At 59.0% G+C, this 57671-nt stretch carries 48 protein-coding genes (1 of these 48 running past the window's edge); 14 read left to right on the top strand and 34 right to left on the bottom strand.

Features of this window, described 5'->3' with window-relative positions; translation table 11 throughout:
• From Pan181_RS13000 to Pan181_RS12945, 12 genes are all read right to left on the bottom strand, one after another.
• Positions 1-651, bottom strand: the 5' portion of a protein-coding gene (locus Pan181_RS13000; protein WP_145247244.1) for a hypothetical protein. It extends 231 nt beyond the left edge of the window; 651 of the gene's 882 nt are visible here — the first part of the coding sequence; it begins with the start codon at positions 649-651; its stop codon lies beyond the left edge, outside the window.
• A gap of 92 nt (positions 652-743) precedes the next feature.
• Entirely contained in the window at positions 744-2360 is a 1617-nt protein-coding gene (locus tag Pan181_RS12995; RefSeq protein WP_145247243.1) for a hypothetical protein, read from the bottom strand.
• A 230-nt stretch (positions 2361-2590) separates the two neighbouring features.
• Complete coding sequence (locus tag Pan181_RS12990) at positions 2591-3175, bottom strand: amino acid kinase family protein (RefSeq protein ID WP_197529225.1); 585 nt, start codon at positions 3173-3175, stop codon at positions 2591-2593.
• Entirely contained in the window at positions 3172-4179 is a 1008-nt protein-coding gene (locus tag Pan181_RS12985) for a hydantoinase/oxoprolinase family protein (protein ID WP_145247241.1), read from the bottom strand. The genes Pan181_RS12990 and Pan181_RS12985 overlap by 4 nt, the downstream gene beginning before the upstream one ends.
• Positions 4176-5201 carry an ATP-grasp domain-containing protein gene (locus tag Pan181_RS12980; RefSeq protein ID WP_145247240.1) on the bottom strand — a complete coding sequence of 342 codons (1026 nt, stop codon included), beginning with the start codon at positions 5199-5201 and terminating at the stop codon, positions 4176-4178. The genes Pan181_RS12985 and Pan181_RS12980 overlap by 4 nt, the downstream gene beginning before the upstream one ends.
• Positions 5202-5216: 15 nt before the next feature.
• Positions 5217-5534 carry a metal-sulfur cluster assembly factor gene (locus tag Pan181_RS12975; RefSeq protein ID WP_145247239.1) on the bottom strand — a complete coding sequence of 106 codons (318 nt, stop codon included), beginning with the start codon at positions 5532-5534 and terminating at the stop codon, positions 5217-5219.
• Positions 5535-5655: 121 nt separating this feature from the next.
• A complete protein-coding gene (locus tag Pan181_RS12970; RefSeq protein WP_145247238.1) occupies positions 5656-5976 on the bottom strand; it encodes a non-heme iron oxygenase ferredoxin subunit in 321 nt (106 codons plus the stop codon).
• A 6-nt stretch (positions 5977-5982) separates the two neighbouring features.
• Positions 5983-7326 (bottom strand): Fe-S cluster assembly protein SufD, encoded by a 1344-nt coding sequence (gene sufD / locus Pan181_RS12965; protein ID WP_145247237.1) that lies wholly within the window; start codon positions 7324-7326, stop codon positions 5983-5985.
• A 151-nt stretch (positions 7327-7477) separates the two neighbouring features.
• Positions 7478-8893, bottom strand: coding sequence for a Fe-S cluster assembly protein SufB (gene sufB, locus Pan181_RS12960; RefSeq protein ID WP_145247236.1), 1416 nt, complete (start codon positions 8891-8893; stop codon positions 7478-7480).
• A gap of 117 nt (positions 8894-9010) precedes the next feature.
• Positions 9011-9826: a Fe-S cluster assembly ATPase SufC gene (gene sufC / locus Pan181_RS12955; RefSeq protein ID WP_145247235.1), complete on the bottom strand. Its 816-nt coding sequence runs from the start codon at positions 9824-9826 to the stop codon at positions 9011-9013.
• An 86-nt stretch (positions 9827-9912) separates the two neighbouring features.
• Complete coding sequence (locus Pan181_RS12950; RefSeq protein WP_145247234.1) at positions 9913-10509, bottom strand: NADH-quinone oxidoreductase subunit B; 597 nt, start codon at positions 10507-10509, stop codon at positions 9913-9915.
• Between the two features lie 66 nt (positions 10510-10575).
• Positions 10576-11241 (bottom strand): helix-turn-helix transcriptional regulator, encoded by a 666-nt coding sequence (locus Pan181_RS12945; protein WP_145247233.1) that lies wholly within the window; start codon positions 11239-11241, stop codon positions 10576-10578.
• Between the two features lie 305 nt (positions 11242-11546).
• On the opposite strand from Pan181_RS12945, the gene Pan181_RS12940 reads away from it, so the two are divergent.
• On the top strand, positions 11547-13232 hold the full coding sequence (locus Pan181_RS12940) for an alanine/glycine:cation symporter family protein (protein WP_145247232.1): 1686 nt from the start codon (positions 11547-11549) through the stop codon (positions 13230-13232).
• On the opposite strand, the gene dusB is transcribed toward Pan181_RS12940, so the two are convergent.
• From dusB to Pan181_RS12925, 3 genes are all read right to left on the bottom strand, one after another.
• Positions 13229-14296, bottom strand: coding sequence for a tRNA dihydrouridine synthase DusB (dusB, locus tag Pan181_RS12935; protein ID WP_145247231.1), 1068 nt, complete (start codon positions 14294-14296; stop codon positions 13229-13231). The genes Pan181_RS12940 and dusB overlap by 4 nt on opposite strands.
• 25 nt (positions 14297-14321) lie before the next feature.
• Positions 14322-15815, bottom strand: coding sequence for a hypothetical protein (locus Pan181_RS12930; protein ID WP_145247230.1), 1494 nt, complete (start codon positions 15813-15815; stop codon positions 14322-14324).
• A 79-nt stretch (positions 15816-15894) separates the two neighbouring features.
• On the bottom strand, positions 15895-16929 hold the full coding sequence (locus Pan181_RS12925; protein WP_231943832.1) for a serine/threonine-protein kinase: 1035 nt from the start codon (positions 16927-16929) through the stop codon (positions 15895-15897).
• Between the two features lie 798 nt (positions 16930-17727).
• Between Pan181_RS12925 and Pan181_RS12920 the strand changes: the two genes are divergently transcribed.
• Genes Pan181_RS12920 through Pan181_RS12910 form a run of 3 tightly spaced genes read left to right on the top strand, consistent with a single transcriptional unit; the run spans position 17728 to position 20442 of the window.
• Entirely contained in the window at positions 17728-18885 is a 1158-nt protein-coding gene (locus Pan181_RS12920) for an aminotransferase class I/II-fold pyridoxal phosphate-dependent enzyme (protein ID WP_197529224.1), read from the top strand.
• On the top strand, positions 18882-19673 hold the full coding sequence (locus Pan181_RS12915; RefSeq protein WP_145247228.1) for an alpha/beta fold hydrolase: 792 nt from the start codon (positions 18882-18884) through the stop codon (positions 19671-19673). Before Pan181_RS12920 ends, Pan181_RS12915 begins: the two co-directional genes overlap by 4 nt.
• A 46-nt stretch (positions 19674-19719) precedes the next feature.
• The gene (locus tag Pan181_RS12910; protein ID WP_231943861.1) at positions 19720-20442 is read left to right on the top strand and encodes a methyltransferase domain-containing protein; all 723 of its coding nucleotides are present in this window, start codon (positions 19720-19722) and stop codon (positions 20440-20442) included.
• A 33-nt stretch (positions 20443-20475) separates the two neighbouring features.
• On the opposite strand, the gene Pan181_RS12905 is transcribed toward Pan181_RS12910, so the two are convergent.
• Positions 20476-21846 (bottom strand): serine/threonine-protein kinase, encoded by a 1371-nt coding sequence (locus Pan181_RS12905; RefSeq protein WP_145247226.1) that lies wholly within the window; start codon positions 21844-21846, stop codon positions 20476-20478.
• Positions 21847-21982: 136 nt separating this feature from the next.
• A complete protein-coding gene (locus tag Pan181_RS12900) occupies positions 21983-22651 on the bottom strand; it encodes an RluA family pseudouridine synthase (RefSeq protein WP_145247225.1) in 669 nt (222 codons plus the stop codon).
• Positions 22652-22763: 112 nt separating this feature from the next.
• Here Pan181_RS12900 and Pan181_RS12895 point away from each other — a divergent pair, with 112 nt between their 5' ends.
• The 3 genes from Pan181_RS12895 to Pan181_RS12885 all read left to right on the top strand — a co-directional run bounded on the left by Pan181_RS12895 (position 22764) and on the right by Pan181_RS12885 (position 26006).
• On the top strand, positions 22764-23408 hold the full coding sequence (locus Pan181_RS12895; RefSeq protein WP_145247224.1) for a Maf family protein: 645 nt from the start codon (positions 22764-22766) through the stop codon (positions 23406-23408).
• 74 nt (positions 23409-23482) lie between these two features.
• Positions 23483-24736 carry a formylglycine-generating enzyme family protein gene (locus tag Pan181_RS12890; protein ID WP_197529222.1) on the top strand — a complete coding sequence of 418 codons (1254 nt, stop codon included), beginning with the start codon at positions 23483-23485 and terminating at the stop codon, positions 24734-24736.
• Positions 24737-24983: 247 nt separating this feature from the next.
• Positions 24984-26006, top strand: a complete 1023-nt coding sequence (locus Pan181_RS12885; protein ID WP_145247222.1) for a Gfo/Idh/MocA family protein — start codon at positions 24984-24986, stop codon at positions 26004-26006.
• An 88-nt stretch (positions 26007-26094) separates the two neighbouring features.
• On the opposite strand, the gene Pan181_RS12880 is transcribed toward Pan181_RS12885, so the two are convergent.
• Positions 26095-29439 carry an autotransporter-associated beta strand repeat-containing protein gene (locus Pan181_RS12880; protein ID WP_145247221.1) on the bottom strand — a complete coding sequence of 1115 codons (3345 nt, stop codon included), beginning with the start codon at positions 29437-29439 and terminating at the stop codon, positions 26095-26097.
• Positions 29440-29762: 323 nt separating this feature from the next.
• Here Pan181_RS12880 and Pan181_RS12875 point away from each other — a divergent pair, with 323 nt between their 5' ends.
• The 4 genes from Pan181_RS12875 (at position 29763) to Pan181_RS12860 (ending at position 36047) form a co-directional block, all read left to right on the top strand.
• Entirely contained in the window at positions 29763-30086 is a 324-nt protein-coding gene (locus Pan181_RS12875; RefSeq protein WP_145247220.1) for a hypothetical protein, read from the top strand.
• 156 nt (positions 30087-30242) lie between these two features.
• On the top strand, positions 30243-32291 hold the full coding sequence (gene tkt / locus Pan181_RS12870) for a transketolase (RefSeq protein WP_145247219.1): 2049 nt from the start codon (positions 30243-30245) through the stop codon (positions 32289-32291).
• A gap of 105 nt (positions 32292-32396) precedes the next feature.
• Positions 32397-34103: a hypothetical protein gene (locus tag Pan181_RS12865; RefSeq protein WP_145247218.1), complete on the top strand. Its 1707-nt coding sequence runs from the start codon at positions 32397-32399 to the stop codon at positions 34101-34103.
• A 261-nt stretch (positions 34104-34364) separates the two neighbouring features.
• The gene (locus Pan181_RS12860; RefSeq protein WP_145247217.1) at positions 34365-36047 is read left to right on the top strand and encodes a SulP family inorganic anion transporter; all 1683 of its coding nucleotides are present in this window, start codon (positions 34365-34367) and stop codon (positions 36045-36047) included.
• Here Pan181_RS12860 and Pan181_RS12855 read toward each other — a convergent pair.
• The 10 genes from Pan181_RS12855 to Pan181_RS12810 all read right to left on the bottom strand — a co-directional run bounded on the left by Pan181_RS12855 (position 36037) and on the right by Pan181_RS12810 (position 47858).
• Positions 36037-36285 (bottom strand): hypothetical protein, encoded by a 249-nt coding sequence (locus Pan181_RS12855; protein ID WP_145247216.1) that lies wholly within the window; start codon positions 36283-36285, stop codon positions 36037-36039. The two genes, Pan181_RS12860 and Pan181_RS12855, sit on opposite strands and share 11 nt — an antisense overlap.
• 218 nt (positions 36286-36503) lie before the next feature.
• Positions 36504-37085, bottom strand: coding sequence for a DUF2239 family protein (locus tag Pan181_RS12850; protein WP_145247215.1), 582 nt, complete (start codon positions 37083-37085; stop codon positions 36504-36506).
• Between the two features lie 678 nt (positions 37086-37763).
• On the bottom strand, positions 37764-39035 hold the full coding sequence (locus tag Pan181_RS12845; protein ID WP_145247214.1) for an amidohydrolase family protein: 1272 nt from the start codon (positions 39033-39035) through the stop codon (positions 37764-37766).
• Between the two features lie 27 nt (positions 39036-39062).
• Positions 39063-41324, bottom strand: coding sequence for an ABC transporter permease subunit/CPBP intramembrane protease (locus tag Pan181_RS12840; protein ID WP_145247213.1), 2262 nt, complete (start codon positions 41322-41324; stop codon positions 39063-39065).
• Positions 41321-42127 (bottom strand): ABC transporter ATP-binding protein, encoded by an 807-nt coding sequence (locus tag Pan181_RS12835; protein WP_315861142.1) that lies wholly within the window; start codon positions 42125-42127, stop codon positions 41321-41323. Before Pan181_RS12835 ends, Pan181_RS12840 begins: the two co-directional genes overlap by 4 nt.
• A gap of 53 nt (positions 42128-42180) precedes the next feature.
• Positions 42181-43341, bottom strand: a complete 1161-nt coding sequence (mqnC, locus tag Pan181_RS12830; protein ID WP_145252191.1) for a cyclic dehypoxanthinyl futalosine synthase — start codon at positions 43339-43341, stop codon at positions 42181-42183.
• Entirely contained in the window at positions 43322-44173 is an 852-nt protein-coding gene (locus Pan181_RS12825) for a menaquinone biosynthetic enzyme MqnA/MqnD family protein (protein WP_145247211.1), read from the bottom strand. The genes mqnC and Pan181_RS12825 overlap by 20 nt, the downstream gene beginning before the upstream one ends.
• A gap of 58 nt (positions 44174-44231) precedes the next feature.
• On the bottom strand, positions 44232-46046 hold the full coding sequence (locus tag Pan181_RS12820) for a putative ABC transporter permease subunit (RefSeq protein WP_145247210.1): 1815 nt from the start codon (positions 46044-46046) through the stop codon (positions 44232-44234).
• Positions 46046-46837, bottom strand: coding sequence for an ABC transporter ATP-binding protein (locus tag Pan181_RS12815; RefSeq protein WP_145247209.1), 792 nt, complete (start codon positions 46835-46837; stop codon positions 46046-46048). Before Pan181_RS12815 ends, Pan181_RS12820 begins: the two co-directional genes overlap by 1 nt.
• Before the next feature lie 97 nt (positions 46838-46934).
• The gene (locus tag Pan181_RS12810) at positions 46935-47858 is read right to left on the bottom strand and encodes a hypothetical protein (protein ID WP_145247208.1); all 924 of its coding nucleotides are present in this window, start codon (positions 47856-47858) and stop codon (positions 46935-46937) included.
• 429 nt (positions 47859-48287) lie between these two features.
• Between Pan181_RS12810 and Pan181_RS12805 the strand changes: the two genes are divergently transcribed.
• The gene (locus Pan181_RS12805) at positions 48288-48533 is read left to right on the top strand and encodes a response regulator (protein ID WP_145247207.1); all 246 of its coding nucleotides are present in this window, start codon (positions 48288-48290) and stop codon (positions 48531-48533) included.
• A 36-nt stretch (positions 48534-48569) separates the two neighbouring features.
• Here the strand turns inward: Pan181_RS12805 and aroA are convergent, their stop codons facing one another.
• From aroA to Pan181_RS12790, 3 genes are read right to left on the bottom strand one after another with little or no spacing between them, the layout of a single operon-like run.
• A complete protein-coding gene (aroA, locus tag Pan181_RS12800) occupies positions 48570-49856 on the bottom strand; it encodes a 3-phosphoshikimate 1-carboxyvinyltransferase (protein ID WP_145247206.1) in 1287 nt (428 codons plus the stop codon).
• Positions 49857-49870: 14 nt separating this feature from the next.
• Positions 49871-51106, bottom strand: coding sequence for an outer membrane protein assembly factor BamB family protein (locus Pan181_RS12795; protein WP_145247205.1), 1236 nt, complete (start codon positions 51104-51106; stop codon positions 49871-49873).
• Between the two features lie 12 nt (positions 51107-51118).
• Entirely contained in the window at positions 51119-52243 is a 1125-nt protein-coding gene (locus Pan181_RS12790) for a HEAT repeat domain-containing protein (RefSeq protein ID WP_145247204.1), read from the bottom strand.
• A 161-nt stretch (positions 52244-52404) separates the two neighbouring features.
• On the opposite strand from Pan181_RS12790, the gene Pan181_RS12785 reads away from it, so the two are divergent.
• Positions 52405-52869, top strand: coding sequence for a helix-turn-helix domain-containing protein (locus Pan181_RS12785; RefSeq protein ID WP_145244956.1), 465 nt, complete (start codon positions 52405-52407; stop codon positions 52867-52869).
• Entirely contained in the window at positions 52857-53504 is a 648-nt protein-coding gene (locus tag Pan181_RS12780; protein WP_145244957.1) for an IS630 family transposase, read from the top strand. The genes Pan181_RS12785 and Pan181_RS12780 overlap by 13 nt, the downstream gene beginning before the upstream one ends.
• A 159-nt stretch (positions 53505-53663) precedes the next feature.
• Here the strand turns inward: Pan181_RS12780 and Pan181_RS12775 are convergent, their stop codons facing one another.
• The 3 genes from Pan181_RS12775 to Pan181_RS12765 form a co-directional block, all read right to left on the bottom strand.
• Entirely contained in the window at positions 53664-55616 is a 1953-nt protein-coding gene (locus tag Pan181_RS12775) for a preprotein translocase subunit SecA (RefSeq protein ID WP_145247203.1), read from the bottom strand.
• 184 nt (positions 55617-55800) lie between these two features.
• Positions 55801-56868, bottom strand: a complete 1068-nt coding sequence (locus Pan181_RS12770) for a hypothetical protein (protein WP_145247202.1) — start codon at positions 56866-56868, stop codon at positions 55801-55803.
• A gap of 261 nt (positions 56869-57129) precedes the next feature.
• Positions 57130-57597 (bottom strand): hypothetical protein, encoded by a 468-nt coding sequence (locus Pan181_RS12765; protein WP_231943831.1) that lies wholly within the window; start codon positions 57595-57597, stop codon positions 57130-57132.
• Between the last annotated feature and the right edge of the window lie 74 nt (positions 57598-57671).

The raw sequence follows: 57671 nt of genomic DNA, 5'->3' as shown, positions 1-57671 counted from the left end.
CGGAGGACCGCTCGCTAGGAAGCGGAAACGATTCGCTTTGTTTTCTTCAACTGGCGTGCCAACACGTGTGGTTGGCCTGGCGTTCGCCAGATTCTTGGCGTAGTAGATCTTCTTTTCCCGCGGCACAATCACAGCCAGTTCGCCGCCGAAGTAGTCGATCATCCGTGCGTAGTCGGTTTCGGAACTGGCGTCGAACCGCATTTCCTTCGGCGGGTCGTTACCACCTTCGCCGCCGGTGCCGTCGTAGTCCTTATGACCTTTACCAGTACCGTAGCCAGCTTGCTTGTCGGCACGGAAGGTGTCGTTCGAAATCATGGCGGTTTTCGAACTAATCGCGTTGGTCAGCTCTTTGAGAGTCTCCTGCAGCTCCGGCGGCATGTCGGTCGGAGCATCCTCGAGCCCTGGTGGTTCCAGGTCTTCGGCATATCCCTTTGGCGGTTCGCCGCGGGCTTTGGAAACCGGAATTACGACAGCCTGAGTCATATCGGGGCTGAACCGGCGAAAGACAAAGATGATCACCATCACCGCAACGGTGGTCCCCACCAACACCAGCAGCGATACCAGCAAGCTCGAAACTCGGTCGAACGAGTTCACTTGCAGGCGGTAATGCTTACCGGCGGCCGCAGTCCCGGGACTGTTTGCAGCACTCATGGTTCAAGCCTTCCTGGTTGAGGGGGGAGGGAGGTAACCCCAGTATATTTGGGGTTGAAATAATAACTAGGGCAAAGGGGGCAGGGCGGGGGCTACTCCAGTACAACCGGTACATCGGGACGAACCCCGGAATACCATTTCACCCACTTGTCGACCGCTTCCAACTGTTCGGCGCGGCTAAAGTTGTCCTTAAGGCCAAAGCCCTCGAATCGGCGGCTAACGAACCGCAGCCCATCGCGAGCGGTGCGTGCCAGGGTTTTGTCGGTGTCGGCCAGTGCGTAGAGCAGGGTAGGAACGTGGTCGAAATCGCCAGTCTGGGCCAGCGCTTTTACTGCCACGATTCGGGCGGCCGGTTCGCCGCTGCGGACGACCTGTTTCAGCCGGCGGATGCTCTTTTCATCGACATTGCCGATGTTCAGGGTACCGGAACCGTTGATCACGCCTTCGAGCTTGGCGAGCTTTTCGTCGTCCAAATCGCCGATGATTTCGTCGATCTCGGTCTGCGCCTGCTGAGCCACCAGGTCGTTGCCACTTACTTTCAGATTACTGATGTTAACGGGAACGCCACGACCAGCGATGGCCGAACCTTCAAGGCTATTGAGTTCCGATTCCATCGAGCGGATCAAAAACAGGATAGAAAACGCAGTATCGCACTGCTCGCCGCAACCGGTATCCCAGCTGCCACGCGAGCTTTGCGTCTTCATCAGGTACTCGACGCCATTGTTGTACCAGACCGGTTGGTCAACGATGTTGCCATCGAGAATCGCCGCCAGCGATTTGTAACGCTCGAGGGCATACATGTAATACGACGTGTATTGCTTGATCTCGACTTCGTAGTTCTTGTCCATCCAGGCATTGCCTCGTTGGACAGCGAGCAGGAGTTGTCGAGGGTTGATGCTCGAGCCACCTAATCGCGGACGATTATTGTCACGATCACTACTCACGGTAAAACCAGTCGGCAGTTGGTCTTCAAGTTCCTCGGCCGCGTGCGGCTTGAGAATACCGACCAGGTCGGCGCAGATCAGGATACTACCCATGGCAGCAGCTACCATTGAGCAGGTGATTTCTTCCTGTTCCTCCAGTTTGTCGGGCGAGCCAACTTTGCCCTGATATCCCCAGGCACCGCTGGGGTCTTGGGTGTTGATCAACCAATTGGCGACGCCATCGATGGAGCCCACGTTGATCGGCATGCCTTTTTGAAAAGCTTCCCAAGAGCCAAGGCAGCCGTACTGCGACTGCGAGGTATCACCGGTCGGCTTGACGTCGTAGCCCCAACCACCATGAGGTTTTTGGCGACGCTGCATCGCGTTCAGAAAGAACTGCAACTGATTGCGATGAGCCTTGGCATCGAGCGCGGCCAGAAAGATGATTGCCAGGCCGTTGGAGTAAACGTCTTCGGGTTCGTTCTTGGCGGCCGCTTCGCGACAGGCATCCAGGGCGATTTTTACCAGAGCGTGGTCTTTCTCGCCCTCCTTAATGAAGACGATGGCCACCAGGCACTTGGCTCCCAGCCGGGGGTCCTCCGAGTGCTTCTCGAGATAGGCCTTGCCCTTATCGACCATTGCCCGCACTTCGGGACTTTCTTTGTCGTACCCCAAGGCCGGCGCGTGCACGAACACGATTGCCAGTAGGGTTGTCAACGAAAGTAGAGCAATCTTCCGTGGGCTGGAAATCGTTCCAGCGTACTTTGAGTCTAGCGATGAAGACACGCGTCGAACTCCTTCTCCTTTTAGGTGGGACCGTTATACAACGGCTAGGTGGTCGGACCACCGCGATCCTTCTCAACGAGAAGTACGCAGAGGACGACGGGAGTTATTCCGAGTTGTACCCGCCAGGCAAGGAAGGGGACCGTAGGCGGGGAGTTCCGTAGAAGCATCCATCGTACTTGCCGGACAGGGGTGGTGTCAACAAACGAAGTGGGAATCGAAGGCACAATCGGTTAGATCGTAACCACCCGAACTTCGGTCAGCTCGCCGACCAGCGACGGGAAGAACGCATCGACCAGCCCACTGCGGGTGGCCTGATGCCAGTCGGTCGACTCGGCCGCGGTGGCCGCGCGAGATTTGATGAGGGTCAGCCGACTCGCTCCCAGGCAGACCGCCAGCCGAGCGGCGATGGAATCGCTGGTCACCTGCCAGCCAATCGGCAACCGGGTGCCAGGAAGAAGTGGTTCGTTTTCCCTTAAAAACAAGCCGCAAAGCATCACGGATGTGCGGCACGTGTCTTTTATTGCAGCCGCCTTGTCGTAGTGAGCAACCGTGGCCAGCTCGGGGATTCGCCAAGCCAGCCAGTGTGCCGACAGCTCCATGGCGTCGATCGCCAGCCAGTGGGCAGTGTGGTCGTCGACCGGCATCGTGCGGCAGACCTCACGCAGGTGGTCGACCAGCGATCCGCCGCCGACCACAAACACGACCGGACGATCTTGATTATCTGCCAGCCAGGCCCGCACCGCCGGCACGAGGTCGGGGCGGGCGAGCAGGCTTCCCCCCAGTTTGACGACCTCGAGAGCCGGATTAACGATCACGAAAATTGCTCCATCGCCAAGCGGGCGACGGCCACCGCCGCCGCGCAGCTGCTCGGCACCTCGCCAATCTGTTCGCCAAGGGAACCGACCAGCGTGGTACGCGGAAGTCGGGCGACCAACTGCCGGGCGAGCGACTCGCCGGAGCCGGAAATGATGACGGGAACCTCCCCTGAGGGGAACGAGCGAAGCACTCGAAGTGCGGCCATCTCCAGTGGGAACAGTTGGTGCGGAAGAATGTATTGGCAGGCGGTGATCGCATCTTCCAGATTAAACGACTCGCGATCGACACAGATTTGCCGTGCGAGCCGATCGATACATTCCTGTTGCGAGAAGCCACGACCATCGGCCGACTCCGCATCGTCGGGCAGCGGATAGCCAAGGATCGCTTGCACGTCGCCGGTGGTGGAAAAGAACTCGGCCGCGACCGGCACCTGCAAACCACGGTAAGGTAGCGAGCTCACGATGGTGGCCACCGGCGTGCGACTCGCCCCGGTATACACCAGCTCGCCAGCGACGAGCCGATCGAAATCGGTTTGCGACTGGCTGGCTACCTCTCCTGCGATCACGGGAATGATGTCGGCCGTGGTCGAACCGATATCGATCACCAGCCCCGTGGAATTGGGCAGGAACCGCGACGCAAACCGGGCGAGAGCGTGCCAGTTACTGGCGGCCGCGCGGAGCGGATTGATGAAGGTGCTGGCCGAAGATTGAAAACTACCATCCACCGCGTAGATTACTAGTCGGCGGTCGCCGGCCGCTTCGGAGAGGGCGTTGGTAATGTGCAGCACCCCATCGCGTTTTGTTTCGTAGCAGTCGGCCAGCTCGCCTGTCATCGTCGCGCAGATGGCCTCGCAAGCGGGGCTCTGTTGCAATAGCCCCGTGAGGGCCTCTGCCAGTTCGTCGGGCCGTTGCCAAAGGGCAAAGGGCTGGTGATGGGCAAACTCCGAGCCGTCGGCCACTTTCAGGTTGGCTCCCCCAACATCGATACCGAGCCACCCTGTCATCGATCCGCGCTCTCTACCGAGGTAAGTGTGCCATCCGCGTTCCAGGCCACTGCTTTGTCGAAGGTTGGTTCCGCGGCCGCGCCGTCGGTAACCAGCGATAGCAACGTGGCCGCCAGATTCGCTTCTGTTGCCGCGCGGAGTCCAATGTACGAGGTCGTGTAACGCGGGTTAATCTCGATCACCTTATCGTCGGAGCCATCTGGGGCGTCTCCCAGCACCAGATCGACTCCTACGTAGCCAGTGGTCGTAGGTAGCGCATCCATCGCCTGGGCGGCCAACGTGTGGGCGCGTTGCGACTGTTCAGGCGAGAGCGGAAGCTCCCCGCCGAGGTAGGTGAAGTCGGTCGGTTGGTTGAGCCGCTGCACGCAAGGTTCGAGCGTCAAACGATGCTCTCCGCTGCAGAGAAAGGCAACGCTCACGGGAAGTCCCTCGGCAAACTCCTCCCACCGGTAAGCGGCCGATTCCAGCGGGCAAGCACCGGGACCGTCGTGTCGCACGACGCCGAGCGATCCGCAACCATCAATCGGTTTTACCACGATCGGGTAGGGCATTCCGTCGCCGAACCGCTCACCCGACATCAACACCGACCCGCGGGGCGTAGCGATGCGAGGTTTGTAGAGCCGTTCGTAGGTCGACTGCTTGTCGCTGGCGATTTCGACAAATGCTGCATCGGGGCTTAATAGTCGACCGCCAAGTCTCTCGACTCGCCCAGCCAGTCCTAAAAGGATACCTTCGAACTCGGGGGCGACGATCACTGTGTAATCGGCCTGGCGAACCAGTTTGCCAAACTGCGACTTGCGAGCTCTCTCGGAGTCGGCAAGGCGGACTTCGACCTTCGCGTCGATACCTTCGGCGTACGCTTGCTCGACGAGCGTTGCAACTTGGCAGCCGTCGAGTGCAGCAAAGTCGGCCACCAGGGCCGAGAGCATCGCCCACGCTTCGCGCTGCAGGGAATCCGGGGCAGAACCCAAGCGGTCGAGATATCCCCCGCCGCATACCCATTCGTAGATAAAGAGGTTCAACGTCGTGGCTCGAATCTAGAAAATGCCGAGTTGATCGCGGGCGTCTTCGGTCATGCGGTCTTGAGTCCAAGGAGGAGTCATCACGAGCTTGATTTCAACTTCGTCGACGCCATCAAGTTTCTCGACCGCATCTTTCGACTGAGCCATGAGCTGCGGCCCCGCCGGGCAGGCCGGACTCGTCATCGTCATGTCGACAGTTACATGGTTGGTGCCGTCTTCCTGCTCGTCTTGCTTAATCTCGTAAATCAGCCCCAGGTCTACGATGTTGACGAACAATTCGGGGTCGATCACTTGCTTCAGCGATTCGCGGATAAGGTCTTCGGCAATCGGCATGATAGATCCTGATGAATTGCGGTGCTCGTTTGCTTCCGCACCGGTGAATTGAGTTGTGGATGGAGTGGTCTAGCGACGCCCCGCTAGCAGAGGGATTGCTGCCACAACTGACCTGGGCAAACTAATCTGCCAAGCGTACGTAAACTTGGCCACCTTCCACTTTCACTTCGTGTGCTTTCGTGGCTTTGGTGGCCGGCATGGTTTTCGCCGCCCCCGTGGCTAGGTCGAACTTCGCTCCATGGCGTGGGCAGGCAATCGTGCAACCTTCCGGGTCGATGGCCCCATCGCTCAGCGGACCACCGTCGTGGGTGCAAACATCGTCGAGGGCAAAAAAGTTGCCACCCGCGTGCACCAACACGACCAGTTGATCGTCAACTTCTACCAACTGCCGATCGGGATCGGCGAAACTATCCACGCTGGCTACCGAAACAAAGTCTGACATCGAGTGCTATCCTTCAAGCTGCGGCGCGGCAGCACTGTCCAAGTCTTGCACCCGCCGTGCAATGGCGTCGCCCAAGGCATTACGAACCGACTCAATCGTAATCCGATCGAACACTTGTTGGAAGAAGCCAGCTACGATCAAGCGAATCGCTTCGGTGCGGGTGTAGCCGCGAGTCATCGCGTAGAACACCTGCTGCTCATCCACACGACCCGAGGTGCTACCATGGGTGCAACGGACGTCGTCGGCTTCGATCTCCAGCCCCGGAATCGAGTCGGCGCGGGCGGTCGAAGCCAGCATCAGGTTGTCGTTGCGTTGGTAAGCGTCGGTGCGTTGAGCCGCAACATCGACCTTGATCATGCCACGCCAGACAGTACGCGAGCGGTCTTGCAGAGCCGACTTGTAAAGCAAGTCGCTGCGGCAGTACGGAGCCATGTGATGCTGATGGGTATTGTACGACAGGTGCTGACGTCCCTCAGTGAACATAACGCCGTTGACCTGAATATCGGCATCGGGGCCGGTCAGGGCAACTTGCTGGTTCACCTTGGCCAGCTTGCTGCCGAGCGCGCCGATGGTCCACTGTAGCGAACCATTGCGATCGACCGTCGCTCGTTGATGGGCGAAATGCCAGACATTGTGCGACCAGTTCTGCAAATTCACATATCGCAGCTTGGCGTTGGGCTCCACGATCAGCTCGATCGAACCGCAGTGTAATCCGCCCGCGGTCGGGGAGGTACTGGCGGTTTCGGTCAGCAGTGTTGCTTCGGCACCGTCGTCAAGAATCACCAAAGTCTTGGAAAGGTCGGTGCCGCCATCGCCGAGTGCGGACAGGGCGTGTAGCGGTTCCGAAATAGCGACTCCCTTCGGCACGTAAAGCAGCGTGCCGCCGCTCCAGCAGGCTGCGTGCAAGGCAGCGAACTTATCCTTGGCGGGATCGACCACGTGACGTTCGAAGAACGGCCGCAGCAAATCGGCGTACTCGCACACCAGACGATCGAGGCTACCGAACAGCACACCAGTACTGGCGAGCGAGTCCGACAACGAATCACTCGCGGCCTGGCTGTTATAACCAACCAGCTGCCCCCCCAGGTCGACGTCGTGCGTCAGCAAGCCGGGATTCAGCGATGGGGCTTCGGTCGGCTCGATCGGCAACGCAAACTTGTTCAAGTGGAACATGCGAATATCGGTACGCATCCACTCTTCATCGTTGCGGGCAGGCCAGTCGAGCTGCTCAAAACGATCCCAAGCCTGGCGACGCATGTCGACCAGCCAGGCCGGTTCGTTGGGGCGAGCCGCGAGGAACGCCTCGAAGTCAGTCTTGGTAAAACCTTGGATTTCCAATGCAGCAGTCATTCGTGTCTGGTGAAACCTTCGTTAGGTGGGTTGTCTGGATCGGTGGCAGAGAGCGGTTGGCACTGCAGGGGATCGTCTATCAACGAACCAACGGTAGCACGACTAAACCACGTAACGCCAAGTGCAGGAGGGATTCGCGAAGCAGGTGCGATTAGCCCACACTGCCTTCCATTTGCAGTTCGATCAGGCGGTTCATTTCCACTGCGTACTCCATCGGCAGTTCCTTGATCAACGGCTCGATAAAGCCACTAACGATCATCGAGCTTGCTTCCGCTTCGGTCAAACCACGGCTCATCAGGTAGAACAGTTGCTCTTCGCCGATGCGCGAAACGCTTGCTTCGTGCTCGATCTGAACTTGCTGTTCTTCGACTTCAATGTAGGGATAGGTATCGCTGCGGCTGTCGGGATCGAGAATCAACGCGTCGCAAACCACGTTGCTCTTGGAGTTGATCGCTCCATCTTCGACTTTGCAGAGACCGCGATAGCTGCTGCGGCCGCCGTTCTTGCTGATACTCTTCGAAATGATTCGGCCCGAGGTGTTTGGAGCACAGTGCACGAGCTTGGCACCCGCGTCCTGATGCTGCCCCTTGGAAGCAAACGCGATCGAGAGGATCTCGCCGCGAGCACCGGGCTCCATCATGTAGACCGCAGGGTACTTCATGGTCAGCTGGCTACCGAGGTTGCCGTCGATCCATTCCATCAACGCGTTTTCATAGGCCATGGCCCGCTTGGTGACCAGGTTGTAGATGTTGTTGGCCCAGTTCTGAATGGTCGTGTAACGGCAGCGACCATTCTTCTTCACCATGATCTCGACCACGGCCGAGTGCAGACTTTCGGTCGAGTACATCGGCGCGGTGCAACCTTCCACGTAGTGCACCTCGGCCCCTTCGTCGACGATGATCAGCGTCCGCTCGAACTGGCCCATGCTCTCGGCATTAATGCGGAAGTAAGCCTGAAGCGGGAAGTCGATCTTCACTCCGGGAGGAACATAGATGAACGAACCGCCTGACCATACGGCCGAGTTGAGCGCGGCGAACTTGTTGTCTTCCGGCGGAATGATCTTGCCGAAGTACTCGCGTAGTAACTCGGGATGCTCCCGAACTGCGGTATCGGTGTCGGTGAAGATCACGCCCTTCTTAGCGAGGTCTTCCTGCAACGAGCCGTAAACCACTTCGCTCTCAAACTGGGCTTTCACGCCAGCCAGGAACTTGCGTTCCGCTTCGGGAATGCCGAGCTTATCGAACGTGTCTTTGATTTCTTGAGGAACGTCGTCCCAGGTCTTGCCTTGCCCATCGGTCGGCTTCAGGTAGTAATAGACATCTTGGAAGTCGAGTTTGATGTTGCCACCCCAATTCGGCATCGGCTTCGACTCGAAAATATCGAGCGAGTCGAGGCGGAACTTCCGCATCCAGTCGGGCTCGTTCTTGAGCGCCGAGATTTGCTCGACCACTTCACGATCAAGACCCTTGCGAGCCTTAAACACTCCGGTGGTTTGCGTGATGAAGTCGTACTTATTAATTTCGCCAATCACAGGCTGTTCGATGGGGGTAGCTACGTCTGTGGACATAATCTGTCTTTCGCTTGGCGTTTGGGTCGCCGAATAGTCTAGGTAGGGAAGCAGGTGAAAGGCCGCGAGGGCACTTCACCACCTAATAGGTATGACCAAAAAACAAGGGCGTTGAGATTAGGCCGTGGCCTGCTCTTCGGACAACTCGGCATCGAGGGCAGCCGCTTCGGGGTAAGCAGCACGAATCCGATCGTAACCCTCGGTGTACAATTCGCGAGCGAGTTCCACGCCGCCGGTTTCGACGATCCGGCCACCCATCATCACGTGGGTGAAATTGGGCGTGTTGTTTTCCAGCAGCTTGTCGTGGTGGGTAATGATCAGGATGCCCATCTCGGCACCGCCAATCTCGGCGATACTTTGGCTGGCGAGCTTCACCGCGTCGACATCCAGACCGCTATCAGTCTCGTCGAGAATGGCAAACTTGGGACGCAGCATCGCCAGCTGCAGAATCTCAGCACGCTTCATCTCGCCGCCGGAGAAGCCATCGTTCACATAGCGACGCGCGAACTCTTCGTCCATGCGAAGCTGCGACATCTTGTCTTTCAGTTCCCGGCGAAACTCACGCATCGGGATCAGGTCTTCGCCTTCCTTGCGGTTCGGATTGCGAACGTTGGTAGCCGCGTGACGCAGGAAGTCGGCCATCTTCACGCCGGGTATCGACATCGGGCGTTGGAAGGCCATGAACACACCAGCGCGGGCACGCTCCGAGGCATCCATTTCCAGGAGATCTGCGCCATCAATTTCAATCGAGCCACCGGTTACTTCGTAACTGGGGTGCCCCATGATGGCGTTACCAAGCGTGCTCTTGCCCGAACCATTGGGGCCCATCAACGCGTGGGTTTCGCCACGCTGAATCGTCAGGTTCACACCTCGCAGGATCGGCTTACCCTCAACGGCAACATGCAAATCGGTAATTTTCAGCGTTTCACTCATAAAAGTCTTTGTCTTTCGAAGTTTCGCTTCGGTGCGTAGGTAGTAAGAATAAGAATGTGCAAACGTAATTAGATAGATTCGATCGGCTAGCTGGTGACTTTTTGATGCTCACGCATCGGCTCGCCGTCGGCAGGAGCGCTGACGTAACCCGAGTGGTGAGGAATCGGCAATTCGTCGTTCAGCTTGCCCGAACCGTTCTTGGCGATTCGGTGACCGTTGATCTTGTCTTGGATCCGCATGAGCCCTTCGAGCAAGGCCTCGGGGCGGGGAGGGCAGCCTGGCACGTACACATCGACCGGCACCACCAGGTCGACCCCCTTCACAACGTGGTATCCATACTTGAAGTAAGGACCACCACCCACGGTGCACGCTCCCATGGCAATCACGAACTTGGGATCGGGCATCAAGTTATAGAGTCGGCGGACTCGACTGGCCATTTTGTAAGTCACGGTTCCTGCTACGATCATCAGGTCGGCTTGACGCGGGGTCGCACGAAACGCCCCAGCGCCGAAGCGGTCCATATCGAACCGGCCCGCACCCGCAGCCATCATTTCAATGGCACAACAGGCCAGGCCGAACGTCATCGGCCAAATGCTCGACTGACGCGCCCAGTTAATGGCTTGCTCCACCGTGGTGGTAACAACGCCTTCCTCAAAACGGCCTTCAATCCATGGCTCGTGCATTGCAGTATCTTCGGTTGTATCTTTTGTCTTGGTGTCGGTGGTAACCAGCAGTCTGGCGACCTGTAGTTAGTTCTCTTCGGGCAGTGGATCGCTTAGAGAGTCGTCGCCTGCACGACTCGGTTCGAACGAACAGCAACTGTCGCCTTGAGGGCGGCACCCGGAGAGCTTGAGCGATTCACCAAGCACCTCGGAAAAAAGCATTCGTTCCATTGCACAGATGCTCTTGTCCTGCTCCACGAGTTCAGGATAGGGACAGGCCATGGCCGTGAGCACTGGCAGCTCATCCGATTTCATTTCGACTTCAAAAGGAATCCGCCGTTGCTGCATCATCTGAGCGAGATTTTGCATCTTCTCTCCCAGCGTTGCGCCCGACAATTCGCCGGCCCGCGATGCTAGTTGAGTCGCAATCCGCTTGAGCAACCCGGCCTGGATTTCCGGATCTTCGATAGCACGAATCTCCGCCCAGAGCACGTCGACCAAATCGGCGTAGTTGTTTCCGCTGGTTCGCCTTCCCTTTTCGGTCAGCTGGTACGAGTGACGCGGACGTCCACGACCTCGCCGCTCGGACTCTTCGCGAGTGATGAGACCATCGTCCATCAATCGCGTCAGCCGCTGCCGCACCGCCGTGGCCGTGACGCCGAGGGCGTCGACCAGTTCGGTGATCTCAACACTGCCACGCTTGCGTAGCAAGTTGAGCAGGGCGTCGTCAGAATCGAAAACGGTTGCAGACATACCCAATCGACCGGGGGGATAGAGGCGACGCTACCCAATATTGGTAGCATTCCATGCGTTACTGCTTATATGGTAAGGCTTTACCTATTATTGACAAGAAGGGGTTTGAAAAATAGCCCTGAATGTCTTCTATCGCCGCAAACTATTGAACCGTAACGGTTTATTGACTATAAGGCCTATCTTACCCCAATGATTTTATGCGTGACCCGTAACACGTTTCGGGTTTCCACGTATCAGGTTTTGGCGGGCGAGCTTGGCTCGCATTATTCAACAGGCGAATAATCACACCCTTACCGGATTCAGCGATGTTCTTGCGTAAGTACGCCTTTTGGCCCTTTTTTCTGGCTCTTTTCCTGCTCGTGGTAGCGGCAACCACCTCCACTACCGCCTGGGCTCAGGATGCCGAGCCTGGCACCACGGCCGAATCAGCCGACACCGACATTGCTGAAACCAGCTCTGAACCAACCGACTCAGAGGATACCCCAGAAGAGGGGTGGATTCGCAAGCTCGAACGCCAAATCGACCAATTCTTTGGAGTTCTTGTCAGTTATATGGTGGCGGTCCTGTTTTACGACTTTGGCACTTCTAATTGGCTAGGAACTTCGGTGCCGTTTGTTGTGGTTTGGCTGGCCGGTGGGGCCATCTTCCTGACCTTCCGCATGGGGTTTATCAACCTGCGGGCATTCGGGCACGCGATTCGAGTCACCAAGGGCGACTATGACGATCCCGACGATCCGGGCGAAGTCACCCACTTCCAAGCACTCACCTCCGCTTTGTCGGCAACCGTGGGTTTGGGCAACATCGCAGGTGTCGCCATCGCGGTTGGTACCGGCGGCCCTGGGGCTTTGTTCTGGATGATTGCAGCGGGCTTCTTCGGTATGACCAGCAAGTTCGTCGAGTGCACGCTCGGCCAGGCTTACCGCAAGGTGGAGCCCGATGGCCACGTGTCAGGCGGCCCAATGCGTTATTTGGATGTTGGTCTAAGCGAGATGGGACTCGGTGCGCTCGGCAAAGTGCTGTCGATCGTTTTTGCCCTGTTGTGCATCGGCGCCTCGTTCGGCGGTGGCTGTGCGTTCCAGGTCAATCAATCGATGAACCTGGTGAAGTCGCAATTGTCGATCGTCGACCAGTATGGCTGGATCTACGGTTTGGTCATGGTGGTCGCCGTGGGTATCGTGATCATCGGCGGCATTCGCCGAATCGCTGCGACCGCCGAGAAGATTGTACCGCTTATGTGCGGTGTCTATGTGCTTGCCTCGCTGGCGGTGTTGTTTCAGCACTACGATCGTATTCCATGGGCTTTCCAGCATATTTTCAGCGAGGCCTTCGAGCTCAAGAGTGCCTTTGGTGGCATGCTCGGCGTGATGGTCATCGGCATCAAGCGTTCCTCGTTCTCCAACGAGGCGGGCGTTGGTTCGGCGGCGATTGCCCACTCGGCAGCGAAGACTGACCACCCCATCCGCGAAGGTGTTGTCGCCTTGCTCGAACCCTTTATCGATACCATCGTCGTCTGCACGATGACCGGCTTGGTCATCATCATCTCGGGCGTTTACGATGCTGAGCAGTATCCCAAAGCTGCCGAGGCGATTGCTGCGAACGACGGAGCGGGCCTCACCAGCATGGCGTTTGAGCAAGTGATCTCATGGTTCCCCTACGTGCTTACCGTAGCGGTCGTGCTATTCGCCTACTCGACCATGATCTCCTGGTCGTACTATGGTGAACGATGCTTTACCTTCCTGTTCGGTCGCAAGTGGTCGCTGGCTTACCGCATCGCGTTCTTGTTCGCGGTGCTGCTCGGATCAGTGATCAAGGCAACGAACGTGCTCGACTTCAGCGATCTGATGATTCTCTCAATGGCCTTCCCCAACATGCTCGGCTTGTTCCTGCTTAGCGGTAAAGTAAAACGCTTGCTCGACGACTACTGGACCACGCTGAAAACGGGTGGCTTCGCCAGCGAAGAGCATCACGGCAAACCGCGTGGGGCCAACTAGCTGGCCATCGCGTCGACCAGATCGCGCGGAAAGAACTCCGTCACCACCGCCTGAAACTCTTCGGGCGTGGTGACCCGGGCGACGTGTTTGCGGAAGTCGCGGGCGCCGCGGCGGCCTTGGGCGTAGCAGCACGCGAACTTACGCATTAGCACGGTACCCTTCTCGGGCCCGAATCGCTCGCAGACCAAGCGGTAATGATGCAGCATCAACTCACGCTGCTCGCTGAGCGTCGGCTCTTCGGGCACTGGCTCGCCGCGCAGCGCGGCAGCCGCATGGGCGAAGAGCCACGGCTTGTTCAAACACGCGCGGGCGATCATCACCGCGTCGATATCGTATCGCTCGAACGCGCTGACCACCTTCGCAGCGGTGTCGAGGTCGCCGTTGCCGATCAGCGGAATTCGCTTGAGATACGGCTTGATCGCCGATATTTTGTCCCAGTCGGCTTCACCGCGGAACATATCGGCCGCAGTACGACCATGCACCGTTAACGCGGCCGCACCGGCCCCCTCGACCACCTGGGCGATGTCGATCGCGTTGATCTTGTCGCGGGTGCAGCCGAGGCGAATCTTGGCCGTTACCGGCGTCGGATGACAAGCGGCGACCACCTGCTCGATGATCTGCCCCATCCGCTCGGGCTGGCTAAGTAGGTACGAGCCGCTATGGGCCTTCTGAGTGACCTGGCGTACTGGGCAGCCAAAATTGATGTCCACGACGCTTACACCATACTCGGTGGCCAGCCGATGACCGACTTTCGCAAGCGTTGGGGGATCGTTGTCCCAGATCTGCACCGCCAGCGGGCGGGGTTCGTCGGCGACGCCCCACAGCCGGTCGGGATGAGTGGCCTCCTGCTCGTCGAGCCACACAAAGCCCTTAGCGTTGACCATTTCAGTCGCAATCAGGCCGGCTCCGCCGAACTCTCGAACAATTTGGCGGAACGGGTAGTTCGTGAAGCCCGCCATCGGTGCCGCCAGAATCGGCGGGTCGATCTTCAGATCGCCGATCCAAATGGGGGCCGCCAACGGCTTGGGGGAATCGCTATTGGTAGTGGTAGTATCGAAACTCATACCCCTCAGGTTACTTAAGTTCAGCCTAATTCGCGAGATCCGGCAGCGTCGTATTGCGGAGAAGCACCGACGATTCGCCCGGCTCCAACTGACTGGGCATGGCTTGGGCTCCCCCTGCGGGAACCACTCCCTGCTCGGGATTCGCCGGATCTTGCTCGTCGCCGGTGGGGACCACGCCCGAGTCGAACGTGGGGGAGAGATCCATCGAAGGATCTTGCGACGGCTCGCGGAACGTGGGCTGAGGACTCGTTTCCGATCGGCGATTATCGGCAGGCAGCTGTGGTGCTGCAGAGCGACTGGCCGTGGTCAGCTCGGTCTTAATTAGCATGGCCACCAGGCGTTCCGAACGCAGATTGCCAGGGCGGGCCAGCTCGGTATAGCGGGTGATCCGCTTGTTGTAGTCACGAGTGATCTGCACAAACGCCCGCCGGCTGTAGGCCAGTAGTTTGAGCGATTTCACGATGCCCTCGCCTTGGTCGTTTGCCGGGCGCGAGGCTACGGTCACGTACCAGTCTTCGGCTTCGGCTACCCCTTCGGCGGCGTAAATCAACTCGGCATGTCGCAACGGCAGCAACCGGTTCAGCTCCGCGGCTTCCGGCGATCCGCCACCAGCGAAAGTCTGCTCGTAGCGTGTGCTGTACTCGCCAACCAGCGGCAGGTCGCCAGGAAGCGGCAGCGAGTTCATGTCGCGATGCATCATCGCGGCGAGTCGCAACTGGGTCGCCCGAGCTGCTGACAACGCCGATTCGCGGCGAGTCTCCGTTAGACGGCGCGCCTCGGCCAGCGGAGCCCCCGCTTGAGTCGACTGCGCGAGTCGCTCCAGTTCGGTTTGCTCGAACAAGCTCAGGTAGTAATCGGAGACCGAACTGCAAAGATCCCAGTAAGCAGCAATGCTCTCCGACTGGGTTTCGCGGGAGTTGCTTGCTTCGATCACGTCCTGCAGAGTCACCGGCACGCCGGTCAGTTGCGAGTTCGCTGGCCGCTTGAGCGCGTCCTTAATCAAGCTTTCCGCGTACTTCACTTGCACACTCGAGCTGGAAGTCGTCCCTGTGGAAGAGCTATCGAGATTGATGCTATCGAGCGACGCAGCCCCGGCCGGCGTTGCGTAGCGGCTCGGTGGGTTCGGATTCGCTGCCGGACGCGACGCGGGTGCCCGCCCTGTGGGGGCCGACGCTGGCGGGTTCTGACGCAGTGGATTGGCTGCTCCGCCGCCTGCTCCCGCTCCAGGATTGCCAGCCGTATTGGGATTCGCTGCGGTCGGGCGAGTCGTGGCGGGCGGTTGCGACGCAGCCCCACCAGCAGGGTTTGAGCCCGAAATCGGAGGCACGTCGAGGCCGCCCATGCCGAAGTTCGTATCGATGCTCGGCAACAGCGAGTCGCCGCTGCCGCCGGAGAAGCCTTCCATCGGCGGTAAGCTAATCTCGCCAGCTCCGCTGCCTGCGGTATCTTGCGCAGAACTCCAGGTGGTGGTCGCCAGCAAACAGGCACACGCAGCACAGATTGTCCAAAAGCTTCGCATTATCGGGCTCCTTCCGTCGTCGAGCCTATTGCTCGGCAACAGGCGTAGGTAACGCACTTCGTCGATCGCCCGCGGAGCTTCAATCAAGCTCCTCAAGCCATACGCGAAGTTCGTTCTCGTACTCGCTGGCCAAGTCACCACGCACAAGGGTTCGCTCGAACTCGGCGATCCCGTCGTCGGACGTAATGGCCTCTTCGGCACTATCATATCGCAAAAGCGGGTCGGGCGAAGTCAGTCGTCGGCAAATCGCCATTAACAATTCGCTATGTCGCACTTCCGGCGGAACGATCTTCTCGAGTCGCTGCGGCAACGTCCGCTTGGCTTCGAGCATCGAAGCGTAGTCGCGAATGCCTGCGAACAGCGGGCGGCCCGAGAGCAGCTCGACCAGCACGTAACCGACACTTGCTAGGTCGCTACGGGGCGATACCGCTTCGCGTTCCAGAATCTCCGGCGCGGCATACTGCGGGGTACAGGTACGTTGGGGGGGAAGATTATCGAGTTCCACGGCCGAGCCGATGTCGATGATCTTTGCGTTACCAGTCCGCTTGATCATGATATTCGATGGCTTGATGTCGCCGTGGACGATGCCTTCGCGATGCAACGCGGCCAGACCGGCCAGCACTTCGTGCAGCACCGCGACCGCCATGCCTGGCTTCAGCCGCGGACGGACCGGCCCGCGGGTCACGATCACATTGTTGATGTACTCCCAGCGATCCCACTCCACCCGCTGGCGTGCCCGTTCGAGCATCGCAGGGGTCAGCAGGATGTCGAGGTCGTAACCATCGACCCACTCCATCTCGAGAATGCGGACCCGGTTACGTTCGATGAAGTTGTAAACGTCGAGCAGATTATCGTGCTGGATCTTCGACACATGGCAACCAACCTGGGCCATGCGACGCATCGCTTCCACGTAGTCCCGTTCGCACTCGTATCGCTCGGGCGAGAAGAACTTGAGGGCTACCGGCAACGTGAAACCATCGGAGCCACGACGCTCGCTCAGATAGACCTGTCCTTGGCCACCCGTACCGAGCAGACGGTTGAGCCGAAGGTGTTCGGTCCAACCTAATTTGCTGCGTCCAATGAGTTCGTTATACGAACGAAAAATCTCGTCCACTTCTTGTCCGGGCTTTGCATGTGCAGGCCCAACCGTCATCGCGGACTGCAAAATGGTGGTGCTGGAATCCATAAGTTGTCTAATACTCCGCCTGATAAGTCGCAGCGCCAGAACCTGAAGTACAGAAACTAGGCTTGGGCGTAAGGCCACTCCGTGCGTCAACAAGACAGCTTCCATACTCGCCGCGTTCACTCATTTTACTTTGCTCGAAACAAACCTGTCTAGCTGGAATTGTGACCCCCTCATCCATAAAGGCTAAAAATTGCGAAGGGATCACGCGCGGTGGGTGTCCACGCATTTTGCCAGCACACCCAAAGGGGCCAATTTGGGGGCAAAACGGTTTGTCCCCAATAAAACATCCGTGGGGGCAAAACAACCTTGCTTTGTACCCTCGGGCATTACGTAATGCCTGCATATCAAGGGTCTTTTGAGTGGGAGTGGGGGGTACCACAGTCAATAAAGCCCCAACTAGGGTGGTTAGGCGGATCAGGAAGCCGACGCGAACGCGCATGGTTCTATCACACGAGCCGTAGAGTCGGCTGCAGTTGTCCGAAATTCGGACTGCTGCCATCTTCAACGACTGGAGGCTTCCAAAGGTCACAAAATGAATTCATTCGATCCTGGCTCCTTATGTGTACATGCGAACATATCTATTAGATCACGACGGCCTACAGTTGCAAGCATTATTTTTGGCCACCTTGCTGGGCCGCTATCGCCATCCCCCCAGGCTTCCTATGTTTAAGGAAGGGCCGATTACCGGCGTTGTGTGCCTAGAAGTCGACGATGGTGGGCGGAAAAGTGCGATCCGAAAAGTGGATTTTAGATCAACTAGAGAAGCTCACCGCTGCGGGGCTTGAGCGCCGGACCGAGGTCTATCCCCCCAGCAAGGCGACGGCCGCTAACTTTTCATCGAACGACTATCTCAATCTCTCCGCCCATCCTGCGGTGCTTCAAGCTCAGCAGCAGGCGACCGCCGCGGGGAGTGGAGCCAGCCGCCTTGTCTCAGGCACCACCGAGGTCCATCAGCAATTCGAACAGCAGCTTGCCGAATACCTCGACAAACCAGCGGCGGTTATTTGCGGAGCCGGTTATCTGGCGAACGTGTCGATCCTCACCGCCTGGTTGCGACGGAGCGACACAGTATTTGCCGATCGCTTGGTGCACGCCAGCTTGATTGATGGCATCCAGTTGAGCATGGCCCAGCATCAGCGGTTTCGTCATAACGACCTCGATCACCTGGAGCAGTTGCTCACGAAACGCTCGGCGAATCGCCAGCCCGACGAGCGATGGCTGGTGGTGGTCGAGTCGATCTACAGCATGGATGGCGATCGAGCGCCGCTCGAAGCGATTGCCCCGCTCGCGGCCAAGTTCGATGCCGAATTGCTCGTGGACGAAGCCCACGCGCTCGGCGTGTTTGGTCCCGCAGGGCAGGGCGTTGCGGCCGAACTGGGCATCACCGATCAAGTTGGCATCCTCACCGGCACCCTCAGCAAGTCGTTCGGTAGCTACGGCGGTATCGTCGCGGGCTCCGAGTTATTGCGGCGACTGGTAGTGAATCGCGCGCGGCCATTTATTTACAACACGGGTCTGCCGCCCGGCGTGTTGCTGGCGGCCGGCGAGTCGCTGCGGTTGATGAAAGCCCACCCTGAGTTTGGCCCCCAGCTACTGGCGCTGGCCGATCACTTTCGCACGGAGCTTGAAAAGCAAGGTCTCACCGTCGGGCCTTCGACCAGTCAGATTGTGCCGGTCATGGTCGGCGACAACGAACTCGCCTTGGCTTTGGCCGAACGCTTGCAGACAGCAGGCACGTTCGTCAAAGCGATTCGTCCACCGACGGTTCCCGAAGGTACCGCGCGGCTGCGGTTCTCGATTACGCTCGCCCATCACGAAGCGTTGCTCACAAGCACCGCCGAGCAGGTAGGCCACGAAGCCCGCCAGTTAGGGCTGATCGAATGAGCAATCCGAACATCGTACTGATAAGTGGATGGGGGCAAACCTCCGAGCCGCTGGCCGAATTGGCGAACGAGCTTTCCGTGGTAGCTGAGGTTCAAACCACCAGCGTGTACCAGTTGGCCGAGAGCTGGCAGACCTCGTCGCGCCCGCTCGACGACCGATTACCTCCCACTGCGGTGAGTCTCTACGCCGAACAATTGCACGAGCAGTATCTGAAGGCCGAGCCGGTGATGCTCGTCGGCTGGTCGATGGGGGCGATGGTCGCCTTGGAGGCCGCCAACACGTATGCCGACCATGTTGAGCGGCTCGTGCTCGTTGGGGGATGCGCGTCGTTTTGCCAGCGGAAAGATGAGGTTGGACTGTACGAAGCAGGAGTAACCGAAGATTCTGTGGCCGAAATGATCGCCGGACTCAACGACGCACATAAGCGAACCTGCGAGCTGTTCCTGCGCAACGTCTACCGCCGGGCGATCGATAAACAGCAACTTGCCACGAAGGTGGGCGCGATGCTGCAGCTCGACGTAGCCCGCTTACAGCATGGGCTTCGGTACTTGCAGCAAGCCGATTTGCGGAGCCAGCTGAGCGGCATTCCACAACCAATGCTTTTGCTGCATGGATCCGCAGACCGCGTGGTCGATTCTCGAGCGGCGGGGTATCTGCAAGAACACCTTTCGCAAGTTAAACTAGAACTTTACCCGGACGGCACGCACGGCCTGTGCGAGCAATACCCCGCGGCAGTAGCAGAACAGATTCGAGGCTTTCTGGAGGATGGCGAGCAACCGCTCCATTGAACGGCATTTTTCTCGTGGCGCCCAAGCGTATCACGAGCTAGCCTTGGTGCAGCGCGCTGCTGCCGAAAAGCTGGCCGAAGCGATCGACCAACAGCAACTCGCCCCCGCTCGAGTGCTTGATCTCGCTTGTGGCACTGGCTTTCTCACCCGCATTATGGCGAACCGATTTCCCGATGCGCATGTCATCGGCATCGACCTATCGCCCGGCATGGTTCACGTGGCGACCGAGTTCCTCAGCGATTGCCCAAACGTCGAGCTGCACGTGGACGATGCCCTGCAGTACCAGTCGCCGGAGCCTTTTGACTTGATCGTCAGTAGCTCGTCGCTGCAGTGGTTGCGACCTTACGACCATTTGATGGCAAACCTGAAAGCGATGCTCACGCCTGATGGATGGACCTGCATGACTGCGATGCTGCAAGGCACCCTCGGTGAGTTGCATCAATTGCGTCGCGAATTGTTTGCCGACAAACTACCGAGCCAGTCGTTGCCACTGGCCGACGAATTGCTGCACGCGATGACGAACGCCGGCTTTGCGATAGAGCATCAAGAAGTCCACGAAGCGATGGAGTACTACGCGACCGCCCGCGAGTTCTTTGCTTCGATTCGTGCGCAAGGCTTCACGGGAGGTCCCTTGTCGCAAGGGGCTCAGCCTTTGACTCGTGGTGAGCTGCTGACATTGATCGAGACCTGTCAGCAGCGATATCTGACCGATGCGTGGGGAGTACCGGCCAGCTACTGCTACGGGGTGTTCGCCGCCCGTCAGCAGTAAGGCGGTCTAACCTAAAAGCCAACCGGGCGTCGCTCAGCTGAAGATTTCCCAGAGAATCGCTCCCACGACCCCCACTAAGGTGACCCCGCCGAGCACGACGCTGGCAATCACCATGCGGTTGATTCCCACTTCGACCGGGCGTTCTTCGATCTTGGGGATTTGAGTGGGAGCGTCGGGCGTGGTTTCGTCGGCGGCCGGATCGATCGGCGCAGTCCCTTGCGATCCTTGCTGCAAGTCGCCGATCGGGTCGTCCTCGTACGTCAGCGTATCCTCGAGGTGAGGGCTCGGCGATTCGTGGTTGTGGCGCTGCTCGCGAGGCTGCGTCGACACGGTGTGCACCGCGGTTCGCACCTCGGTAATCGCCTGCTCGGTGGCAAACTGCCTTAGCTTTTCGGCAACCGCACCTGCGGAAGGGGGACGCTGTTTGGGATCTTTCGACATCATCTGCGCGACGAGTTCGACGAACGCCTTTGGCAGGTCGGGCTGCAACTGCTGCGGCGGCAGCGGCGTTTCGTTTAGGTGTCGCTGCATCTTCTCAGCCGGGTTGCCACCGGGGAAAGGCACTTTGCCGGTAACCGCGTAGTAGAGCGTGCAGCCCATGGAGTAGACATCGCTCACCGGCACGATTCGCCCGGGCTCGCGGATGGTTTCGGGGGCCAGGTAGTCGGCCGTGCCGACGATCTTCAGGCGATCGCCTTGCTTGGCCGCGTGAATGTCGGCCTCCAAGTACCAGGCGAGTCCCAAGTCGATCAGCTTTACGACCGAGTCGGGCGTGACCAGGATGTTGCCCGGTTTGATGTCGCGATGTACCAGACCTCGGCGATGGGCGTGCTCCAAGCCTTCGGCCGCTTGTTGAAGAATGAGCGCGGCCGCCTGATAGCTTACCGGCCCGAGACGGCGGATGAGTTTTCGCAGGTCGGATCCAGGCACGAACTCGGTAACGAAAAAGTAGGTGTCCCCTTCGCGGTCGGCGTAATGCACCCGCACCAAATTCGGATGGTCGAGCTGCGCCTGGATGCGAATCTCATGGCGGAACTTGCTAATCGTGTCGGCCGTGGTCTTCTTGCGCGGCAGCACCTTGAGTGCTTCGATGCGGCCAAGGATTTCGTGTTCGGCTTTGAACACGTGTCCCATGCCGCCGCGACCGATGGCATCGAGAATGCGATACGGCCCCAGCGAGAACTTCGTGCGTCCAAGTTTGAGCTGCTCGACCTGCCAAGGATTGAGCAAATTTAGCTCGATCAATCGGCGGCCGATCGCTTCGTCGGACACCTCGCGAATGCTCACGCGGGTTTCGTCGCCATCGTCGCACGCCGAGACCCACGCCATGTGCAATTGCTCCGGCGAAACCAATCCGCTAGCAGCGGCGGCCTCGAGCAATACAGACTTGGCAGGAGCAGGCATGGGCAAACAATAACAGCCGACGAATTCCAGAGAAGCAGACCGACCAGTGGCAAAATCGTCGGGCGGCAGAACAGCGGTTCCAGTCTACCTTGCGGCAAATGCCCGCGCCAACCACTTTTGACGGTTCGCAGAGCGGCTACAGACAGTCGGGCAGCGGTGGCCACCACTCGGGAAGCGGGGCGGAGATTTCCATCGGTTCCTTCTGTACCGGATGGGTAAAACGCAGGCGATACGAATGCAGGGCGATGCCTTGGGCGAAGGGCATCGTCGAGCCATATTTGCGATCGCCGACAATGGGATGGCCCTGTTTGGCGAACTGAACGCGGATCTGATGCTTCCGCCCGGTAAGGAGTGTCACCTGTACAAGTGATGTGTCGCGTTGCTCCGCTAGCACCTGATAATGCAACCGGGCGAGCTGCGCCCCTTCGGCAGTCTCGGTGGTGGTGTGCATCTTGCGATGGCGCTCATCTTTGCGGAGGTAGTGCTCCAGTTCGCCCTGGTCGGGGGACGGATGACCAGCCACCAGGGCGAGGTAGGTCTTGTCGACCGCTCGGGTGCGAAAGGCTTCGGTCAACCGCGAGGCCGCTTTCGACGTGCGGGCGATCAGCAGCACGCCGGTCACGGGGGCATCGAGCCGACTGACGACGCCCAGATACACATTGCCCGGCTTCTGGTACTTTTGACGGATGTACTCGCGAGCTTCTGCGAGCAAGCTCGGTTTGTGCTCGGCCACGCCCATGGTTGGCAGCCCCGGCGGTTTATTGACCACCAGTAAATGATTATCTTCGTACAGTACAGAAAGCATGGGCGGGCGGCGTCTCGGTGTTACAGTGCCAAGGCAAGGCTGGCGGCAGGTTTGTCGGCTCAGACTTTTAGAATGACAGTTTCGCGAGTTCCACGCAACACAGGCGAATTTCATGAACACGCAACCCGAATTAATCCTGGCCAGTAGCTCGCCCCGACGTCAGGAGCTGATGCGCGAGGCCGGCTACCAGTTCCGCGTCATGTCGCCCGATCCGAGCGTCGAATGCGGCATGTGCAGCTCTGGCGGACCAGCCGAGCTGGTACACGAGCTGGCCATGCGCAAGGCGACCGACGTCGTCAAGCAACTGCTGGCCGAACCGCGGGAGCGCGACGTGGTGCTGCTCGCTGCCGATACTGTGGCCGAGTGCCAGGGGCAGATTCTCGGCAAGCCGGCCAACGAAGACCACGCCCGGCAGATGTTAGAGCTGATGCGTGGGCGTCAGCACCATGTGCTCACCGGAATCTGCCTGTGGCGCCTGCCGCTGGCCGACGCCGACCAGCAGGGCACTACCGAGGTATCGGTGGTCGCGACCACGCTCCGCATGGACGATATTAGCGACGACGCGATCGACGACTATTTGGCTTCGGGGGCTTGGGAGGGAAAAGCGGGCGGTTTCGGCTATCAAGACCGCCTTGGCTGGATTCATATTGAGCATGGTAGCGAGTCGAATGTGGTAGGCTTACCCATGGAAAAAGTCACGGAAACACTGACTCGCATGCAGGTATTTGCTTCGCCCAGCGAGGCGAGGATAAAATAGCTTGCCGTGTTCCGCATGGCGTGGAACCTATGTTTCTGCACGACGAACTGCATTACCCCCACATTGAGGTTGCGATGCGTTACGCATTAGCGTTACTGGCGATTGTTTCGATAGCTACCCCTTCGATGGCCGACGACCTGCCCCGTGGCATCGTGGCCGACCAGCCTGCCGAGGGTCCCTTCGTGAAAGTCGACGAAGGGTACATGGTGCCTTACGCCGAGAAGATCGTCGGTACCGACATTGAAATCGAAATGGTTCCCGTCCCAGGCGGCGAGTTCACCTTCGGCAGCTCGGCCGACGAAGAAGACCGCGGCGACCTGGAGCTCGAAGCGGTTCGCGTGTCGCTGCCGCCGTACTGGGTTGCTAAGCACGAACTTACCTGGAAGGCCTACTGGGAGTACATGCAACTCAACGATGTGTTCGCAGAGCTTGAGATCTTGAAGTCGAAGCTCGCTTCGACGGACCCCGCCGAAGCCGAAGCCGCGAAAGCCGCGGTAGCTAAGCTTCCCGCGTTGGCCAAGGCCGTAGGGGCCAAGGTGAGCGATCTCGACGGAATCACCGCTCCCACCCCGCTGTACGATCCGAGCACCACCTACGAGTTTGGCGAAGATCCGGACATGCCGGCGACGACCATGACCCCATACGCGGCCAAGCAGTTTACCAAGTGGCTCAGCCGCACGACCGGCGCGCAGTACCGATTGCCGACCGAAGCCGAGTGGGAGTTCGCCGCCCGCGGTGGAAGCGAAAGCAACGAGGTGGAGTCTCTCGACGACGTCGCCTGGTACGATGACACCGCCGATTGGGAGCCTCACGTGGTTGGTGAGAAGCAGGCCAACGAGTATGGCCTGCACGACATGATCGGCAACGTCGCCGAATGGGTGATCGACGAGTATGACGAAGATCTCGAGCGGCCCGACAAGCCAGTACTGAGCTGGGAAGAAGCCATTCGCTGGGCCGAAACCAACGACTCGCGGGTCTGCCGTGGTGGGTTGTACGACTCAGTCGCCGAGGATTGCCGCGTGACCTCGCGTTTCTATTCCGAAGAGCTGAACTGGAAGGCCAACGACCCTTGCGCCCCGCTGAGCCCTTGGTGGTACACCGATTACCCGGCCAATGGCGTCGGAATCCGTCTGGTCCGCTCCTACCAGCCGCTCTCCACCGAGCTGATCCAACGTTTCTGGGAGCCCGAGTCGGAGAACATGAGCACCGACGTGGCCAGCCGCTTGGCCATTCGTCGTGGCAAGCTGGGGCCTGCTAGCAAAGAGCTTCCCCAGGTGCAGGCCGAACTTAAGGATCCTGCCGTTCGCACGATAATTGACGGCAAGTAGCCACCCCAGCGTGCCCTGCCGTCGTTTGACTGAGGGACACGCTTGCGGGATTCTCAGTCCCGGCAGGGCAAGTTCTGTTTCTTGTCAGCCCGGTTATGGGGTATACTTGCGAAACTAATAATCCGAGGGTTTGCACCGCGAACCTCTACCTGGGCGGGCGGATTCTGCATTTTAATACCACTGGCCGCGATGGCATGCGGCCTGCTATTGGCGATTGCTTTCCTAACTTGCAACGTGAGGAGCCGCGTTGAAACTTCGGCTTGGTCTGATCGGGATGGGTAACAGTTGGACCTCGCGCCATCTGCCTGCATTGCGGGCGCTGGGCGATCGGTTCGAGGTACGCGCGGTTTGCGATCCGGTGGCCCATCGAGCCCAACAACTGGCCCACGAGTTTCGCGCCCGCTCGGCCGATGGCTTCCGCGAGGTCGCATTTGCTCAGGATATCGACGCGGTGCTGCTGCTCTCCGCCCGCTGGTTCGGCTCGCTGCCGATTCTGGCCGCCTGCGAAGCGGGCAAGGCGGTGTACTGTGGAGCCTCGCTCGATATCAGTGCCGACGAAGCAGCCACGCTCCGCAATACGGTTCGCGAAGCGGGCATCGCCTTCATGGCCGAGTTTCCCTGCCGGCTCGCCCCGGCAACGGTCCGCCTGCAGGAGCTGATGGCCACGAAACTCGGCCCGCCGAGACTACTATTCTGCAATCAGCGAAACACGGCCGAAGATCCCTGCAGCAATCAGCAAAACGGAAACAATGGTTGCGCGTCGACGCTGCACATGCGTCAGACGATCGAGATGGTCGACTGGTGTCGCTATCTGGTTGGGGCCGAACCCAAAACCGTGACCGGACTGACCCACTCGGCCGAAACGCTCGGCTCGCCGGATGACTATTTGCTGATGGTGCTCGATTTCGAAAAGCCGCAGGGAGCCACCTCGAGCCCGCAGGCGCAGATCGCCTGTGGCAGCTACGTGCGACAAAAATGGGCCGAAGCCACTGCATTCCGTCGGCCGGCCGACCTGCAGGTGGTCTGCGAACGAGGCATTGCTTTTGTCGATTTGCCTTCGTCGCTGGTCTGGTTCGACTCAGCGGGTCAGCACATGGAGTCGCTTGAATCGGAACGCCCGGTCGGCGAACAACTGCTGCTGCACTTCCATCGTCAGGTCGCCAGCTTGCTGCTAAAGACCGCCAGCCTCGAGGATGCGTACCGCGCGATGACCATCGTGCTGGCCGCGCAACAAAGCCATCGCGAAGGCCGCCGCATCGAATGCCGCTAGTGCAAGTTACACGTCCAAGTTCTTGCGTGGAAGTCGTTTCTTCCGCAGCTCACAATCAACTGGCCGGAATGGCAACGTTAGAAACGATCTATCCGCGGATCGCTCGCCAGCTGACACCGACCAGCGAAATCGCTAACAGCCAGGCACTTGGCTCGGGCACCTGCGACTGGTCGAACCGTGGGGCGGGCATCGTGGCTCCGAAGTTGGCCTTCCATGCCAGGTAGTCATCCATATCGATTCGCAGGTCGGCATTCGCATCGGCTGCCAAACCGCCACCGACGGAGCCGAGCGTATCGCGCCATACCGTGTAGTCGGCCAAGTTCACGATACCATCGCTGTTGAAGTCGCCCACCAGACCGGCTTCGACACTCAAGATGCCTTCGGTCAGCAGTCGCGAGGTGTTCCAACGCAGGCTGGCGTTGAGCGTCGGTAGCGAAAGCTCGTCGAATACCCCGTCGAGCGTGGCGAAGTCGAGCAGGTCGAACGCGTCGCCCGCTGCCAGAGCAGGGGCCGCTGCGTCGTGCACCAGAGTGAGCGTTCCGCCAGCGTTCAGGTTGCCGCCGACCGCGAGTTTGTCGTTGCTGCCAGACGTAGCGATGTCGAACACGACGGTACCGCCGGTCTCGAGGGTGAGATCGCCGGTCACGAGCAGCGTTTCGCCGACGAATTGCGTCACGCTTGGCGAAGAGAGCGGATTGGTGATCGAGACCCCGTCGGAACGATAGAGATTGTCGATCCTTACGTGCCCCGCTTCGCGTCCCGCGATGCCAAAGCTGGTGAGATCGGCATTGCCCAATCCATTACGGAAAATGGCGTTCTCGATCGCCAGCACTCCGTCGTCGGTGCCGGTCGACACGTAAATGTCGAACAAGTTATCGGTGGTGTCGACCACCATCCAGACGTTGTACCATTGGTCGCCGACCACGTTTTCGATGGCAATCTGGTCGCCCAACTCGGTGGTCGCCTTGAAATCGGCCGCACCGACTCCTCCCCCCGCCAGGAAGGGCATCACTGCGAAATCGGACCATGCATCGTTGAGATCGAGGTTCGCGGTACTGTCGGTCAGTCCGAACATCGTATCGAAGGTGCCGGTATTGCTCACTGCTTTGAACTGAAAGAACAAAGTCGTGTTGGATTGATCGGCCACGCTCATGTCGGTATCGAAGCTGGACGTCAGATCGGTTTGGGCACCGCGCCAGCCGCCGGAGCCTTGATCGGGAATGCCAAACACATCGAGCGATTGATTGCTGCCCGATTCGTCGACCACGTTTGCCGCACCGGTGCCATCGAACACGCCGAGCCAGACTCCGTTGGTTGCATCGCCGCTGCTGTTCGCGCCGATGGTAGTGGTCGTCGAGTTGTTATAGCTATCGAAATTATCTACCAGCTGATTGGTTTGCAGCGCAGGCATTCCTTGGCCCCCGATCTGAATGGTTCCTCCCTCGCGAGCGACGAGATGGCCGGTGATCGTTCCGGTGCCGGTGGTCAGCGAGCCGCTTGCGACCGAAAGGTTGCCGGTGAGCGAGTGGGCCGCCTGCAGGTGAACGGTCGACGCGTTGGTAGCCGCCACGTTGCCTTGCACGTTTCCCTCGATCGTCAACTGCTGGGCGTCGAGCACGTAGGCGTCGCCAACGACGGCCGTGGTATCGAACACTCCTTGCTCCATCACGTGGATGTGCGAACTGCCCGACAACTTGGCCTCGCCCGATATGGCGAGCGTGCCGCGGGCGATCTCGGTGGGGCCGGTGTAGCTGTTGTCGCCATTGGCCAGGGTCACGGTGCCGCCGCCGATCACTCGCAACCGGCCGGAGCCACCGATACCGCCGGAGCCGGTCAGGGTGTAGGCCTGCGAGCTGTTGTTAAATGCGACTCCCATCGGCGACACGTTGCTCGCGAGATGCACCGTGGTCGAACTAGCCGAGTCGCCGAAAGCTACCTCGGCTCCCTCGAGATAAACGTCGTGAATGTCGCCGCCGGAGTCCCAATTGGCCGTGGTGTTAAGGTCCCAAAGGGTCGCCTGGCTGGCATCGCCCCGCCAGAGCAGCGATTTGGCATCGGTGGCCGAAAGCTGCACGCCGACGATTTCGGTATTCCAGTCGGCGTAGGTCGTGTAGGTACCACGCATCCAGGTTACCGCGGTCTCGTTGCCATTCCAATCGGCAACCACCGGGCGGACGTTATCGATGGTGGAGTTTTCGGTTATGGCCGACCAGGTCCACGAAGCGCCGAAATCGTCGGTCACTCCTTTGTAGAGCTCGTACTTGTTGGTCGTGCTTCCCGAACGGGGATCGATGTCGGACGACATATATACCACGTTGGGATTATCGGGATCGACCGAAGCCAGCCCGGTGTAGTCGTCCTCGGAGCTATACAGGTAGCCGCCAGCGGCCGCCATTTGATGCACCTGCCACTCGATGCCATCGAAGCGGGCGTAGAGGAATCGGTGGTCCTGGTTGCTATCGTTCACCCTGGCCGAGAGGATACCGACCGGATTGCCGGTGTTATCGACCTCCATATCGATGGTCCACGCCCGGGTGAGTGTGACCCCGTCGAACTCCGAGCCATTGGTGAACACCGGAGTCAACGCAGCAGGAGCCGCTCCGCTGGCGTCGAACAGGTTGCTATCGATCACCTCGCCGGCGGTACTGTAAAGCACTCCATCCCGAACGTAGCCATGATAAACGCTGTTCTGGTTTTGACGCGGATGCTCTTCGGTCGTGATGAAGTGTATCTTGTTGCCATCCGATCCGTACCGCACGTAGGGGCGGTCGCCGGTGGTGCCTTGCGTTAGCAGCTTGCCGACTTCGGTCCAGGTCGAGCCATCGTCGTCGGAGATCTGTACGTTGGGGTCCCAGTTGTCGGTGCGGGTAAAGTTGTAGGTCCTTCCGGCTCCGTTGTTGTCATTCGGCAAGTAGTAGATGTTGTTGTAGGTCGACGCATCCCCATTATTGAGCGTTTGCTCCGCGCCCCAACTCGTGGGATCGTGGGGATTGGTCGAGACGCGCCACCGCGTGAGACCATCGAGAAAATGCCCTGCGTACATCGCCAAGTAGCGACCATCGGGGCGAACGTAGATAGCGGCCGAGTCGTGATCGTCCTGTTGAAACTGGTTGTGCAGTTCGTACTCGCCTTGCTGTTGGGTATCGAGATTCATCCACAACAGGTCGATGTCGCCGCTCTCCGATCCGCTGCCTGCCGACACGCTGCTGGCCATGAGCAGGGTGTTGTTGGGATCGCTGTCGTCGATCACCACCCGTTCGTCCTGAAACCAACTCCAGGCGCCATTCGGGGCGGTCGTGGAGTTGGTAAGCGTGAACAGAGTGCCGGCTACATCGTTCGCCGCCAGCGCTGGAGCAGCAACGCCGCACAGCAGACCTACAATAAGAACCCGCCCCAGATCCATGAAGGCCGAGCGGGCGGAATATAAAGACACGGTTTCTGTTCCTCGATCGCGATAAGAAAAGCTACTATTACCAGGGTAGATAGGCTGGCGACAAATCTCTACATTATTTTAATATCAACATGCAGGTTTGTCGCGTCTCGCACACGTGTTGCACTGCGGTCCACCGCAGACTTATCCATCCTGGGGAGTGCATCATCGCCGAACGCGTTTTGGAAAACCTGTCCGTGGTTCGGCTCGTCGATACAGCGATCCTAACATCGTGGTTCCGGTTTTTGCCAATCCGCGTATAGTTGTCCAAGTGCTGTCGATGTGTTGAGCGATCGAGCCCGATCGCTTGAAAATTGTGACCACGTTTGCCTAATCGCCCTCGTCTGGCCCTTAACCTACGGAGCAAAGCCATCTCGCTGAACGACGCCCAAAACGATTCGCTACGCGCGGCTGCTGCTCGCGAGCAGGCCGAAGAACTGTTTGCCAAGATGCAGCAGGCGTTCGACCAGGCGCAGGCAGATGCCTTGCAGCGTACTGATCTAACGGACCAGCAGCGTGCCGAGGGAGAGCTTGCCATGCGCAAGGCGCTCGACTCCACCCAACGCATGATTGATAGCCTGAACCAGGCACTAAAGATCGCCGACCAGGCCGCCGCCCAAGGTGGTTGGAAAGCGGAGGAGCAACCTTAACGTTCAGCGAATGTCGAGAAGTTGGTGATTGCAGGCAAGGGAATCGGTATTGCACGATTCGGTGCCTGCCCCCGCGGTTCGTTGACACTTTGCGTGAAATGCCGATAGACTACCGGCGAATACTTTCGACCCATTTTCCTCGTATAGCCGTTCGATATGTCCACAGCCACCGAATCGATCGATCAACTCGCCATCAACACCATTCGCACGCTCTCGATGGATGCCGTGCAGGCCGCCAATAGCGGTCACCCTGGTACGCCGATGGCTCTGGCCCCTATTGCTTACGAGGTTTGGGCCAACCAAATGACGTACGATCCCGCCGCCCCGCTGTGGCCCAATCGCGATCGCTACGTGCTCTCGTGCGGGCATGCTTCGATGTTGATCTACTCGATGATCCATCTGGCCGGCGTGCACGAAGTGGATGCCAGCGGCAAATCGACTGGCAAGAAATCGCTGACGGTCGACGATCTCAAGCAGTTCCGCCAGTTCGGCAGCAAGACTCCCGGTCACCCTGAGTACAAGCACACCGCGGGGGTCGAAACCACCACCGGCCCACTCGGCCAGGGGTGTGCAAATAGCGTCGGCATGGCGATGGCCCAAAAGTGGCTCGCGTCGCGTTATAATAAGGATGGTTTCGACCTATTCGATTACAAAATCTACGTGCAGTGCAGCGACGGCGATCTGATGGAAGGCGTTGCCTGCGAAGCCGCTTCGCTCGCTGGGCACTTGAAGCTCGACAACGTCTGCTGGATTTACGACGACAACGAAATCACCATCGAAGGCGATACGAGCCTGGCGTTTAGCGAAGACGTCGCCAAGCGGTTCGAGGGCCTCGGCTGGACGGTCTGCCGGGTCGACGATGCGAACGACCTGTCGGCGCTATCCAAAGCGATTGAACTCTTCAAGCAAGACACGCACGGTCCCACGCTAATTATCGTGAAGAGCGTGATCGGCTTCGGTGCTCCCAATAAGGCCGGCACCCACGGTGCCCACGGCGCCCCGCTCGGCGAGGAAGAAATCGCCGGCACCAAAAAGAACTATGGCTGGCCGAACGAGAAATTCTACGTGCCCGATGGAGTCGAGGAGCATTTCACCGCGACTCTTGGTGCCCGCGGAGCAGAAGCTCGCGAGAAGTGGGAAGCGCTGCTGGCCGACTATCGCAAGCAATACGCCGACCTGGCGGGCGAACTCGATGCGATCCTCGCCGGCGAGCTGCCTGCGGGTTGGGATAAGGACCTGCCGGTCTTCCCGGCCGACGAAAAAGGCATGGCCACCCGAAGCTCGTCGGGCAAGACACTCAACGCCCTCGCGCCGAACCTGCCTTGGCTCATCGGCGGTTCGGCCGACTTGGCTCCTTCGAACAACACCAACCTCACCGACGCCGGCGACTTCGGTCCCAAGAGCTACGCGGGCCGCAACCTGCACTTTGGTATTCGCGAACACGCGATGGCCGCCGCCGGCAACGGCATGGCCCTCGCTGGTCTGCGGACCTACGTCGCCACGTTCTTCGTGTTCAGCGACTACCTGCGTCCGTCGATGCGGTTGAGCTCGATCATGGGGTTGCCGCTCGTATACGTGTTCACCCACGACTCGATCGGTGTCGGCGAAGATGGTCCCACTCACCAACCGGTCGAGCAACTCTCGGCCGCGCGAGGCATTCCACACCTTATCGTCCTGCGTCCTGGCGACGCGAACGAGTGCGTCGAGGCCTGGAAGGTGGCTGTCACCAGCAAAACCCAGCCGGTCGCTCTTGTATTGACTCGTCAGAACCTGCCGACGCTCTGCCGCGAGAAGTTTGCCCCGGCCGCTGGAACGGCCAAAGGTGGCTACGTGCTGGCCGACGCCAAAAGTGGCAAGCCCGACGTGATTCTGATCGCCACGGGCAGCGAACTTTCGCTCGCCGTGGAAGCCTACGAGCAACTCACCGCCGATGGCGTCGCCGCTCGGGTAGTGAGCATGCCATCGTTCGAACTGTTCGAGCAGCAGGACGCTGCTTATCGAGAAAGTGTGCTGCCGGCCGCGGTGAAAAACCGGGTGGGCGTCGAAGCGGGCATTCGCCAGGGCTGGGACCGATACCTCGGTTTCGAGGGCACTTTTATCGGCATGAACGACTTTGGTGCCTCGGCTCCGTACAGCTTGGTCTACGAGGATCGCGGTATTACCACCGCTGCGGTGGTCGAAGCCGCCAAGAATCAGCTAGCCTGATCGGCCCAAACAGTACACAATAGTACCAGGGCAGCATGCCCGATCCTCCTTGGACCTCCGGACTCGGCCAAGGACTGTGGAATCCCGTATGCAAAGGAGCCTGGCATGTTGATTCGTTTACTGTGTGTCGCCGTGATCGCTGGTTCGTTCGGTTTCGCACCCAACGCCGGTGTTGCGATGGCCGGCGAATCAACATCGGTACTCGCGCAGCTCCCGGCCTCGACCATGGTGGCCCTGCGCGTTGCGCAGCTCGACGAGCTCGACCAGAAGGTCGTGCCGCTGGCCAAGGAGTTTGCTTGGCCGCTGCCGCCGCTCGGCCAGTTGGCCGCCAGCTTTGATGGTGTCGACAGCTCCGGCGAATTCGTGCTCGGGATGATGCAGCTCGATGGCGAGCAGTTCGTTCCCTTCCTCCTGCTGCCGGTTACCGACTACAAGACCTTCGTTTACGCTGGAGATGGCGATGCCGGCATCGAAGTCACTCCGCTCACCCTGGCTGGCGAAGAGCTCATGGCTACCTCGCGCGGCAACTGGGCGCTGGTGACCAACCCGTTCGACGACTTCACCCACCTCAACCCGATGCCAGCCGAACAGTCGGCCGAACTGCAAAAGCTCGTCGGCTCCGAACTGGCCAGTGTCATCGCTACCCGCACCGGAGTCGTACAGCTCAAGGCCATTGCCTTAGCACGCTCCGAATCGCCGTACCAGAAAGCGACCCGCTATCGTCAACTACAACGACGTTCCATCGATTGGACCGACTGGCAGCAAGTCGAGTCGTTGATTCGCATCTACAGCGGCGCGATCAACCATCTGTGCGAAAGCTGCGAGGTCATGGTGCTCACGGCCGACATCGACGACGACCAATCGGTCGCCCTCCGCTACGTGACCCAGCGGGCGGGCGAGGTGGAGTTCCCCGCCGCCGAGTGGAAACGCTCGCCGCTGGTGCTCGGCTCGCAGCGCATTATCACCAGCGGTGAAGGCCCTTGGGGATCGCCTTGGACAGCCGACTTCGTGCAGCTCTATCTCGATCGGTTCGAAGTCACCTCCTACGACTTCGGCATCAATTACCTTCGTCCGCAGGAGTTCCGTGGCTATCGCGAGTCGGTCACCAAAGTGAGCGACCAGATCCAAGGGGTGCAAGCCATGATGATCGCCCCGACCGACGATTACCCGGTGATGAGCAACTCGGCCATGCTGGTGAACACCAGCGATGCGGCTAAACTGCTCGAATCGGTCGACGAAGCGATAAAAGACTGGAACCGGATGATCGAACTGTCGCAACGGCAAGTCGATTTCTACCTCGGTAGCGAGCCGCTCAAAGTGGGCGAGCGCCAGGGCCGGCGGTACACGGTCGATCTGTCCGATGCCTTTCGCGAGGCCAACACGCCCGACGTTCGCAAGGTGATGGACCGCTTGTACGGCCGCAACGGCGTGTGGGCGATCGACGTCTTGCCGCTCGATGAGTCGCGGGTGTTGTTTACCGACCTGCCCGACAAGCTTCGCGACGAACTGATCGCCAAGCTCGATTCCGAGAAGCCGACGGCAACGCGGGAAGCAACCTGGTCGGTCACGCTCAATCCCGCCGCGTTGCAAGACTGGTTTAACGACTGCAAACGCAAAGAGTTTGAAGAAGGTATCCGTGGCTGGACTCCGCAGGAGTTCGCCAGCCCGACCGACTTGGTGGTGACCGCTACCACGCACGATTCGACGCTGGTGATCGAGACCAAGTTGCCAGCCGACGTGGTGCAGGCCATGGCCAAGCTCTGGAACTCTCCCCAGCGAAGCAACCAGGCCGATCGCGGTAACGGGCGGTAAATCGATAGCCGATTCGGTTACCTGCTCGCCAGACACAGCGAGTAACTGGCGTCGGGCGCTATCTTTTCTCCCGCAAACAAGCGACGATGTAGACTTGCTACGAGTGGTGTGTTCACTCGTGCCAATTCCCGCCAGGCCGATGGCCTTTTGCCCACCTTCACCGCGACAGCCCTTCGGATAGAGGCAACTATTGCCGACGGTCCGTTCTGCCGAAATTCAGGGAGTGATCCCGCTAAGGCACTCTCCATAGAGGAATCTGAGTTGAATAAGAACCTTCGCCCCAAACTGATCGATTGTCTGCGGGGTTACGATTCGCGGGCTTTTTTGGCCGACCTGCTAGCAGGCGCTACGGTCGGGTTGGTTGCGTTGCCGCTAGCGATGGCGTTTGCCATTTCGTCGGGCGTGGCCCCCGAAGTCGGTATCTACTGCGCGGTCGTTGCTGGCTTTTTGATCTCGGCGCTCGGTGGTTCTCGCGTGCAAATCGGCGGGCCCACCGGGGCTTTTGTGGTGGTCGTGTTCGGCATCGTCGCCGACCATGGGCTCAACGGGCTGTTCGTCTGTACGATCATGGCCGGGCTGATGCTCGTCGCGCTCGGCATCACCGGACTCGGCGCCGCAGTGCGGTTTATCCCTCGCCCGGTGGTCATCGGCTTCACCAATGGCATCGCCATTCTCATCGCTAGCACGCAGATCAAGGACTTCTTTGGGCTGCAAATCGAAAACGTCCCCGGCGAGTTCCTCGACCGCATGCGGGTGCTGGCCGCCAATTTATCGAGTCTTTCGCTATCGGCCACCTTGGTGGCTAGCGTTGCCTTGCTCGTGGTGGTGCTCTGTCGCAAGTACGTAAAACGCGTCCCCGGGGCAATTGTTGCCATGCTGCTTGGCACCGTGGTTGTATGGCTCCTAGGCATCCCGGTGGAGACCATTGGCTCGCGATTCGGCGGCATCCCCAGCGGACTCCCCACGTTTGCACTACCGGAATTCCATACGTCGATGATTGGCCCGCTGCTGGTGCCCGCGTTTACCGTGGCGATGCTCGGGGCGCTCGAATCGCTACTGTCAGCCGTGGTGGCCGATCGCATGAGCGGCGACAAACACAATCCCAATGTCGAACTTGTCGCCCAAGGCCTGGCGAACATCGCTTCACCGCTGTTCGGCGGATTGCCCGCGACGGGGGCCATCGCCCGCACGGCCACCAATGTACGCTCCGGCGCGCGAACCCCGGTCTCCGGCATGATCCATGCCTTGGTCGTACTTTCGGTGCTGCTGTTCGCCGCCCCGCTGGCTTCGTACATTCCGCTGGCGGTGCTGGCGGCGATCCTGCTGATGGTCGCTTACAACATGGGCGAATGGCACGAGATTCCCAAGCTGCTCAAGATGTCGAAGGCCGACATCAGCGTTTGGCTGGTCACGCTGCTGCTCACCGTGTTCGCCGACCTCACGGTCGCGGTGCAAGTCGGCATGGTGCTGGCTGGCCTGCTGTTCATTCGCAAGGTGTCGATGACCACCACCGTGACCAAGGTCACCGGCGAGTACGTGGAAGATGGTCGCCTGCACAGTTTGCGGGACAAACAGATACCCGACTACGTGACCATTCTGCGGATTCACGGGCCGTTCTTGTTCGGCACCACCGACAAGCTGACCGAGTTGTTCGATCACCTCGAGACCTTTGCTCCGATCGTCGTGCTACGACTGCGGAACATGACCGCCATCGACGCGACCGGTCTGCTGACACTCGAAGATCTAGCCGATAAACTCCATGCGTCGGGACGGCAACTGGTGCTCTGCGGCGCCCGCGAGCAGCCCGCGCTCCGCATACAGCAAGCGCACGTGCTCGCCCACATCGGCCGCGAGAACGTCTGCCCCCATATCCACGCCGCGCTCGAGCGGGCGGACGCGATCCACCACGAGCAGCAGTCACTGACGGTCGAAGTCACCACCTGAGCAAGGCAGTGGTGCCATCAAGGTTGCCAAACGAGCCGACCGTCGCGATACGGCTAGCGTTGCTGCCCGCCCACTGTTTGTTCCACGACACGTACGACGAGCCGTACAGCCACCAGTCGTGCACATGTTCGTCGCTAGTACGATAGGTTTCTACCGCTTCGGTTCGCTCGGAGGCGAATTTCCACCAGCGATACTCGCGTATCACGATCCGGCAACAGCCGCACTGGTCGCATGACATACTGTGAGTTTCGCGATGGTGCGGAGCCGGGACTGCCAGAACAATCATCCCCCAACAATCACCAGCACCACGAGCCACTCAAGCTTGCTCACTTGGTAAGCGGACATCGGTTTAGCCATTGGGGGGGAAAGGAATGTCGGGGCGATTACCGAATAGACCACACAGGCTCGGCTTGAGGCAACGTCACTGATGAGCCCGAAACTCGAATTGCTCATTCATTACTCACCAGCCGCTTCCTGCAATTCAGCGCACTGATCGAGCAACCGGGTAATATGTTCGCGGATGTCGGTTGGCCAGTCACTGATCTTCGCTTGCAGACTGCTGAAGTCGTTGGCGTACAGCGCCCGCGAGGCTTCTTCGAAGTCGGGCAGGTTGCCGGCCATTGCCCACATGAACTTGCCCGCCGCGTCGCGAAGTCGCCGCGCCCGCTCGCGATTGGGCTCTTGCTTGCGAGCTTCGTCCACCAGCTTGCGAAGCGTGGCCGAGATGCCTTTGGGTTGCTGCTCGAGCCAATCCCACTGCCGTGGCAAAAGGGTAACCTCGCGGGCGGTGACTCCCAACTTGGGGCGGCCCGGGCCGACGCGGGGCTTGGCCGCGCCGTGGCGTTCGAGGACTTCGTCGGCGGTGCCGCGGAAGTCGAATTCCACCTGCCGTCCGGTGGTGTCCTCGAATATCAGCAGCGATTCTTCTCCGCTAGTCTCGATGTGCTCCTTGGTCTCGAGCAACATGCTCGACAAATCGCCCGAGGCGACTCGCTGATACCCCTTAAACGAGGTGTACGTGTTCTCTTCATCCGCCATGGTTTACTCCTTCTTACGTTCGATCGCCGAGCTGGTGTGCTGCACCGGCGACGCAATTGTACCCGGGTATAAATGGGCGTCCATATCACCCGGGTAAAATTATCGACTCCTGGCATGGCGGACTTAAACCAAACCCGGGTGGAGAAGACAGGGCAGGGGGAAGTTTCGAGCCATTGTTCCCTTTTCTTGTCGAAAATGGACACTGCATTTGCTATAAAGAGTAGTAAACACATGTATACTTCCCGTCAGTGCAAGAGGAGATACAACGTGGTGATCCTGCAGGAGTTCGACGAGTTACCGCGATCCAAAATCTCACCACAAAGGTCCGCGCTCCGTTGTCCCTGGAGGGGGAGAGGATTTCGAATTGCCCCCACTCACGAGCGGGGTGGGGCGAAACGGCTCGCGAAGGATGGGCGGCTAGGTGAAAAAGCACCTGGAAAACTAGTGGAAGAGCGATTTCTTCGGCCCGGACGCGACGAGAATAAAGCCCCCACGAATCGATTTCCGCACATTGGGGGCAGAATGATATCCCGCTGCCCCCACCCTAAACCTGCTCCTGAGAGGGGAGAGTGACCGAGGTGGAGGGGGAGAGTTTGAGAGTGCCGCTGGCGCATGAAAAAGGGGGCCAGACCACGGATGGCCCAGCCCCCTGGAAGGGTGGTTCGTATGCGACCGCGATTAACCGTCGACGGTCTCGCCGGACAGCCAGGTTTGGCAGGGCGGGGTGGTGTCGCCGAGTACTGCGTGCAGGATGTCCTGGTGAGCATCGGGCACTCCGTCGGGGATTGGCACCGCGGTCATGTCGGCGTAACGTCCCGGCGACAAGGCTCCGACCAGATGGCCCAGCCCCATCGCGTGGGCGGCAGCCAGCGTGCCCATTTCGAGGATGGTTTCGGTCGGCACGCGAGGATGGCGGGCCGCTGCGATTCGCATCTCGTTCAGGATGCTCAGGTCGGGGTTCGACGCCAGGCTATCGGTACCGAGCGCCACGCGGACGCCAAGCTGCAGGGCCACTTCCAGCGGGTAAGGTGCGTGCTGGAAGTAGTTGTGAGTCCGCGGGCAATAGACCATCGACATCGAATCGCGGTGGCGAGCCAGGAAGGCCAGCTCTTTGCGTTCCAGGTAGTTGCCGTGGATCACCAGGGCCTTGTGGGCGCGGGTGAGAATACGCAGGTAGTCCAGCGGCACCGACCCGCGTGGCACGGCCCATGGATCCCACATGCTGCGTTCTTCGAGGATTTCCTGGAATCCGCCAGCACCGGTGGTGAGAAAATCGAGTTCTTCCTGCGATTCGGCCAGGTGGAAAGCGACCGGCACGTTCCATTCGGCGGCCGTGTTCACCAGGTTCCGCAGCAACGGCGGCGACACCGTGTAGGGGGCGTGCGGAGCAACGCCTTCCATGATGACGCCCTCGAGCTCGGGCATGCCTTCGGCTTTGCTTCGCTTGAGCTTCTTGACCATGCCGGAGTGGGCCGATGGTGCCCGGGCCTGGGAGAAACCGATAACTTCGTGGAACCGCACGGAGCGAGGACCGCACTCGTTGGTCGACAGTTCCAACGGGTCGTACGTAGCGATGTCGGCCAGGGTGGTTACACCGTGGCGAATCGACTGGGCTGCACCGTTGCCAACCGCAACCAGCTTCTTTTTCGGAGTGGTTCGCTCGTTGATGACCTGGCGAACCCAGTCGGACATTTTGTTGCCAGCACGGCCGATACGGTGCTTTCGATCCGACAGATCGAGGTGCGTATGGGCATTCACCATACCGGGGAACAGGGCCACATCACCCAAATCGGTGATCGGCACGCCGGCCGGAGGTTTCGCACTGACTTGCACGACCTTGCCTCCCTCGATGTGGACGACACCGTCGAACATCGGGGGAGCAGCGACAGGGAACACAATACGGGCACGGATCGCCGTGGCCGTTCTCTCCATTACAGAATGTCGGATCATCTACTCTACACGCCTTCGAATTGGGGGTTACGCCCCCGACTCCTCGGCGGGCGCAGCAGTTGGCATAGGCGAACTACCGCTATCCTGCAATCCGAGCGTTCCCGCCGACTGGCGGTGGTGATGTCCGAATTGCCAAAGGAGAGCGATCGCCGCCAGGGCCATGAGTACAAGCACCCAAGGGGTAAAACTCAGACCAACGACCGGGGAATCCGTCTGCCGGAACACCCAGTGTGCCCATGGTTGCTTGTCCAGGTCGCTAGCGAAGATCGTTCGCAACAACTGCAACCCGTTGTACCCCATATGAAACGCGATACAAGGCGTAATTTGTTTTGATTTTACAGCAATATACCCCAGCACCAGCCCGAGGAATCCGGCGGAAATCGTTTGCTGCAAAGCAGTTGCGTGCACAACCCCGAAGGAAATGGCCGTGAGAACGACCGCCCAAACTGCTGGTAGCCGATTCCGAAAACCCGACAGAATCACCCCGCGGAAGGCAAATTCCTCGATAATTGCAGGCATAACGGCCATGAGCAGCAGCACCTTGCCCACCGACATCCCGGGGCCGCCCTCGATATTTCCGAGCTTCGCAATAAGGTCCATCAGCTCCGAGGAGACCGGCACAAAGTAGACAATCAACTCCATTAAGGCGGTGCCGAGCGGCACCATCGCGACCGCTAGCAAGCCAGCAATCACGATCGACTTCCACGGAATCGGATTCTTTAGCAGAAAAGTACTACGAAGCGAGCTGGAACTCAGATAAGCGACCACTAAAGTCGGCAGCAGAATACAGAGCAGCTGGCTCAAAAGCAGGATTTTTTCAAACCCACCGGGGGCCTGAAGATCGATCGCGACGCTTTGCGAAAGGAACTGAGCCATGAGTATCAAGCTAATCAAGGCCACCGCTGCCCCCAACTTGGGGGTCTCAGGACGATGACGATAGGAGTACCGCACCCAGGTGATGAGGTCGAAGTTCTCCGCATCGCGGAACAGCACCGACTCTTGATTGAACTGATCGATCGCCCAGCGGATGGCCAATGCACAGCAACCGAAAGTCACCACCAACACCGGCAGCACGTAGGTGGCAGCCAGCAGCAGCTTGCCTTCCATCGCAGCTTGCATCAGCAGCACCATTCCGCTGATCGGCACCATGCTGGTCGCCAGGGTGAGTTCCACGCCCGGCATCATCGGCAGCAACATCAATGGCATGCAAACCAGGAACAGCGGCATCAGATAATACTGGCCCTCTTTGGTGCTTCCCGCGAGCGAAGCCAAAGCCAGGCTGGCCGCGCTAAACACGACCGACATGGGAACCAAAGCGACCAACAACCAACCAATACTCACCAGCGAAGGAGCAGCAAGCGGCATCTCGCCGGCTGGAGCAATTTGATTGAGCTGATTAATGATAATCTGACTGGTGAATGCCATGCTCGCCAGGTTGCAGAGCGCGCTACCGATACTAAAGGTAATGACCGTGAGCAACTTGCCGCCGACGATCTCGTTGCGAGCCGCGGGGCTCGTGAGCAGGGTTTCGAGGGTGCCGCGTTCCTTTTCGCCGGCGCACAAGTCGACCGCGGGATAGAACGCCCCGGTCAAAGCGCAGATGAACACAATAAACGGCAGCAACTTCGCCCAGAACGACGCTTGCTGCGTCGCCTCGGGGGCCACGTTTTCGGCCTTCACTTCGAACGGCCGGGTCACATCGAGCGGCAAGCGACCTGCCGCGAGATTGCTCTGCACAATCTTGCCTTGCCAGCGGGCGAGCAGCATCTGCACGCGGCCGCGAGCCACCTGCGAGGCATCTTCGGTGTTGTAGTACAGCTTAGGATTCGGTGGATCGCCAACGCTCGACAACGTGGCGGTTGGGTCGGCCTTTTCCGTCGCTTCGCGAAGCTGGTCGAGCCGGGCGGCAAAACCATCGGGGAAGTGGACCACCAAGTCGGTGGATCCCGATTCGAGCAACTGCCGGGCATCGGCCAGCGCGTTCTCCGAGTTATTCAGCGGGTGCACCTTGATGCGATCGGCTTCTTTCGGGTTGTCGAACAACTCGGTCGCAAACTTGCCCTCCGACACCAACGCAGGGTACTCGCTGCGGTCGGCCAGCTGTTCGTACCCCACCACGGTGACCGTAGCATCGTGCTGACGCACGAACTGACTCATCCGACTGAACGTGACGCCGATCATCGGATAAATCATCAGCGGCAGCACACAGATGACAAACAACGTGCGGCGGTCGCGGAGTTGGTCGCGGATCTCCCGCTGCCAGACGAGTTTTACATTGTCCCAATTCAACGGAGGGCCTCCATGGCAGCCGAATCGCCTTGCGCCTGCTCAGCCTGGCGTTGTTCCTCTTTACTAATGAGGTCGAGAAACACTTCTTCGATGTCGTCGTGGCCATGCTCGCGATGTAAATCCTGCAAAGACCCCTCGGCGAGGATCCGCCCATGATGCAAGATCACGATGCGTGTGCACAGACGCTCGACTTCGCGCATGATGTGCGACGAGAAGATGATGCATTTCCCTTGGTCGCGGAGGTCGCGAACCGTATCGAGCAGCGAGCGGGCGACGAGTACGTCGAGCCCATTGGTTGCTTCGTCGAAGATCAGCACCGGTGGTTCGTGCACCATCGCGCGGGCGATCGCGACCTTTTGCTTCATGCCGGTCGACATTTTGCCGCCGAGCACGTCGCGTATTTCGTTCATTTTCAGCCGATCGAACAAGCGGTGCATTCGCTCGGCGAGCAGTTCAGGATCCAGGTGATGCAGCTTGCCAAAGTACTCGACCATTTCCCAGGCGGTCATGCGATCGTACATGGCCGCGTTGGCCGAGATGTAGCCGATTTGATGGCGGACCAACTCGGGCTGGGTTTCGCAATCAAACCCATTGATGCGGGCGGTTCCACTAGTGGGTTTGATAAGTGTCGCCAGAATCCGAAGGGCGGTTGTCTTGCCGGCTCCGTTAGGGCCAAGCAAACCAAACACCTCGCCGGGTTCGGCCGAGAAACTCAGACGATCGAGCGCGACGCGTGGCCCAAGCTTCAGGTCTTCATATACCTTGGATAGGCCGATGACTTCGATCATTCGTCGAGATGGCAATACGAGGAGGGCGAACTAAACAGGCAACTTTGCAGTACGTTGACTAAGTGAACTTAGCTTACGATTGGCAAGCTGTTGGTGTCGGTTTTATCGGTTGCAATGATTGACTCGATTTCCTTGTCGATCAGCTGGTAAAACACGTTTCGCTGCCGCGGCTGGTAGCCAAGCTCGGTGATCGCCGAGCGGATGTCGTCGAGCGTGAGGAAGTGCACGGTGCCTGCCTGGGCAACCACGTTTTCCTCGATCATCAGGCTGCCCATGTCGTTCGCACCGTGCAGCATGGCGAGCTGACCGATCTTGAGGCCTTGAGTAACCCAGCTCGCTTGAATATTGGTGAAATTATCAAGATACAACCGGCTGACTGCAGTCGTCCGCAGGTAGTCGAAAGGACCCACGGTCGGAATATGAGACATATCAGTATTGTCAGGCTGGAAAGTCCAGCAGATGTAAGCGGTGAACCCTTGGGTTTCGTCCTGCACCTGACGCAGGCGTTCCAGGTGCTCCACTCGCTCGGCCAGCGTTTCGACGTGACCAAACATCATGGTCGCCGAGCTACGACCGCCGAGTTGATGCCAGACGCGCATCACGTTCAGCCAATCGTCGGTCAGCACCTTGCCGCGGGTGATTTCCTTGCGAACACGGTCGACCAGGATCTCGGCCCCGCCGCCTGGCATGCTGCCGAGCCCGGCGTCGCGGAGACGTGTGAGCACGGTCTCAAGCGGCAGCTTCGACATTTTGGTGAAGTGATAAATCTCCGGAGGGCTGAAGCCATGGATGTTCACCTGAGGAAACTGCGACTTGATCGCCCGCAGCATATCCTCGTACCACTCCAGTTTGAACTCGTGATGCAAACCACCTTGCAACAGGATTTGGTCGCCGCCGATCTCGACGGTCTCTTTCACCTTGTCCAGGATCTCTTCGATCGGCAACACGTATCCCTCATCCGACTTCGGGCCGCGATAGAATGCGCAGAAGTCGCAGACCGCGGTGCAGATGTTCGTGTAGTTGATGTTGCGGTCGATGTTGTAGGTACGGTACGACTCGGGATGCAGCCGGCGGGTCACCGCGTCGGCCGCGCGACCCAACGCAGCGAGGTCGTTGCACTGCATCAATTGCAGACCTTCTTCGTAAGTCAGTCGCTCGCCGGCAACTGCCTTCTCCATGAGGTCGTAATCCGATGGGCTCGCCGAGTTATCAGTGGGTTGTGCAATCATCATATTCGCTATGGTAACGGAAACGATGGGGTGGAACCGGTTCGTCGATCAACTTCAACTCGACACACCGCCGGGCGTACTGCTCGATGCCTTGTTGCTCGGCAGGTCCCATGCGAAAGTGCAAGTTCTCCGACAGGTAATGGTACGCTAATTCTCGCTCGATGCCGAGCTTGGTGGATTCGCGGGTGGCAATCGTGTCGACGGCCGCCAGGCCCTGGTCGCGAACTTGCTCGAGCACCGTGGCCAAACGCCCCACATCATAAGGCATCTCAGGACCGGCGACCCAGGCGGCAAATACGAATGGCAGCCCAGTCTGCTGGCACCACTGCTCGCCAAGGTCCCAGACCGCGTGAAATTCCTGTGATGGGGGATACATCGCTCGATCGCCGATCAGCAGCACTGCGTCGGCCGAGGAGTCCTCCAGGCGGTCGCCGATCGGAAGCGGCTGAAGCTGCGGACGTACTCCGGCGTGTTGGTAAAGCAGCACCTGGGCCAAGGCCGCGCTCGTCCGCGATCCCTCATCGAGGGCCAGAGTTTTGACCTGCTCGGGAGCGGTACGGAAGTAGACTTTCACGCTCAGCACCGGGCCGCGACAGCCGACACAAGCGTTCGACACCAGGCGGAACTTCGGTTGCCGCAGGTACTCGACAATCGGCACCAACGCGACGTGAATCGTGCCAGCCTTGAGCTGGTCGGCCAAGCGGCTCGGCAGGTCGTAGATGACATCGGCCGTGGGGAGGGCTTCGGACAGTCCATGAACCAACGGCTTGGAGTTCAGGTACTTGACCGCTCCAATCCGTAGTACCGTTTCGCTGTCCGTTGGCGTACTCATGCAAGAAGTATAGCGGGCTGGGGCAGAATCGTCAGTGCCGGTAGCTCGATAGCCTACGCTATTCCAGCTCGAGTTTGCGGAAAGCCCGAAGTCCCATCGCAAGGGGAACCACGGTCGCAACGCCAGCAATCACCACCGCAGCACCGGTTCCCCACAACAGCCAATGACGCCATTGGTCGGGGTGCAGGAAGGTCTCGCCAAACTTGCCCCGTCCGGCAATCAGGTAGAAATGGCAGGGCAGGGCGGTGCAAACCACGATCAGGATGATATACACCGCACTTAACACCAGGTTCAATGTACCGCCGAAACCAGCGGCGATTTTCGATGGAGACGACTCGTGGAAGTCGGGCATGATGGCCCCCAACCCCACGGCAATCGCCGCCAGTCCTAAACAAAGAAGTAAGCAGGTGAATTGGTGGACACCCACGACGAGGGCCTCGATTTGAAGCATCAAGTCACTCGCCAGAATCAGCAAACCACAAGGCAACCAAGAACCGAGACTGGCGAACACAAACTTGCTCCACAAGATCGTTTCGCGCGGCAACGGCAGCAATCCCAACACCCAGAAGCGTTGCCCCTCGAGGCTGATCATGGGAAAGATAAACCGCGTGGTGAAGGTCGACAGAATCAGCCCCACGACCGCCAGGTTCAGGAAGCTGACCATATTCACCCACGAAATGTAACTGATATCGTTGCCTTGCGACCGGAAGCGGTCGAGATTCAGAAAGTACAACCCCAGCAGGCCAAAGAAGATCAAGAACTGCGACCACTGCAATGGATCGCGCCGCAGCAGACGCCAGTCTTTGATCAACAGCAATCGCACCGGTTGCGGAAACCAGATGAGCAATGCATTGAGAATCTGATCGGTCAGAGCAACGCGGATTTGCCGTTTTTGCTTGGGAGTGCATTCAATGGTGCTGTACGCACTGCGAAGCCAGGCCTTACCCGCTTTGATCACCAGCAGATGACACACCATGGCATTCATGATGAGCACCGACAGATACAAACAGCTCTGCACGATCGGCAGATCGAAACCAGTGGTCTCGGCCGTGATTGGTTGCCGACGCCCCGCTTCGAGCAAACCATTGCTCAACCACGAACTGGGGAGCCACTCGAGCTGGGTAAAACGAAACCGATGCAGGGTCTGCTGAAACCACTCGTTGCCAAAAAGCTGAATCTGAGGAGCGTTAACCGTGGTCCAAACCGCCCGGGCGGCCAGCAGCACGCTGGCCATCGCAACGCTGGCGACGATGGCCACCTTGAGTTTAGGAAACTTGCTCACCAGCAGCAGGCAGCAAATCGCCCCCACGCTGCAGGGGATGTACACAAACGACACCATCATCGGAACCATCAACGCGTAGTAGTACCAAGGTACATGCATGACGATTCCGTAGGCCAGCATCATCGGGCTGGCCAGCAAGATGAAACCCCAACAACTGTAGGTAAGCGCTTCTTGAAACTTATGCAACGTTATCCGCTCGTCGCGGGCTGGCATCGTGAGCAGCAGCTTGGTCTCCGGTGAGCGGAACAGCATGCCATACAAGATGATGCCCGACGAAAACACGAGCATCACATTCAGCGAAGCGAAGAACAGGTGAAACACCAATTTGAATGTCTGCGCGTGATACGGGTCGCCCGCCCCGCCGACATTGTCGCGAACAAATACAAATGCTTCGTAGAACAGGACGAACAAACCGCTCCAAAACAGAATGCTCAAGGCAACCACCAGCGAGCTGCGCAGGCGGGCGGAGCGGTAAAGTTTGAGCATCGTGGAGCGAAACATCCGAATCCGCATACGCCAGAACAGCTGCGCTTCGCGTTCGTCGGAGACGGTATGATTGGGGAGCATCAGGGCCGGATCACCGGTGTCCATCAGATATTCTCCCCTGGCTCAGCGGCCGCGTCCGTCGACTTTCCGAATGGTTGGTCGTCGGTGCTGTTCATCAAATGCAAGTAGAGCGATTCCAGCGATTTCTGCTCGCTTGGCACCTGGTCGCGAAGTTCGTCGACGGTACCAGTGAACAACAGTTTGCTTTGCCGCATCACACCGATGCGGTCGGCAATTTCCTCCGCGGCTGCAAGGGTGTGGGTCGACATGAACACGCAGAGTCCTTGCGAAACTTCGGTGCGAAGCAGGTCTTTCACTAACCGGATGCTTTGCGGGTCGAGTCCTACGAGCGGTTCGTCGATCACCAGCACGCTGGGATTATGAAGCATGGCTGCGGCAAAAACGGTCCGCTGCTTCATGCCATGCGAATAGCTCTCGCATAAGTCGTCGACAAAACTGGCGAGGCCAAATCGCTCGATCTCGCGTTCGATCAACGTCCGCGATTGCTTAGCATCGTAGCCGTACATGCCGGCGATGAAATCCAGGAACTCTCGACCCGACAGCTTGTCGTACAAGTAAGGCTGATCGGGAACGTAACCGAGCAAACTCACTGCGTCACGAGTGTCTTTCACCAAGTCGTACCCGCCGACGGTCACGGTGCCGGTTTGCGGACGCAGCAGGCCAACCAGCATTTTGATCGTGGTGGTCTTGCCGGCACCGTTATGGCCGAGCAGCGCAAACAGCTCTCCTGTTTGCAGATCGAGATTCAGGTCGTCGACCGCTCGCTTTGTTCCGTAGTCACGCCCGACGGCTTGGAATGTTACAATAGAGGCCATCAAGCGATTTCAACGAAGCAGTAAATTCAGGAAGGTCAACGAGATCTCTGCCGTGTGGCAATCGCATCGCTATTACCACCAAAACCCCATTGATAGCCTATTCTCGCATTTCGGGCGAGGGGAGTGGCTCGGGAGTGCTCAGCGTGGCGTACTGATCGAGTTCGAGCAGTTGTTCCGCTTTACGCTTGGCACGCTCGGGCGACTGGCGTTCGAAACGCAGCATGACGTCCATCAGTACGATCTCTTCCCGAACGACCGATCCCTCCATATTGACCCAGACGGTCGAGCGACGGCGATCATCGGCAGAGACGCCAGTGGAGTCGAGCGATCGATATTCGATGCGCCGGGTGGGAATAACTTCTTCGTCGACCAGAATGGACTCCTCGCCGGTGACCTCGGCTTCGATCATCTCAATCGCGCCTTGGGGACCGCCGAAGGGGTTATAGATCTCTTTTTGCCAGCGGCGACCTGGATAAACCGACAATAGCTTGTCGTCGGGGGTCAATTTGCTGCCGAGCATGGCATGCTCCGGCCAGGGGTAATTCATCCGGTGGACCACTTCGCCGTATTGCAGACGCAGGCGGATGAAGCCTTCTTCGATCACGCCCCGCATGAGAATGGCCGAGGGGAGGTCGTTCAGCTCTACACTTACGTCGAATTGGGAAAGGTTGCCGAGGGAATCGAGCGTGGTTCGCGACCGCATATCGAGCTGCAGGGGACCAATGTTGTCGATCACCGTAGCCATCCAGCGGGGAGCCATTCGCGACAGCGGAACCTGCTCGAGCTTGACGCGGCTATGTAGTTCGGTGGTGCCTTCGGCTCCTGGAACCGCCTGGCTGACCGCCCATCCGATGTGTTGTTGGCCAACGCAAACCTTCCAGCAAACGGGTTCCCCCGACTTAATTGCCGTTTTCGGCGGCTCTCCATGCAGAAATGGGGGCAAAATCTTCGACCCCACGAGCCAAGTCATGCTCGATCCCCACAGGAGGAGCACCACTCCGATGTACACTTTGTTTCCCAATTTCGGTCTCCTAATTGTAGAGCTAGGAGTGCGATCAATCGCCTGACGGATACAAGTCTAATCGATTCGACCGTGGGCGACGAGAACGATGCAGCGAAACTTCACAAACTTACTGACGGATCACGCAAGCTTAGTTCACAAATCATGAAACCCCGAACCATTTGCCAAGCGTCGCGTCTATTACTACAGTTTCAGATTAATGGGGATGCACCCATCCGCAGGGGGGGGTAACACCCTTTTTTCTGAATCCCCGAAGATTTATGGAAATCCATAAGTTCTTCGAACACAATAGGTTACTTCACACAATAGGTCCGTTTCTGGGCTTTGTGGAGAGCCTCGACCGTTTGCAATTCAAGACTAGCAACGCTAACTTGGACGTCTCAGGTTCACGTAAGGCGACGTAACTTAATAACCTCCAGGAGCCATGCCATGCCCAACAGCACGTACTTCGTACAGGAGTGCTCAACTTGCGGGAGAAAACTGCAAGTCAGAATCGAGTACCTTGGAAAGAATGTTGTTTGTCAGCATTGCGGGGCTAAGTTCGCGGCCGTAGATCATTCGACGGGTGATCTGCACGACGACACGAGCATGTCGGTACTTCAACGTGCCGACGAGTTGATTCGCCAAAGCGGCATCTGCCTAGCGCGTGCCGCCGAGAATCAAACGATTGGTTGAAGGCCAATCTGAGCCCAACATCATTACAAAAAGCGACTAGCTACGGCTGGTCGCTTTTTTCATGTCGTCGAAGAACTCTGGATACGTTTTCGACGTGCAGCCGGGATCAAGAATCTCGATCCCAGGTTGTTTGAGACCGACCAGCGACAAACTCATCGCCATCCGGTGATCATCATAGGTCTCCACACTGGCGGGGCGTAGCGGGCCGGGCGTGATGCGGAGTCCATCTTCCAGTTCGTCGACTTCGGCTCCCAGCTTGCGAAGCTCCGTGGCTAGAGCGCCGATGCGATCGGTTTCCTTGTGCCGATTGTGGGCAACACCAGTGATCTCGGTGGGGCCTTCGGCAAACAAGGCGACTGCAGCGATGGTCTGCACCATATCACTCACGGCATTCATATTGGCCGAGATACCTTTTAGCTTGCCACCGGTCACGGTGATTCGGTCGGAGTGCCGATCGACCTGGCAGCCCATCTGTTCGAGCAAGTCGACAATGGCAACATCGCCTTGCAAGCTTTCGGTGGAGAGTCCGGCCACAGTGACCGATCCGCCGACAATCGCTGCGGCGGCCCAGAAGTAACTAGCAGCCGATGCGTCGGGCTCGATGGCATAATCGCATGCTTGATAGATCTGCCCACCAGGCGAGGTGAACTGCGATAGATCTTCCCGCGCAGTGAGTTCGACACCAAACGAACGCATCACTTCCAAAGTCATCTGCACGTAGGGTTGCGAGACGAGCTCGCCTTGAATCGCTAGTTCCACGGGGCCAGCGGCCGAGGGAATGGCCATCAACAAACCGCTGAGATACTGGCTCGAAATATTGCCGCGGACCGACGCGGAACCTCCCGGTAGACCGGTTGCCTTTACCAACACCGGGGGGCAACCGCCGGGCGACTCGCAACTGGCTTCGACTCTAAGCTGGGCGAGGGCGTTCACCAGGTCGCCGATCGGGCGCTCGCGCATCCGAGGAACTCCATCCAGGCGATAGGTTCCCTGACCGAGCGACACCATGGCGGTAAGAAACCGAATGGTGGTTCCGCTGTTGCCGATAAACAGCTCCGCTTCTGCGGCGGGAATCTTGCCGCCGCTTCCATCGACCCGCAGGGTGGTGCCGTTGTCGGAAAGGGCAACGGAAATACCTAACCGCCCAAGTGATTCGATCATCACCTGGGTGTCGTCACTCACCAGTGCACCGGTCAGGGTCGAAGCACCTTTAGCAAGCGCAGCACAGACCAAGGCTCGGTTGGTGATACTCTTGGAACCAGGAGGACGAACTTCGGCCTGTAGCGGGCCGACCGCGGGGGCGATGGTGATGGAATCGGACATGGATTAACTATAGTCTACTCCGAAGAGTTCTGGGCAATCTTCCAAAGGTAGTCGTGGCTACGAACAAACAAAGCCCCATCGACAACGGCCGGCGAGCCCGAAACTTGTTCGTCTGCGCCGAGCGAACATTTCGCGAGCACTTTCTCGTTGTCCAGGTCGAAAATAATGGCCTCGCCGGTGTCGGTCATCGCATACAATCGGTTGCCGGCAACCACGGGAGTCGCCCAGTATCGACCACCGAGGCGTTTTTTCCAATCGGTCGAGCCATCTTCGAGCGATGCACTCGTCAGTACTCCGGCACTGTTAACCACCAGCAGTGCGTCGCTGGTAACAATGGGGCTGGGATTGCCGCATTTTAGGTTATCTTCCGTCCAGAGGATGCGGTCGCCAGGCTGATCGACTTTGGTCGCCACGGCTGCGATGCCGCGATTCGTGGGAACATACAGCACTCCGTCGCGTCCCGAGGCGGAAGGAATCGCGCCGCACGAAATCTTCACGTCCCACAACATCGCCCCATTATCAGCACGGTAGGCGGCAAGATTGCGGCCGCACTGCAGCACGACGGCGGGCACTTTGCCCTCGCCGGGGGTTTCGATTTCCAGTGCGACTGGCGAAGCCCAGTTCGGAGATGGGGGACGCTCGAGGCTCCATTTTTCTTCGCCGGTCAGGCGGTCGTAGGCCGCCACAAACGAGTTCGCCTGACACTCACACTGCACCACCACGACATCGCCCGTAACTACCGGCGACGAAGCCATGCCGACATCGTTGCCGACTCCAGGGTGATCGAGCGTTAGTCCACGGAACCAGAGCATGTTTCCTTCGAGATCGAAACACGCCAAATCGTTAGACGAGTAAAACGCATACAGCCGCTCGCCATCGGTCGCGGGAGTCGGCGCCGCGTTGGCCGACGATGGATGGCAATGGTTGCGCCCGGTCGACCAAAATTGGCGATGCCACAACAGGGTGCCGGTTTGCTCATCAATCGCTGCTACATGCAGTCGGTTACGTTCTTTGCCACTCGAAGCGGTGACGAGTACTTTACCGTTAGCAACCACGGGACCGCTGACCCCGCGTCCTGGCAGTTTGCAACGCCAGGCGATGTTCTCTCCCGACTCGGTATCGAAACTATCGGGCAAAGTCGTACTGTCGCTGGCGGTACTGCTGCCTTGCGGGCCACGAAACCCACTCCATTCGGCAGCCGAAGCCATCGAGGCACACATCCAGGCAATCAAGAAGATTCTTAGGCTCATAGTGGATCTACCTTATTGCTTAATCGGGGTGAAGTCGATGGCGCCGCCCAGTTGGTCGGTCAGGCGAAGTTGAAACTCCCACACTTGCGCCCAGGCGTCGGTTTGTTCGTTTTGGCAAACTTTGATCAACAGCTTGTTCACGCCCGCTTGGAGCGTGACATCCACGATGTACTGATCGATGGCAGTGCCGCCGTGGTAGACTTCGTTCGAAGCAACCAGTTGACCGTTCACCCACAGCTTGGTGGCATTCGGGCTGATGTAACGCACTTGAATCGGAGTCATTTCGGCAACTTCGATTTCGGTATAAGCGTAAGCAGCCGCCCCCTTTTCGGGGCCGATCAGATCGTTGAGATCGACTTTGCCCATGCTGTCGTCGGTAGAGATCGACTCGCTTTGCCATTGGGCGGTCTCTTCTTTGCCCTCGTAACTCGCGGCGAAATCAATCGTCTGCTCGGGAGGATAAACCACAGCGAATCCCCCCTGAGAACTGTTGTCGAATACCCCGCAGAGTCGCCACGACTTGATGTAGCCTAGATGCGCAGCCAGATCAATTTCTTCGCCGAACTCCTCCAGGGAGGTGATGCATTGCTCGATCTGTTCGAGGTCGCGAGCTGAACCGAGTATTCTGTGAAGCTGCTGTTGTTTCGCCTCGCCTTCGGCGGCATCGGCGAGTTCCAGATTGGCGGCTACTGAGTCGTAGCGAATCTCCAGGCTGGGGTCTTCCATCATGTTCACGAGCAACTCTTGAGCTTTGGGTGGGTCGATCTGCTCCAGCAACTCGTAAGCTGTCCGACGCCCACGCGGCGCGGCCTGCGTGTCTGCGAGCAAGTCGACCAGGGCAGCCTTCGGTAGTTCGGATTTGGATGCCAAGGCTCGTTCGAACACCGCATCGACCGCAGTTCGCAACCAGTTTTCGACTGCTGGATTTGCGCTACCCATGCCGCGAAGCATGGTGGGAATCTCATCCACTTCGGCATCGGCCAGAGTTTTCCAGGCGGCGCGTATCTCGTCGCTCGTAGCGGTGGTCGGCGAAGCGGTTCGTACAATCTCAATCGCGTCGGTCACCTCGGTGGCATGCACCGGAGCGAGCAACGCGGCAAAGATCAAAACCAGATATCCGGTGATGCGCATAGCCATGGGCTCCTGGGAGGATTGTCCAGCAGTGGGATTTTGCGTGATGATAGGCAACGAGCCACGTTCGGTCGGAAAACTTTCCCATCAATCGTGGCTCGGGGGTATTGGTTGCGGGGACCTAGTACGTCTTTCCTGAAATCCATTCCGCTGCTATATGCTGCGGAATGAAAAAGCACATTGTTTGCCTGGACCACCAGGCCCGTGGAGGTTTGGAGCAGCTAGCACGCTCAGGCGCCCGCGCGGCGCAAGTGGTGCGTCGCTGCCAGATATTATTGAAATCGGACTCGGGATGCACCGACGAAGAGATCGCCGAGCATGTGGGCTGCACGACGCGCAACGTCCGAGCCGTCCGAAAGCGGTTCTGCGAAGAGGGCGTCCAGCGGGCGGTGTACGATGCGCCTCGCTCGGGCCGCCCCCCAGAGTTCACCAAGCGGCAGCAGCAACAGGTAATCGCCCTGGCGTGCAGCGAGCCGCCCGAGGGACGGGCTCGCTGGACGCTGGAATTGTTGTGCGAGCACGCGGTGAAGGAAGGCTTCGTCGATTCGCTCAGCGTGACGGAGGTCTCGCTGTGGCTCAAGGAACACGACCTGAAGCCGTGGCGAAAAAAACTTGGTGCGTGCCCAAGCTGAACGACGAGTTCTGTGAGCGGATGGAGGACGTCCTCGAGCAGTACGAGAAGCCGCTCGACCCGAACGAGCCGGTCGTCTGCCTCGACGAGCAGCCCTATCAGAGGGTCGACGACGCGCGGCCGCCCGAGCCCGCGGCACCCGGCAAGATCGCGAAGCAGGACTACGAGTACCGCCGCTGCGGAACCTGCAGCGTGTTCGTGGCGGTCGAGCCGAAGGCGGGCAAGCGATTCGTTCAGGCCAAGCGTCACCGCAAGCGAGCCGACTTCGCCCGGTTCGTCCGCGACCTCTTGAAGCGCTATCCCGACGCAGAGCGGGTTCATCTGGTGATGGACAACCTCAACACGCACAACGAGAAGTCGTTGATCGAAACCTTTGGCGAGGAGGCGGCTCGGCCAATGCTGGAGCGGATTGTGTGGCATTTTACCCCCAAGCATGCCAGTTGGCTCAACATGGCCGAGATCGAAATCTCGGCCATACAGCGACAATGCCTGGGACGTCGGTTGGCTTCGCTCGACAAGGTTCAAAGCGAACTCTCCCACTGTTCACGCGACCGCAATCGGAAGAAAATCAAAATCAATTGGACCTTCCATCGAAAAGACGCCAAACGCGTCTTCCCTGAACTCTATAGGAAATGACTTCCGGGACGACGTACTAGTCTAACCGCAATTCCGCAGCGATGGCTAGCTCGCAACTCAGAATTTGTCCGACCGTTATCAAAATTGCGGTTCCGACCGATTGGTAGGCGAGGGCGTGATGAAGAATCGCCAAATAAGGGCATGGACGCGGAGTTGGCACTAACCAGCGGTATCCAAATAGGGATCCTGACTCATCTGACGCTGCATTTTTTGGCGTTCCTTCTCGAAATACAGCATCACTTTTCGGTCGCGGAAGTGCTTTCGTTCGACCTTTTGCTGGGCGCGGCGAAATGCACCCTCGTAACCGCTCAGCGCACCTTCGGAGCGGGCGCCTAGCTCCAGAAGCCGTTTGGCTTTCTTGGGGCCAAAGCCGAGCAGCAGAATTTCGTCGTCGAGAGAAAGAAACTGGCGATAGGTGCCGGGATCGCCTTGGCGGCCGCAGCGACCGATCAACTGGCGGTCGATACGTTGCGATTCGTGTAGTTCGGTACAAACCACATGCAGGCCGCCGATTTCCTCGACCCCAGGCCCAAGCTTGATGTCGGTACCACGTCCCGCCATGTTTGTGGCTACCGTGATCTTTCCGTGCTGCCCCGCTTCGGCAACGATTTCGGCTTCGCGGGCGATGTACCGGGCGTTGAGCACGGTGTGCACCAGGCCTTTGGCCTCCAACAGACGCGAGAGGATTTCGCTTTTATCGATCGACCGGGTACCGACGAGCACCGGGCGACCCTTTTGATGCTCGGCCATCACGTCGTCGACAATCGCGTGCCATTTAGCCTCGGCGGTTCCATACACCTGGGTTGGCAATTGCTGGCGAATCGGGGGGCGGTTTGTCGGAATCGGCACCACGTATGTTTTGTAGATCTTACGCAACTCGCGGGCGCTCGACCGGGCGGTGCCTGTCATACCAGTAAGGCGGGCGTAGCGCAGAAAGAGATCTTGAATCGTGATGCGGGCGGCCTGATTGGTTTCGAACGTCACTTCGACCCCTTCCTTGGCCTCGATCGCCTGGTGAATGCCGGCTCGCCATTTACGCCCTTCGGCTAGACGCCCGGTGAACTCGTCGACAATCACGATCTCGCCATCTCGCACGACGTAGTGCCGGTCGAGGATCATCTCGCGGCCGACCTTGATGGCTCGTTCGATGTATTCATAAATCGTCGAGAGCGGCAATTTGTCGGTGGCCGAAGGTTTGGGCAATTCGCGAACGAGTTGTCGTCCCTCCAACACCAGATCGACTCGCTTCTCTTTGTGTTCATACTCGTAATGCTCGTCCTCAATGAACTTGGGAGCGACTTCGGCCGCCCACGAGTAAGCTTCGGCAGCGATCTTCTCGTCTTCGCCAGGCAGAGCACTGATAATCAGCGGGGTCCGGGCTTCGTCGATGAGAATACTATCCGCTTCGTCGACGAGCATGTAGTGTAAGTCGCGTTGCACTGGCTTCTCGTTGTGCGACGCCTGACCACCAAGCATTTCGCCAAACAGATCGCGATGCCCCTCGTCGATCCGTCGCTTCAGCAAGCGGTCGCGCAGGAAGTCGAAGCCCATCTCATTCGACGTTCCGTAGGTGACGTCGCAATGATACGCCTTACGACGATCCGCCTGAGGCTGTTGGCCTTGTATCACACCTACGGACAAGCCAAGGGCCTCGTAGATCGGCTTCATCAGATCGGCATCGCGTTTGGCCAGGTAATCGTTGACCGTGGCCAGATGCGCCCCTTTGCCTTCCAAGGCGGCCAGATACATCGGTAGGGTCGCAGTAAGCGTTTTACCTTCACCGGTTTGCATTTCGGCAATCGAGCGATGATGCACTGCGGCCCCGCCGAGCAGCTGAACGTCGAAGTGTCGCATGCCGAGTGTTCGCCGGCCCGCTTCGCGAACCAGTGCGAAAGCCTCGATCAATAACCGATCGAGCGGCTCACCACTACGCGCCCGATAGCGAAGCGAGAGACTCTCTTTTCGTAGATCGTAAGCACTGAGTTCCTGCAACGCAGGTTCCAACGCCCCGATGGCCGGTACGTAGGATGCCCACTTGGCGAGCCGGCGATGCGTCGGCCCACCAGCCACGGCTTGAATCTTGCGGGACAGTCCTTGTGGAATCGTCGACACGGCGGCTGAAACTTACGAAGGGGGAGGGGCTAGGCGATTGCTACAGTGTACCCCATGGTTCGCCTGTCGCTCAGGGAGGATTGTGTCGATTATCGCGGACGCGAGGTCATTCGACGGTCACAGACCGCAGTTTTTTTGGCTTGTCGAAGGGAAGACCATCCTCCACCGAATCAACTAGTTGCACTCAGCCCGGAGTGACCATCAGCGTGGTTGGCCCTTGGTTTGGCGAGGCCTGCTGATGCGAAGTGCCTCGAGTCCGGAACCCATCACCAGAAGGTATTGAGTTGGTCGAACCTTCAGGTGCAAACGTTGCTGGGATCGCGATACCCGAAGGTGGAATGGCCATGGTAGTGCTGTTGCCCCCGCCAGCGAAACCGACCTGATAGCTGGTGGTATTCACGTTGCCAGGCACCACTTCTTCGCGAATCCGCTCGGCAGCACCAGGTACTCGTACGCGTGGCACCGTGGTTTGCTGGATCGGCTGGGGAGTCTGTTCCTGATACAGTTCGGGAGCCTGGGTCGGCACCGTGGGATCACGGAACAAACCGGAAGCATTCCCCGACACTCCGCTATCCGTCAGCGAACTCGAAGGGCTGGTGGAATTCACCGCTGGTGGCCAGTTGGTAATCGTGGGAGCAGTGGTGGGCGTAGAGTTCGCCGCGGTCGAATCGTGGAGCACGGTAGCCGTGGTCGTGGGGGCTGGCCCCGTTTGCATGGCCAAGTTCGCAACCGGGGCATTGGCTGCCTGAGCTGCGGATGGTTGCGCCGGTTCGGGAACCATGGCAAATCGCATCGCTTGCTCATCGGAGGGGATGCTCACCGCGACTTCTTCACCAGCAAAGCTATGGCTGCTGGCCGGTGCGCTGAACTCGGCTACCGCATCGTTGGCTGGTAGTGGGGTGATATCCTGGCTCGGTGTCAGCGCACCCAAGGGTTGAACCCCAGGCTGCATGGTAGCCGGCACCGGCTGCGTCATGGGCTGCGTGCCTGGGAATGGTTGCACCATCGGCTGAGTCGATGGCAGCGGTGTTACCGCTCCCCCTTGATAGTAGGGATCAGCCGTACCAGGTGCAGGAATACGGGAGTCAGGCGGAGGTACTCGATCGGCAAGAAAGGGGCTGGGTAGTGAGCTAGGCGTGTTTTTACAACCAGTGGTGCCAAGCAGCACCATTGCTAGCAACAGCGTTGCTACGGTGGGAAAACACGAAGTATTGATGCAAAGCGGCCTGAGTAAATACGGCTCGGCGGCCATGGGCAGCATCCTTTCTGCCATGTGCGGTCATCGTCGAGTGGAAGGGACAAGAGGGCTCGATCCTTGAACCCTATTCGCCAGTGCTAGCCAGGCTTCCTGCCTGCATCACTAGCGACCCGCGGAGCATCGCGGAATTGCCGTCGGATGTCCAGGTCGATTTCTTGAGCGAAATCGGCGCAAAAAGAGACGCGTGAAACGGCCGACTCCCAGCGTCAAGCTGCTTCACGCGTCTGTAGGAACACTCGTTCTATACGCTAGTTGCTAGCGAGCAGCGTTGGCGTAGGTCGAGGGGGTTACGTAGGGATTCACGATCACCAAAGGATCGGAAGCCACGGGAGCGGCGACAGTTTCATCCGAGTCGCTCGCCCGCTCAACACTGGCCGGCTTTTCGCTCGACGGCACGTAAGGATTCGTAATCGTGACAGGAGCCACTTCGAAGGAGATATCCGGAGTGCGGAAATGCGGTGGATAGGCAAATGGCGAATGGCCGTAGGTACGTGGTACTGGGTGGCTGTAGTACACCGGCGGATGGGCGGCGAAATAGGGCACCCGATAGTCGGTGTAGCGATCGAGGCCGTTGTACAAGCCGCCGATACCAATGCCGTAGCCCCAGTCGTATCCGTAGCCACCAGAGAGGCCCATGCCACATGGTTCCTCGGCCTGAGCCATCGGGCTAGTCACAGCGACCAAGCCAAAAACCATTGCGGCAAGAAGAGTACGTACTAACATGGTAGAAATCTCTCAGGGGGTATAAGTAGCGATCGGTTGTTTGTGCGACGATACAAATTCCACGCTAATCACGC

This window comes from Aeoliella mucimassa, assembly GCF_007748035.1.
Lineage (GTDB): Bacteria > Planctomycetota > Planctomycetia > Pirellulales > Lacipirellulaceae > Aeoliella > Aeoliella mucimassa.
This window is presented reverse-complemented; position numbering and strand designations above follow the sequence as displayed.

Bases quoted from the DNA above. Each gene is read 5' to 3' on its own strand.
- Pan181_RS12850 (WP_145247215.1), bottom strand. From the start codon at position 37,085: ATGGCGGATGAAGAGAACACGTACACCTCGTTTAAGGGGTATCAGCGA.
- Pan181_RS12825 (WP_145247211.1), bottom strand. From the start codon at position 44,173: ATGAGTACGCCAACGGACAGCGAAACGGTACTACGGATTGGAGCGGTC.
- Pan181_RS12770 (WP_145247202.1), bottom strand. From the start codon at position 56,868: ATGGCCGCCGAGCCGTATTTACTCAGGCCGCTTTGCATCAATACTTCG.
- Pan181_RS12890 (WP_197529222.1), top strand. From the start codon at position 23,483: ATGCGTTACGCATTAGCGTTACTGGCGATTGTTTCGATAGCTACCCCT.
- Pan181_RS12785 (WP_145244956.1), top strand. From the start codon at position 52,405: ATGAAAAAGCACATTGTTTGCCTGGACCACCAGGCCCGTGGAGGTTTG.
- Pan181_RS12815 (WP_145247209.1), bottom strand. From the start codon at position 46,837: ATGGCCTCTATTGTAACATTCCAAGCCGTCGGGCGTGACTACGGAACA.
- Pan181_RS12970 (WP_145247238.1), bottom strand. From the start codon at position 5,976: ATGTCAGACTTTGTTTCGGTAGCCAGCGTGGATAGTTTCGCCGATCCC.
- Pan181_RS12795 (WP_145247205.1), bottom strand. From the start codon at position 51,106: ATGAGCCTAAGAATCTTCTTGATTGCCTGGATGTGTGCCTCGATGGCT.
- sufB (WP_145247236.1), bottom strand. From the start codon at position 8,893: ATGTCCACAGACGTAGCTACCCCCATCGAACAGCCTGTGATTGGCGAA.
- sufC (WP_145247235.1), bottom strand. From the start codon at position 9,826: ATGAGTGAAACGCTGAAAATTACCGATTTGCATGTTGCCGTTGAGGGT.
- sufD (WP_145247237.1), bottom strand. From the start codon at position 7,326: ATGACTGCTGCATTGGAAATCCAAGGTTTTACCAAGACTGACTTCGAG.
- Pan181_RS12905 (WP_145247226.1), bottom strand. From the start codon at position 21,846: ATGCCTGCTCCTGCCAAGTCTGTATTGCTCGAGGCCGCCGCTGCTAGC.
- Pan181_RS12975 (WP_145247239.1), bottom strand. From the start codon at position 5,534: ATGCCGATTGCCGAAGACCTTATCCGCGAATCGCTGAAGCAAGTGATC.
- Pan181_RS12950 (WP_145247234.1), bottom strand. From the start codon at position 10,509: ATGCACGAGCCATGGATTGAAGGCCGTTTTGAGGAAGGCGTTGTTACC.
- dusB (WP_145247231.1), bottom strand. From the start codon at position 14,296: ATGAGTTTCGATACTACCACTACCAATAGCGATTCCCCCAAGCCGTTG.
- Pan181_RS12895 (WP_145247224.1), top strand. From the start codon at position 22,764: ATGAACACGCAACCCGAATTAATCCTGGCCAGTAGCTCGCCCCGACGT.
- Pan181_RS12845 (WP_145247214.1), bottom strand. From the start codon at position 39,035: ATGATCCGACATTCTGTAATGGAGAGAACGGCCACGGCGATCCGTGCC.
- mqnC (WP_145252191.1), bottom strand. From the start codon at position 43,341: ATGATTGCACAACCCACTGATAACTCGGCGAGCCCATCGGATTACGAC.
- Pan181_RS12855 (WP_145247216.1), bottom strand. From the start codon at position 36,285: ATGTCATGCGACCAGTGCGGCTGTTGCCGGATCGTGATACGCGAGTAT.
- Pan181_RS12820 (WP_145247210.1), bottom strand. From the start codon at position 46,046: ATGGACACCGGTGATCCGGCCCTGATGCTCCCCAATCATACCGTCTCC.
- Pan181_RS12985 (WP_145247241.1), bottom strand. From the start codon at position 4,179: ATGACAGGGTGGCTCGGTATCGATGTTGGGGGAGCCAACCTGAAAGTG.
- aroA (WP_145247206.1), bottom strand. From the start codon at position 49,856: ATGTCCGATTCCATCACCATCGCCCCCGCGGTCGGCCCGCTACAGGCC.
- Pan181_RS12865 (WP_145247218.1), top strand. From the start codon at position 32,397: ATGTTGATTCGTTTACTGTGTGTCGCCGTGATCGCTGGTTCGTTCGGT.
- Pan181_RS12930 (WP_145247230.1), bottom strand. From the start codon at position 15,815: ATGCGAAGCTTTTGGACAATCTGTGCTGCGTGTGCCTGTTTGCTGGCG.
- tkt (WP_145247219.1), top strand. From the start codon at position 30,243: ATGTCCACAGCCACCGAATCGATCGATCAACTCGCCATCAACACCATT.
- Pan181_RS12945 (WP_145247233.1), bottom strand. From the start codon at position 11,241: ATGTCTGCAACCGTTTTCGATTCTGACGACGCCCTGCTCAACTTGCTA.
- Pan181_RS12940 (WP_145247232.1), top strand. From the start codon at position 11,547: ATGTTCTTGCGTAAGTACGCCTTTTGGCCCTTTTTTCTGGCTCTTTTC.
- Pan181_RS12790 (WP_145247204.1), bottom strand. From the start codon at position 52,243: ATGGCTATGCGCATCACCGGATATCTGGTTTTGATCTTTGCCGCGTTG.
- Pan181_RS12805 (WP_145247207.1), top strand. From the start codon at position 48,288: ATGCCCAACAGCACGTACTTCGTACAGGAGTGCTCAACTTGCGGGAGA.
- Pan181_RS12900 (WP_145247225.1), bottom strand. From the start codon at position 22,651: ATGCTTTCTGTACTGTACGAAGATAATCATTTACTGGTGGTCAATAAA.
- Pan181_RS12765 (WP_231943831.1), bottom strand. From the start codon at position 57,597: ATGTTAGTACGTACTCTTCTTGCCGCAATGGTTTTTGGCTTGGTCGCT.
- Pan181_RS12915 (WP_145247228.1), top strand. From the start codon at position 18,882: ATGAGCAATCCGAACATCGTACTGATAAGTGGATGGGGGCAAACCTCC.